52 protein-coding genes (2 of these 52 cut by a window edge) are annotated in these 55,844 nt (G+C 68.5%); 24 read left to right on the top strand and 28 right to left on the bottom strand.

Features of this window, described 5'->3' with window-relative positions; all coding sequences use genetic code 11:
- From ACSHSS_RS03455 to ACSHSS_RS03470, 4 genes are all read right to left on the bottom strand, one after another.
- Positions 1–507, bottom strand: partial view of a penicillin-binding protein 1A gene (locus ACSHSS_RS03455; RefSeq protein WP_445544580.1) — the 5' end (the start) only. 2,046 nt of this gene lie to the left of the window's left edge; 507 of the gene's 2,553 nt are visible here — the first part of the coding sequence; it begins with the start codon at positions 505–507; the stop codon falls past the left edge of the window.
- A 112-nt stretch (positions 508–619) separates the two neighbouring features.
- Positions 620–1,627 carry a trans-3-hydroxy-L-proline dehydratase gene (lhpH, locus tag ACSHSS_RS03460; protein ID WP_006397095.1) on the bottom strand — a complete coding sequence of 336 codons (1,008 nt, stop codon included), beginning with the start codon at positions 1,625–1,627 and terminating at the stop codon, positions 620–622.
- A gap of 66 nt (positions 1,628–1,693) precedes the next feature.
- Positions 1,694–2,815, bottom strand: coding sequence for a branched-chain amino acid ABC transporter substrate-binding protein (locus ACSHSS_RS03465; protein WP_217261427.1), 1,122 nt, complete (start codon positions 2,813–2,815; stop codon positions 1,694–1,696).
- A gap of 117 nt (positions 2,816–2,932) precedes the next feature.
- Positions 2,933–3,667 (bottom strand): FadR/GntR family transcriptional regulator, encoded by a 735-nt coding sequence (locus tag ACSHSS_RS03470; protein ID WP_012217014.1) that lies wholly within the window; start codon positions 3,665–3,667, stop codon positions 2,933–2,935.
- 235 nt (positions 3,668–3,902) lie between these two features.
- On the opposite strand from ACSHSS_RS03470, the gene lhpI reads away from it, so the two are divergent.
- From lhpI to ACSHSS_RS03485, 3 genes are all read left to right on the top strand, one after another.
- Positions 3,903–4,835: a bifunctional Delta(1)-pyrroline-2-carboxylate/Delta(1)-piperideine-2-carboxylate reductase gene (gene lhpI, locus ACSHSS_RS03475; protein ID WP_445544581.1), complete on the top strand. Its 933-nt coding sequence runs from the start codon at positions 3,903–3,905 to the stop codon at positions 4,833–4,835.
- Between the two features lie 198 nt (positions 4,836–5,033).
- On the top strand, positions 5,034–5,438 hold the full coding sequence (locus tag ACSHSS_RS03480) for a response regulator (protein WP_006397100.1): 405 nt from the start codon (positions 5,034–5,036) through the stop codon (positions 5,436–5,438).
- A gap of 17 nt (positions 5,439–5,455) precedes the next feature.
- Complete coding sequence (locus tag ACSHSS_RS03485) at positions 5,456–6,235, top strand: helix-turn-helix domain-containing protein (RefSeq protein WP_006397101.1); 780 nt, start codon at positions 5,456–5,458, stop codon at positions 6,233–6,235.
- Between the two features lie 61 nt (positions 6,236–6,296).
- Here ACSHSS_RS03485 and ACSHSS_RS03490 read toward each other — a convergent pair whose 3' ends face one another.
- The 4 genes from ACSHSS_RS03490 to ACSHSS_RS03505 all read right to left on the bottom strand — a co-directional run bounded on the left by ACSHSS_RS03490 (position 6,297) and on the right by ACSHSS_RS03505 (position 9,923).
- A complete protein-coding gene (locus tag ACSHSS_RS03490; RefSeq protein ID WP_006397102.1) occupies positions 6,297–6,536 on the bottom strand; it encodes a hypothetical protein in 240 nt (79 codons plus the stop codon).
- Positions 6,537–6,744: 208 nt separating this feature from the next.
- The gene (locus ACSHSS_RS03495) at positions 6,745–7,143 is read right to left on the bottom strand and encodes a DUF488 domain-containing protein (protein WP_006415226.1); all 399 of its coding nucleotides are present in this window, start codon (positions 7,141–7,143) and stop codon (positions 6,745–6,747) included.
- Positions 7,144–7,289: 146 nt separating this feature from the next.
- Positions 7,290–8,492: an amino acid aminotransferase gene (locus ACSHSS_RS03500; protein ID WP_006397105.1), complete on the bottom strand. Its 1,203-nt coding sequence runs from the start codon at positions 8,490–8,492 to the stop codon at positions 7,290–7,292.
- 45 nt (positions 8,493–8,537) lie between these two features.
- Positions 8,538–9,923 (bottom strand): amino acid permease, encoded by a 1,386-nt coding sequence (locus tag ACSHSS_RS03505; RefSeq protein ID WP_006397106.1) that lies wholly within the window; start codon positions 9,921–9,923, stop codon positions 8,538–8,540.
- A gap of 312 nt (positions 9,924–10,235) precedes the next feature.
- On the opposite strand from ACSHSS_RS03505, the gene ACSHSS_RS03510 reads away from it, so the two are divergent.
- Entirely contained in the window at positions 10,236–10,709 is a 474-nt protein-coding gene (locus tag ACSHSS_RS03510) for an Lrp/AsnC family transcriptional regulator (RefSeq protein WP_006397107.1), read from the top strand.
- Positions 10,710–10,781: 72 nt separating this feature from the next.
- Here ACSHSS_RS03510 and ACSHSS_RS03515 read toward each other — a convergent pair whose 3' ends face one another.
- A complete protein-coding gene (locus ACSHSS_RS03515) occupies positions 10,782–11,639 on the bottom strand; it encodes an EamA family transporter (protein WP_445544582.1) in 858 nt (285 codons plus the stop codon).
- Positions 11,640–11,966: 327 nt separating this feature from the next.
- Here ACSHSS_RS03515 and ACSHSS_RS03520 point away from each other — a divergent pair, with 327 nt between their 5' ends.
- Together ACSHSS_RS03520 and ACSHSS_RS03525 are read left to right on the top strand one after the other, a co-directional pair.
- Positions 11,967–13,637, top strand: a complete 1,671-nt coding sequence (locus ACSHSS_RS03520; protein WP_445544583.1) for a phospholipase C — start codon at positions 11,967–11,969, stop codon at positions 13,635–13,637.
- Positions 13,638–13,731: 94 nt separating this feature from the next.
- Entirely contained in the window at positions 13,732–15,150 is a 1,419-nt protein-coding gene (locus tag ACSHSS_RS03525) for a cytochrome-c peroxidase (protein WP_445544584.1), read from the top strand.
- Positions 15,151–15,183: 33 nt separating this feature from the next.
- Here the strand turns inward: ACSHSS_RS03525 and ACSHSS_RS03530 are convergent, their stop codons facing one another.
- Entirely contained in the window at positions 15,184–15,915 is a 732-nt protein-coding gene (locus ACSHSS_RS03530; RefSeq protein WP_445544585.1) for a class I SAM-dependent methyltransferase, read from the bottom strand.
- A gap of 394 nt (positions 15,916–16,309) precedes the next feature.
- On the opposite strand from ACSHSS_RS03530, the gene ACSHSS_RS03535 reads away from it, so the two are divergent.
- The 4 genes from ACSHSS_RS03535 to ACSHSS_RS03550 all read left to right on the top strand — a co-directional run bounded on the left by ACSHSS_RS03535 (position 16,310) and on the right by ACSHSS_RS03550 (position 20,397).
- Positions 16,310–17,020 carry a GntR family transcriptional regulator gene (locus ACSHSS_RS03535; protein WP_217263282.1) on the top strand — a complete coding sequence of 237 codons (711 nt, stop codon included), beginning with the start codon at positions 16,310–16,312 and terminating at the stop codon, positions 17,018–17,020.
- A gap of 61 nt (positions 17,021–17,081) precedes the next feature.
- Complete coding sequence (locus ACSHSS_RS03540) at positions 17,082–17,879, top strand: SDR family oxidoreductase (RefSeq protein ID WP_006397115.1); 798 nt, start codon at positions 17,082–17,084, stop codon at positions 17,877–17,879.
- 35 nt (positions 17,880–17,914) lie between these two features.
- The gene (locus tag ACSHSS_RS03545; protein ID WP_105822316.1) at positions 17,915–18,847 is read left to right on the top strand and encodes a BKACE family enzyme; all 933 of its coding nucleotides are present in this window, start codon (positions 17,915–17,917) and stop codon (positions 18,845–18,847) included.
- Between the two features lie 221 nt (positions 18,848–19,068).
- The gene (locus ACSHSS_RS03550; protein WP_006415227.1) at positions 19,069–20,397 is read left to right on the top strand and encodes an MFS transporter; all 1,329 of its coding nucleotides are present in this window, start codon (positions 19,069–19,071) and stop codon (positions 20,395–20,397) included.
- 69 nt (positions 20,398–20,466) lie between these two features.
- Here the strand turns inward: ACSHSS_RS03550 and ACSHSS_RS03555 are convergent, their stop codons facing one another.
- From ACSHSS_RS03555 to ACSHSS_RS03570, 4 genes are all read right to left on the bottom strand, one after another.
- A complete protein-coding gene (locus tag ACSHSS_RS03555; protein WP_445544586.1) occupies positions 20,467–21,789 on the bottom strand; it encodes a TIGR00366 family protein in 1,323 nt (440 codons plus the stop codon).
- A gap of 205 nt (positions 21,790–21,994) precedes the next feature.
- Entirely contained in the window at positions 21,995–23,341 is a 1,347-nt protein-coding gene (locus tag ACSHSS_RS03560; RefSeq protein ID WP_445544587.1) for a chloride channel protein, read from the bottom strand.
- A gap of 148 nt (positions 23,342–23,489) precedes the next feature.
- On the bottom strand, positions 23,490–24,731 hold the full coding sequence (gene codA / locus ACSHSS_RS03565) for a cytosine deaminase (protein WP_217103145.1): 1,242 nt from the start codon (positions 24,729–24,731) through the stop codon (positions 23,490–23,492).
- Positions 24,732–24,849: 118 nt separating this feature from the next.
- Positions 24,850–25,311 carry a VOC family protein gene (locus tag ACSHSS_RS03570; protein WP_006397126.1) on the bottom strand — a complete coding sequence of 154 codons (462 nt, stop codon included), beginning with the start codon at positions 25,309–25,311 and terminating at the stop codon, positions 24,850–24,852.
- A 288-nt stretch (positions 25,312–25,599) separates the two neighbouring features.
- Here ACSHSS_RS03570 and ACSHSS_RS03575 point away from each other — a divergent pair, with 288 nt between their 5' ends.
- Both ACSHSS_RS03575 and ACSHSS_RS03580 read left to right on the top strand, forming a co-directional pair.
- A complete protein-coding gene (locus ACSHSS_RS03575; RefSeq protein WP_445544588.1) occupies positions 25,600–26,742 on the top strand; it encodes a porin in 1,143 nt (380 codons plus the stop codon).
- 198 nt (positions 26,743–26,940) lie between these two features.
- On the top strand, positions 26,941–27,243 hold the full coding sequence (locus ACSHSS_RS03580) for a DUF4148 domain-containing protein (RefSeq protein WP_059875920.1): 303 nt from the start codon (positions 26,941–26,943) through the stop codon (positions 27,241–27,243).
- Between the two features lie 158 nt (positions 27,244–27,401).
- Here the strand turns inward: ACSHSS_RS03580 and ACSHSS_RS03585 are convergent, their stop codons facing one another.
- A complete protein-coding gene (locus ACSHSS_RS03585; protein ID WP_445544589.1) occupies positions 27,402–28,349 on the bottom strand; it encodes a LysR family transcriptional regulator in 948 nt (315 codons plus the stop codon).
- 199 nt (positions 28,350–28,548) lie between these two features.
- Here ACSHSS_RS03585 and ACSHSS_RS03590 point away from each other — a divergent pair, with 199 nt between their 5' ends.
- Together ACSHSS_RS03590 and ACSHSS_RS03595 are read left to right on the top strand one after the other, a co-directional pair.
- A complete protein-coding gene (locus ACSHSS_RS03590) occupies positions 28,549–30,732 on the top strand; it encodes an FUSC family protein (protein WP_445544590.1) in 2,184 nt (727 codons plus the stop codon).
- 137 nt (positions 30,733–30,869) lie between these two features.
- On the top strand, positions 30,870–31,079 hold the full coding sequence (locus ACSHSS_RS03595; RefSeq protein WP_105808576.1) for a hypothetical protein: 210 nt from the start codon (positions 30,870–30,872) through the stop codon (positions 31,077–31,079).
- Between the two features lie 128 nt (positions 31,080–31,207).
- Here ACSHSS_RS03595 and ACSHSS_RS03600 read toward each other — a convergent pair whose 3' ends face one another.
- On the bottom strand, positions 31,208–32,317 hold the full coding sequence (locus ACSHSS_RS03600) for a DmpA family aminopeptidase (protein ID WP_445544591.1): 1,110 nt from the start codon (positions 32,315–32,317) through the stop codon (positions 31,208–31,210).
- 73 nt (positions 32,318–32,390) lie between these two features.
- Positions 32,391–33,797, bottom strand: coding sequence for an APC family permease (locus ACSHSS_RS03605; RefSeq protein ID WP_060111698.1), 1,407 nt, complete (start codon positions 33,795–33,797; stop codon positions 32,391–32,393).
- A 123-nt stretch (positions 33,798–33,920) separates the two neighbouring features.
- Here ACSHSS_RS03605 and ACSHSS_RS03610 point away from each other — a divergent pair, with 123 nt between their 5' ends.
- A complete protein-coding gene (locus ACSHSS_RS03610) occupies positions 33,921–34,721 on the top strand; it encodes a helix-turn-helix transcriptional regulator (protein WP_006397135.1) in 801 nt (266 codons plus the stop codon).
- Between the two features lie 96 nt (positions 34,722–34,817).
- Here ACSHSS_RS03610 and ACSHSS_RS03615 read toward each other — a convergent pair whose 3' ends face one another.
- The gene (locus tag ACSHSS_RS03615; protein WP_445544592.1) at positions 34,818–35,669 is read right to left on the bottom strand and encodes a dienelactone hydrolase family protein; all 852 of its coding nucleotides are present in this window, start codon (positions 35,667–35,669) and stop codon (positions 34,818–34,820) included.
- A gap of 267 nt (positions 35,670–35,936) precedes the next feature.
- On the opposite strand from ACSHSS_RS03615, the gene ACSHSS_RS03620 reads away from it, so the two are divergent.
- Complete coding sequence (locus ACSHSS_RS03620) at positions 35,937–36,311, top strand: COG4315 family predicted lipoprotein (RefSeq protein WP_006397138.1); 375 nt, start codon at positions 35,937–35,939, stop codon at positions 36,309–36,311.
- 84 nt (positions 36,312–36,395) lie between these two features.
- On the opposite strand, the gene ACSHSS_RS03625 is transcribed toward ACSHSS_RS03620, so the two are convergent.
- Positions 36,396–37,913: a CoA-acylating methylmalonate-semialdehyde dehydrogenase gene (locus tag ACSHSS_RS03625; protein ID WP_012217030.1), complete on the bottom strand. Its 1,518-nt coding sequence runs from the start codon at positions 37,911–37,913 to the stop codon at positions 36,396–36,398.
- Between the two features lie 55 nt (positions 37,914–37,968).
- Positions 37,969–39,327 (bottom strand): aspartate aminotransferase family protein, encoded by a 1,359-nt coding sequence (locus ACSHSS_RS03630; RefSeq protein WP_012217031.1) that lies wholly within the window; start codon positions 39,325–39,327, stop codon positions 37,969–37,971.
- Positions 39,328–39,432: 105 nt separating this feature from the next.
- Between ACSHSS_RS03630 and ACSHSS_RS03635 the strand changes: the two genes are divergently transcribed.
- The gene (locus ACSHSS_RS03635) at positions 39,433–40,398 is read left to right on the top strand and encodes a LysR family transcriptional regulator (RefSeq protein WP_217261414.1); all 966 of its coding nucleotides are present in this window, start codon (positions 39,433–39,435) and stop codon (positions 40,396–40,398) included.
- A 46-nt stretch (positions 40,399–40,444) separates the two neighbouring features.
- Here ACSHSS_RS03635 and ACSHSS_RS03640 read toward each other — a convergent pair whose 3' ends face one another.
- Positions 40,445–41,695 (bottom strand): MFS transporter, encoded by a 1,251-nt coding sequence (locus ACSHSS_RS03640; protein ID WP_445544593.1) that lies wholly within the window; start codon positions 41,693–41,695, stop codon positions 40,445–40,447.
- 111 nt (positions 41,696–41,806) lie between these two features.
- Positions 41,807–42,277 carry a MarR family winged helix-turn-helix transcriptional regulator gene (locus tag ACSHSS_RS03645; RefSeq protein ID WP_105841897.1) on the bottom strand — a complete coding sequence of 157 codons (471 nt, stop codon included), beginning with the start codon at positions 42,275–42,277 and terminating at the stop codon, positions 41,807–41,809.
- Positions 42,278–42,421: 144 nt separating this feature from the next.
- Between ACSHSS_RS03645 and ACSHSS_RS03650 the strand changes: the two genes are divergently transcribed.
- Positions 42,422–42,913 carry a 2,4'-dihydroxyacetophenone dioxygenase family protein gene (locus ACSHSS_RS03650; protein WP_006397144.1) on the top strand — a complete coding sequence of 164 codons (492 nt, stop codon included), beginning with the start codon at positions 42,422–42,424 and terminating at the stop codon, positions 42,911–42,913.
- A gap of 42 nt (positions 42,914–42,955) precedes the next feature.
- On the opposite strand, the gene ACSHSS_RS03655 is transcribed toward ACSHSS_RS03650, so the two are convergent.
- Complete coding sequence (locus tag ACSHSS_RS03655) at positions 42,956–43,927, bottom strand: GlxA family transcriptional regulator (protein ID WP_445544604.1); 972 nt, start codon at positions 43,925–43,927, stop codon at positions 42,956–42,958.
- Positions 43,928–44,081: 154 nt separating this feature from the next.
- Between ACSHSS_RS03655 and ACSHSS_RS03660 the strand changes: the two genes are divergently transcribed.
- Positions 44,082–44,882, top strand: coding sequence for an SDR family NAD(P)-dependent oxidoreductase (locus ACSHSS_RS03660; protein ID WP_445544594.1), 801 nt, complete (start codon positions 44,082–44,084; stop codon positions 44,880–44,882).
- A gap of 25 nt (positions 44,883–44,907) precedes the next feature.
- On the opposite strand, the gene ACSHSS_RS03665 is transcribed toward ACSHSS_RS03660, so the two are convergent.
- The 3 genes from ACSHSS_RS03665 to ACSHSS_RS03675 all read right to left on the bottom strand — a co-directional run bounded on the left by ACSHSS_RS03665 (position 44,908) and on the right by ACSHSS_RS03675 (position 48,851).
- Positions 44,908–46,263, bottom strand: coding sequence for an MFS transporter (locus ACSHSS_RS03665; protein WP_445544595.1), 1,356 nt, complete (start codon positions 46,261–46,263; stop codon positions 44,908–44,910).
- Positions 46,264–46,364: 101 nt separating this feature from the next.
- Positions 46,365–47,714, bottom strand: coding sequence for an MFS transporter (locus tag ACSHSS_RS03670; protein WP_445544596.1), 1,350 nt, complete (start codon positions 47,712–47,714; stop codon positions 46,365–46,367).
- 177 nt (positions 47,715–47,891) lie between these two features.
- Positions 47,892–48,851 carry an MBL fold metallo-hydrolase gene (locus tag ACSHSS_RS03675; RefSeq protein WP_445544597.1) on the bottom strand — a complete coding sequence of 320 codons (960 nt, stop codon included), beginning with the start codon at positions 48,849–48,851 and terminating at the stop codon, positions 47,892–47,894.
- Positions 48,852–49,027: 176 nt separating this feature from the next.
- Here ACSHSS_RS03675 and ACSHSS_RS03680 point away from each other — a divergent pair, with 176 nt between their 5' ends.
- Together ACSHSS_RS03680 and ACSHSS_RS03685 are read left to right on the top strand one after the other, a co-directional pair.
- On the top strand, positions 49,028–50,674 hold the full coding sequence (locus ACSHSS_RS03680) for an IclR family transcriptional regulator (protein WP_445544598.1): 1,647 nt from the start codon (positions 49,028–49,030) through the stop codon (positions 50,672–50,674).
- Positions 50,675–50,917: 243 nt separating this feature from the next.
- Positions 50,918–51,061 (top strand): hypothetical protein, encoded by a 144-nt coding sequence (locus ACSHSS_RS03685; RefSeq protein WP_162097061.1) that lies wholly within the window; start codon positions 50,918–50,920, stop codon positions 51,059–51,061.
- Positions 51,062–51,133: 72 nt separating this feature from the next.
- On the opposite strand, the gene ACSHSS_RS03690 is transcribed toward ACSHSS_RS03685, so the two are convergent.
- Positions 51,134–51,616, bottom strand: coding sequence for an Lrp/AsnC family transcriptional regulator (locus ACSHSS_RS03690; protein ID WP_012217040.1), 483 nt, complete (start codon positions 51,614–51,616; stop codon positions 51,134–51,136).
- 279 nt (positions 51,617–51,895) lie between these two features.
- Here ACSHSS_RS03690 and ACSHSS_RS03695 point away from each other — a divergent pair, with 279 nt between their 5' ends.
- The 3 genes from ACSHSS_RS03695 (at position 51,896) to ACSHSS_RS03705 (ending at position 55,177) form a co-directional block, all read left to right on the top strand.
- Positions 51,896–52,540 carry a LysE family translocator gene (locus tag ACSHSS_RS03695; protein ID WP_445544599.1) on the top strand — a complete coding sequence of 215 codons (645 nt, stop codon included), beginning with the start codon at positions 51,896–51,898 and terminating at the stop codon, positions 52,538–52,540.
- Positions 52,541–52,613: 73 nt separating this feature from the next.
- The gene (locus tag ACSHSS_RS03700) at positions 52,614–53,045 is read left to right on the top strand and encodes a YqaA family protein (RefSeq protein ID WP_445544600.1); all 432 of its coding nucleotides are present in this window, start codon (positions 52,614–52,616) and stop codon (positions 53,043–53,045) included.
- A 152-nt stretch (positions 53,046–53,197) separates the two neighbouring features.
- The gene (locus ACSHSS_RS03705; RefSeq protein ID WP_060042016.1) at positions 53,198–55,177 is read left to right on the top strand and encodes a methyl-accepting chemotaxis protein; all 1,980 of its coding nucleotides are present in this window, start codon (positions 53,198–53,200) and stop codon (positions 55,175–55,177) included.
- Between the two features lie 29 nt (positions 55,178–55,206).
- Here ACSHSS_RS03705 and ACSHSS_RS03710 read toward each other — a convergent pair whose 3' ends face one another.
- A protein-coding gene (locus tag ACSHSS_RS03710) for an acyl-CoA synthetase (protein ID WP_043278860.1) crosses the window boundary here: on the bottom strand, positions 55,207–55,844 show its final stretch. 1,015 nt of this gene lie beyond the right edge of the window; 638 of the gene's 1,653 nt are visible here — the last part of the coding sequence; its start codon lies off the right edge, out of view — the gene reads right to left on this strand; the stop codon is at positions 55,207–55,209.

Here is a 55,844-nt window from a genome sequence, read left to right on the forward strand (position 1 = left end):
GAGCGTCGGCGCGCGGCCGATCTCGTCCGGATACAGGTTGCGCGCGAGCTGCTGCGTGATCGTCGAGCCGCCCTGCCGGTCGCCGGAGAACGTGTGGAGTGCGGCCGACGCGGTGCGCCGCCAGTCGAGGCCGTGATGCTGGTAGAACCGGTGATCCTCGGTCGCGATCAGCGCATCGACCACGTGCGGCGAGATCTGCGCGAGCGGCACCCATTCGCGGTTCGACGGCTTGAACTCGGCGAGCAGCTTGCCGTCCGCCGACAGCACGCGCGCCGGCTGATCGACGCGCGCCTTGCGAATGTCGCCGATGCCGGGCGTGAACGGCACGAGCGCGAGCACGTACAACGCGAATAGTGCGGGCACGGCGGCGGCCGCAAGCAGCACGCCGCGGCGCGTCGGATGACGGAGATGGTGCCAGCCGGCGGCCAGCATACGCTTGACGGGCACGGCGGCGGCGGCCGCGGCCGGTTGCGCGCGCGCAACCCATTGGGCAAGAAGGTCGCGCACGGACGACTCGTTTCGGCGATTCACGCGGGTCGGGGATCTGCTGGAAAGGCAGCATCGTACCAAAACTCGCGTGACGCCCCGCCGCACGGCGCACGCCCGGCGGCGCAAGCGTTCAGCGCACGAGGAAACCGTAGGTCAGCGGGTCGCGTTCGTCGACGATCCAGTTCGCGAAACCGCAGATGTGCGCGCTGCCCTCCACTTCCGGGATCACGGCCGGCATCCCGCCGACCGTCGTCTCGCGCAGCACGCGCCCCTTGAACACGGTGCCGACGATCGATTCGTTGACGAGCGTGTCGCCCGCCGCGAGCAAGCCGCGCTGGTAGAGCTGCGCGACGCGGCCGCCGGTGCCGGAACCGGTCGGCGAACGGTCGACTTCGCGGTCCGCGAACACGCAGCAGTTCGCCTGCGTCGAGCGCGGATCGCGCGGTGCGTTCGCGATGATCGTCCCGTAGATGTGATTGATTTCCGGAATCTCCGGATGCACGACCGGATACTTCGCGTTCGCGGCGGCCTTCACTTCCGCGCCAAAGCGGATCAGCCGTTCGACGGCCGATTCGCGCACGGGCAGATCGAACGGCGCGCCGTCGACGTAGAAATAGAACGCGCCGCCATACGCGATGTCGCCGGTCACGGTGCCGAACGACGGCGTATCGACCGACACGTCGCGCTGCCAGATGAACGACGGCACGTTGACGAAACGCACGGGGCCCGCGTGCTCGCCGTCCCACTGGACGAAGGCCTCGATGAAGCCGCACGGCGCATCGATGCCGACGCGCGTTTCCGGCACCGTGCGCTGCACCCAGCCGAGTTCGACCGCCGCGGTCGACAGCGCGATCACGCCGTGCCCGCAATGGTCGCTATAGCCTTCGTTGTGCACGAAGATCACGCCGAAATCCGCGTTCGGCGACACGGGCTCGGTCAGATAGCCGCCGTACATGTCGGCGTGGCCGCGCGGCTCGAACATCAGCGCGCGGCGGATCTCGTCGGCGTGCTCTTTGAGCCATGCGCGGCGCCGCACGATCGTGTCGCCCGGCAGACGCGGCAGCCCGCTCGTGACGATGCGGAACGCTTCGCCGCCCGTATGGACTTCGACGGTGGACAAGGAACGGGAGATCTTCATGATCGATTCGGGAACGTGAACGCGAAACGACGACGGCGCGACGCGCCGCCGGCGACGGGCGTACGGCTATCGTGCGTAGGGCTCGGGCAAGCCGTTGCGGATCACGTAGACGGTCGTCGGCGCGCCCTGCAGGTCGCCGTTCGCGTCGAAGGAATAGCTGCCTGCGACGCCCGCGTAGTTCGACTTCGCGAGCTGCGCGATCAGCTTCGCCTTGTCGGTGGTCGTGCCGGCCTTGGCCATCGCATCGGCGAGCAGCTTCACGCCGTCGTAGTAGTTCACCGCGTACACCTGCGTGTCGGCGTGATAGGTGTCGTGATACTTCTTCAGGAATGCGCGGCCGTCCGGCGTCTTGTCGAGCGCGACGCCGCCTTGCGCGCAGTAGACGATCGACGCCGCCTCGCCCGCCACCTTGCCCATGTCGGCCGAGCAGATGCCGTCGCCGCCGAGCAGCTTCGCGCGCAGCCCGCGCTGCTTCATCTGCTTGGCCATCGGCGCGCCCTGCGCCGCATAGCCGCCGAAGAAGATCACGTCCGGATTGCCGGCCTTGATCTTGGTGAGGATCCCGAGGAAATCGGTCGCCGACGAATTCGTGTATTCCTGGTCGACGATGCGGATGCCGTTGGCCTTCGCGACTTTCGCGAACTGTTCGGCGATCCCTTGCCCGTATGCGGTTCGATCGTCGATGATCGCGGCCGTCTTCGCGTTCAGCGTCTTCGCGGCGAACGTGGCCATCGTGCCGCCGAGCTGCTCGTCGCTCGCACCGATCCGGAAGATGTTCTTGAAGCCCTGCCGCGTGAGCGCCGGATTCGACGCGACCGGCAGGATCGGCACGCCGGCGTTCGCATACACGCGCGACGCCGGAATCGCGACGCCCGAGTTGTACGGGCCGAGCACCGCGACGACGCCCTTGTCGACGAGGTTCTGTGCGACCTGCACGCCGACCTTGGGATCGGCCTGATCGTCCTCCGACAGCAGCCGGAACGTGACCGTCTTGCCCGCGACCTTCACGCCGGCCCGGTTCAGTTCGTCGACCGCGAGCCGCGCGCCGTTTTCGTTGTCCTTGCCGTTCGCGGCCTGCGGGCCCGTGAGCGGCGCGGAGTGGCCGATCGTCACGACTTCCTGCGCATGGGCCGACGCGAGCGTGCCGGCCGCGACGGCGACCGACAGCACGGTAACGAGGTATCGCATGACGCGCTCCCGACTGGTTGGATCGCAACCAATGTAGACGACGCGTGGTCGCCCCGCAAGCAATTTCAAAATAATCGGCGGCAATCTGGTTCCGGCGTCAACCAGATCAGCGCACCGCTATTTCGGCGCGATGTCGCGTCGAACGCGCCGGATGTGCTGCTCGACGTAGAACGCGGCCGCGTCCGCATCGCCGGAGACGATCGCTTCGTAGATCAGCCGGTGTTCGGACACGTAGAGCCGGATCCGGCCTGCGTCGTAGATGCCGTCGTCCTTGAGCCGCTTCCACAACGGCTGATCCATCGTCTTCGCGACTTCGTCGGCGATCTTCACGATCAATGCGTCGCCGGTCATCAGCGCGAGCTGCCGGTGGAACAGCCGGTCGCTTTCGTTCCATAGCGCGCGCTGCCGCGGATCGTCGATGTCGCTGATCGTTTCCATCTGCGCGAGATAGCCCTCGGCGACCGGATCGGCGCGCCCCTGCGCCGCGGCGAGCCGTGCGATCGCGGGTTCGAGGATCAGCCGCACGTCGAGCGTCGACGTCGGGCTCACGTCGGCTTCGGACGGGTCGCGCGCGTCGCCGCGCTGCGCGAGCACGTCGAGCGGCGACGACACGACGTAGGTGCCCGAATTGCGCTTCGTGAACACGAGCCCCTCGTTCTGCAACGCGCCGATCGCTTCGCGCACCGCGGGCCGGCCGACCTGGAACAGCGCCGCGAGCTCGCGCTCGGACGGCAGCCGCGTGTCGGGCGCATAGCGTCCGGCACGAATCTCGTCCCGGATCTTCTCCGCAACCTGCTCGTAGATTTGCAGCGGACGGAAACCGCCTTCGGGGGATTCGGGACGCGCGGACATCGTCTGGGGGCTCCTGCGTGGTCGGATGAGAATCGAAACGGATCGATCGCGGGCGTGGCACGCGACAGCGATCGGTGGACAGATATTAGAACCAAAACCGGCCGGATGCTCGGTTTCCGGACTTGCCGCCGCGCGGCAAACTGGTATAAATTCGATCCAGCCTGCCATATGTCGCGGTATCCGGCAGCCCGTCGCGCGCACACCGCGCGCTCGTCCACGCTCACCGACGCCTACGATGACCGCCCTCTCCCGGACTCCCGTTTTCGACGCCGCCGATACGGCCGCGCTGCTCGACTACCCGGCGCTGCTCGCCACGCTCGCCCGCACCGTCGCCGACTACGCGGCCGGCAAGATCGTCAGCCCCGAGCGGCTCGTCGTGCCGCTGCAGGCCGGCGGCGTGATGCTGTCGATGCCGTCCAGCGCGCACGATCTCGCGATCCACAAGCTCGTCAACGTATGCCCCGGCAATGCGGCGCGCGGGCTGCCGACGATCCTCGGCCAGGTGATCGCATGCGATGCGACGACGGGCGAGATGCGCTTCGTGCTCGACGGCCCGACCGTTACCGGTCGCCGCACGGCGGCCGTCACCGCGCTCGGCGTCCAGGCGCTGCACGGCACGCCGCGCGAGATCCTGCTGATCGGCACCGGCAAGCAGGCCGCGAATCACGCGGAGGCGTTCACGGCGCTCTTTCCCGACGCGCGGCTGCACGTGCGCGGTTCGCGGCCCGCGAGCGCGGCCGAATTCTGCGCGGCACATCGCGAGCACGCACCGCAGCTCGTGCCGCTCGACGGCGACGCGATTCCCGATGCGATCGACGTCGTCGTCACGCTGACGACGAGCCGCACGCCCGTCTATCGCGACGCGGCGCGCGAAGGCCGGCTCGTGGTCGGCGTCGGCGCGTTCACGGCGGACGCGGCCGAAATCGCGGCGGACACCGTGCGGCACAGCCGGCTCGTCGTCGACGACCCGGCCGGCGCGCGCCATGAAGCGGGCGACCTGATCGTCGCGAACGTCGACTGGCGGCAGGTCGCCTCGCTCGCCGACGTGCTGAACGGCACGTTCGCGCGCGGCGGCCCGATGCTGTTCAAGACGGTGGGCTGCGCGGCATGGGATCTCGCCGCGTGCCGCACGGCGCGCGATGCGCTCGCCGCGCGCGAGCAGCGTTGAACGTACGTCCCGCAACACTGAGCCGCCGACGCGGCGCCGGGCCGCGCCCGCGGCGCGCAGCATGCGGTACCCGCTGCGCGCACGCGTTCGTTGCGCCGCACCCGCTGTAGGAAACCCCCTACAACGCGACGAAGCGGCCTACGCCAACTTCCAATTCCGCCGATTTCCTTTTCCGCGGCGCAGCACGATACTGGCCCGATGAATGCCGGTCCGTCGCCCGCTGTGCTTCGGGTGTTCCTCGTCGATCATGCCGTGCCCGTGCGGCGCCGGATCGCGCTGCTCGTCGGCGCGATCCGCGGCGTCGCGGTCGTCGGCGAAGCGGAGGACGGCCAGCGCGCGTGGACGCAGATTCACCGCAGCCGGGCCGACGTCGTGATCGTCGATCTGCGGCTGGCCGACGGCAGCGGCCTCGACCTGATCGGAATGTTGTCGAAGGCGGTCCCGCGCATCGTCACGATCGTGCTGACGAACCATTCCGCGCCGGCATTCAGACAAGCGTGCGCGGCTGCCGGCGCCGATTATTTCTTCGACAAGACCGTCGAATTCGACGCCGCGTGCCGCCTGATCGAATCGCTGGTGCACGCGCGCGCGCACCGACCCTGACCGTGCCGGAGTGTCTCATGTCCACTGCTACCGCCAGCGTCCTCGACGCGCCCGTGATCGGCCCGCAACCGATCGAGCTTCAGGCCGTCGCGCGCGCCGATTCGGCCAAGCCGGCGGCCGCGCGCTGCTCGGCGTGCGCGATGCGCGCGATGTGCCTGCCGCCGCATCTGACCGCGGCCGAGTACAGCCGCCTCGACGCGATCATCTGCGCGACACGCCATGTGCGTCAGGGCGATGCGCTGTTCCGCGCGGACGATCCGTTCCACAGCCTGTACGCGGTACGCGCCGGCTCGTTCAAGACGGTGATGATGCATCGCGACGGCCGCGAGCACGTGACGGGTTTCCAGATCGCCGGCGAAACGCTCGGCCTCGACGGCATCGGCAGCGGCCAGCACTGCTGCGACGCGATCGCGCTCGAGGACAGCGTCGTGTGCATCATCCCGTTCGACGCGCTCGAAGCGGCGTGCCGCGAGATCAAGCCGATGCAGCACTTCCTCTATCAGCTGCTCAGCAGCGAGATCGTGCGCGAATCGAGCCAGATGCTGCTGCTCGGCACGATGTCGGCCGAGCAGCGCGTCGCGCACTTTCTGCTGAATCTGTCGTCGCGCTTCCAGGCGCGCGGCTATTCGGCGTCGGAATTCAATTTGCGGATGACGCGCGAGGAAATCGGCTGCTATCTCGGGATGAAGCTGGAAACGGTCAGCCGGATGTTCTCGCGCTTCCATCGCGACGCGCTCGTCGAAACGCGCGGCAAGCGCGTGCGGATTCTCGACGCGCAGGCGCTCGCCCGCGTGTGAGGCACGCGAACCGACGCGCGCCGGCAGCGGCCCGTTCGCGGCCGGCCGCGGCGCGTGAAGCTCAGACGTTGAACGCCTGCGACATCTTCAATTCGATCCACGTCATCCCGGCGCGCAAGCCTTCGATCATCGCTTCGTGCTCGGTCGGATACGCGTGGCTGTGCTCGAACGTATGGTGAAATCGCCCGGCGCCCGTGCCGTGCTCGACCGATACGCGGCAGCGGAACTCGCCCGATTCGCACGGCCGCGTCTCGACCTCGACCGACCAGTCGCGCTCGTGAATGTTGCCCTGCAGTGTCATGACTCCTCCTGCGGTGTCGGCCGTCGAACCGGCGACGGCCGCGCCGCCTGAAGCTGCGGCATGGGCCGGCCGTGGGTTTCGTCGAGCATTCGTCGTGCCCGGCGGCGCGTTCGTCGGCCGCGCCTGCGCGGGCGGGCCCGCATCCGTTCACGTGAGCATAGTGGCGCGCGCCGCCACGCGCTTGATCTGCATCAAGCGGGCGGCGCCGTCACCGTGCGTCCGGTTCGATCGTCGCGCCGCGTTCGGCGAGCAGTTCGCGCAGCACGCTGCGGTGGCAGCGGTTTTCGTCGTCGCAATAGCAGCCGATCGAGAACGCGGTCGTCGCCGACAGCGCAGCGAGCAGATCGAGCACCTTCGCCGCATCGCCATGCGCCATTTCGGCACGGAAGTGACGCTTGAACGCGCGCCATTCGGCGTCGCTTTCGGCGGCCTGCGCCTGCGCGACGAGTTCGGCGCTCGGCGACAGCGTCGGCAGCCACACGTCGTAATAATCGCGCGAGGCGAATTCGGCTTTCGGCACGCCGCGCGGCGGCCGACGTACCGTGCCGATCCGCAACCCTTCGCCCGCCGCGCGCGGCGATCCCAGCTGTACGATCCGTATACCCATGCGTTCCGTGTCGATCTGCGTACGATTCCGTGATCGTACTGCTGTGCCTGCGACCGCGACAGGGGTGCGGCGCCGGACGGCAGCATAAAAAAACCGGCTGCCTCCCTCGAGGAGACAGCCGGTTTTCGCGACGCGTGCAGCCGCGTTCAGACGCCGCTCTTCAGCACCTTGCCGATCGCATCCGCGACGATGCCGACGTTCGAATCGTTCAGCCCGGCCACGCACATCCGGCCCGAGCGCAGGATGTACACGCCGTGCACTTCGCGCAGCGCTTCGACCTGCGATTCGGTCAGGCCCGTGTACGTGAACATCCCGCGCTGCTTCACGTAGCGCGTGAGCGCTTCGCCGCTGACGTGATCGCGCAGCCCGTCGTGGATCGCCTGACGCATGCGCGCGATGCGGCGGCACATCGCCGCGAGTTCTTCTTCCCACTGCTTGCGCAGCGCGGGCGTATTCAGCACGGCCGACACGACCTTCGCGCCGTACGTTTGCGGGTTGCTGTAGTTCGAGCGCACGGCGCCGGCGAGCTGGCCGAGCACGCGCTCGGCGGCGGCCGCATCTTCGCAGACGACGCTGAGCCCGCCGACGCGTTCGCCATACAGCGAGAAGTTCTTCGAGAACGAATTCGCGACGAGTGCCGGCACGCCGCGCCGCGCGAGTTCGCGCACCGCGAACGCATCGGCGTCGAGCCCCGCGCCGAAGCCCTGGTAGGCCATGTCGACGAACGGCAGCAGTTCGCGCGCCTCGATCACGTCGATCAGCTTCTCCCACTGACCTTCGTCGAGATCGACGCCGGTCGGGTTATGGCAGCACGCATGCAGCAGCACGACGCTGCGCGCCGGCAGCGCGTCGATCGCCGCGAGCATTGCGTCGAACTTGAGGCCGCCCGTCGCTTCGTCGTAGTACGGATACGTGTTGACCGTGAAGCCCGCACGCTCGAAGATGAAGCGGTGGTTTTCCCAGCTCGGATCGCTCAGCCACACCTGCGCGTCGGGGAAATAGCGCTTCAGGAAATCGGCGCCGACCTTCAGCGCGCCCGAGCCGCCGAGCGTCTGCACGGTCGCGATGCGACCGGCCGCACGCGCCGGATGATCGGCGCCGAACACGAGCGCCTGCACCGCGTCGCGATACGCGGCCAGACCGACCATCGGCAGGTACGGCTTCGGGCCGCTCTCGCGCTGCAGCGCCGTTTCGGCTTCGCGTACCGCGCCCATCACGGGAATCCGCCCTTCGGCATCGAAATAGATGCCGATGCTGAGGTTGACCTTGCGGTCGCGCGGATCTTTCTGGAAGTTCTCGTTCAGCGTGAGGATCGGATCGCCCGGATACGCTTCGATGTGTTCGAACATGGCTATGTCGGTCTCGTTTGGAGGAATGATCGGTCGCGGCGCGCGTCAGCGTGCGGATGCGCCGTTACGCAGCGCATAGCCGGCATTCTTCTGACGGAAGCGATACCCGACCGCGAGAACCGCGAGCCACACGGGAATCAGGTACACCGACAGGCGGAGATCCGGCGTCAGGTACATCACGACGAGAATGCCGGCCATGAACGCCAGGCACAGATAATTCGTAAAAGGATAGCCCAGACTGCGGAAGGACGTCTGCTCCCCGGCTGCCCGCTTGGCCTGACGGAACTTCAGATGGATCAGCGTGATCATCGCCCAGTTGATGATCAGCGCCGACACGACGAGCCCCATCAGCACTTCGAACGCCTTGCCCGGCATGAAGTAGTTGACGAGCACGCAGACGCCCGTCGCGAGTGCCGACGCGCCGAGCGCGGCGAGCGGAATGCCGCGCCGGTTCACCGAGCACAGCACCTTCGGCGCATTGCCCTGCTTCGCGAGGCCGAACAGCATCCGGCTGTTGCAGTAGACGCCGCTGTTGTACACCGACAGCGCCGCCGTCAGCACGACGACGTTCAGCACGTTCGCGACCACGTCGCTGCTCAGCGCATGGAAGATCAGCACGAACGGGCTGCCGCCGGACACGACCTTTTGCCACGGATAGAGCGACAGCAGCACGCCGAGCGCGCCGATGTAGAAAATCAGGATCCGGTAGATGACCTGGTTCGTCGCGCGCGGAATGCTGCGCTTCGGATCGTCGGCTTCGGCCGCCGTGATCCCGACCAGTTCGAGCCCGCCGAACGAGAACATGATCGCGGCCATCGACATCACGAGGCCCGACACGCCGTTCGGGAAGAAGCCGCCGTGCTGCCAGAGGTTCGCGACGCTCGCTTCCGGTCCCGCATGCCCGCTCGCGAGCAGCCAGCCGCCGAAGCCGATCATGCCGACGATCGCGGCAACCTTGATGATCGAGAACCAGAATTCCGTCTCGCCGTACGACTTCACGCTCGTCAGGTTGACGAGGTTGATGACGACGAAGAACACGAGCGCGGAGACCCACGTCGGCACGCCGGGCCACCAGTACTGCACGTAGATGCCGACGGCCGACAGCTCGGCCATGCTGACGAGGATGTAGAGCACCCAGTAGTTCCAGCCGGACAGGAAACCGGTGAAGTGGCCGCAGTATTTGTCCGCGAAATAGCTGAACGAGCCGGCGACGGGCTCGTCGACGACCATCTCGCCGAGCTGGCGCATGATGAAAAACGCGACGACGCCGGCCACCGCATAGCCGAGCAGCACGGACGGGCCGGCCATCTTGATCGTCTGCGCAATGCCCAGGAACAGCCCGGTACCCAGTGCGCCACCCAGCGCAATCAGCTGGATGTGCCGGTTCTTCAGCCCACGCTTCAGGCCGTCCTTCTCGTTTCCAGAAACCATGTCTTCTCCACTCTGTCCGCCTCCGCCGGAAGCGGTGCGCCTTCGGGGTGCCGGGCGCTGTTTTGCTGTGCCGGCGGCCGTTCGTGGAGCCGCCGGGTTGGGGACTGCAATCTTCGCGTGGCGGTGCCCGATGCCCGTCGCCGTGTCTGCGCGCGGTTGCCGGGCCGTCGCCCGCCGCCCAGCAGGCGGGCGCACACGCAAATCCGGCGTCAGTTTAGCGTCGCGGTCGGGAAATCGGGTTTCGTAACCCGTTCATGCAAACCCTACATTATGAGATAAGATTGCATCCAGGAGACAGATGAGGAAACAAAAATGCCTGAACCGGTTCTCGATCGCATCGATCGCCACTTGCTCGCGATCCTGCAGGAGAACGGCCGCGCGTCGAATCTCGAACTGGCCAAAGCGGTCGGCCTGTCGCCCGCGCAGACGTTGCGGCGTCACCGGCGGCTCGAGGAGATCGGCGCGATCCGCCGCTACGAGACGCGGCTGTGCCCCGATACGCTCGGCTTCGGCGTCACGGCGTTCGTGCACGTGACGATGGAGCGCGGGCATATCCGCGACCTGTCGAAGTTCCAGAAGCTCGTGTCCGATCTCGCGCAGATCCAGGAGTGCTTCTCGGTGACGGGCGACATCGACTACGTGCTGAAGGTCGTCGCGCACGATCTGAAGGGACTGTCGAGATTCCTGCTCGAGACGCTGATGCGCATTCCCGGTGTGAGCGGCGTGCATTCGAGCGTCTGTCTCGACGAAATCAAGTGCACGAGTGCGATGCCGGTCGAAGAGTGACGGGCGCCCGGTCTTTCCGTCTGAGCGCGGGCCGCTGGCACCGCCGCGCTACTCCGCGCTATCCTGCGCGACTCAACGCACGGCCGCGAACGTACTGATCAACAGCGCACCGGCCGCGATCACGGCGCATCCGGCTGCCCTACGCGACGTCAGCCGCTCGCCGAGATACACGCGTGCGATCAGCGCAGCGAACACGACGCTCGTTTCGCGCAGCGCCGATACGGGCCCCATCGGCGCGCGGTCCATCGCCCAGATCACGATGCCGTACGCGAGCGCCGCGAATACGCCGCCGCACGCCGCCTTCGCCGTTTCCGCCCCATCCTGCAGAACCCGCAGCGGCCCCGCGCGCAGCCGATAGTACGCGGCCATCAGCGCACCCGTCAGCACGAACATCCATGCGGTATAGCCGACCGTGCTGCCGCTTTCGCGCACGCCGATTCCGTCGACCACGCTGTATGCGGCGATCGACACGCCGGTCGCGAATGCCGTCGGCAAGACCTGCGCCATCGCGTGCCTCGCGCCGCGGCCGCGCTCGAGTCCGATCGCCATGATGCCCGCGCAGATCAGCACGAGTCCGGCCTGTGCACCCGCGCTCAAATGTTCGCCGGCGAATGCCGCCGCACCGAGCGTGACGAGCAGCGGCGCCGTGCCGCGCGCGACGGGATACGCGACGCTGAGATCGCCGTGCTCGTATGCGCGCACGAGCAGCAGCGTATAGACGACGTGCAGCACGGCCGACGCAATCACATAAAGCCAGCTCGTCGCCGCGATCGGCGCGGCCGCGGGCAGGAACAGCAGCGCAAACGCGCCGATCGCCATCTGCAGGACGGTGGCCGAGCGCAACCGGTCGCCGCTGCTGCGCACGAGCGCATTCCATGACGCGTGCAGGAAGGCGGCACACAGAACGGCAAACAGGACGGGAATCGGCACGCTGAGGGCTCCGGGTGACACGCGCGGCGAAGTCGCCGCGGCGGGTGTCCATCCTATGAAGCTGTCATGCGGTTGTCAAAAACCGCCTCTCGCTCATCGTGGGTACCGACGCCCTGCCCGCCATCACGCGATTCGCCCTTTCCGTTGTCTTTCGCCGCGCGCGACGAAGTAATGAAATCGATACCGCAGCGCAATGCAGGCGAAACCAGTCCGTCCCCATATCTTCACGTCGGGCTGTTTCAATGCCGGTGCTCCATCGCGCGCGCCGCGTCCAACGACCGTCGACGGCGCCGCGTCCACCGTCGAAAACCTACCCGGAGTTTCCCGATGTTCCGTCAAGCCTTGCTCGTTACCGCCTGCGCCGGCGCAGCGCTGACGCTGTTCGCCTGCGGCGGCAGCGACGATCCGACGTCGACGCCCGTCTCGTCGCAGGACGCCTTGCAGACCGCCACGCCGATCAAGCACCTCGTCGTGATCTACGGCGAAAACGTCTCGTTCGACCACTACTTCGGCACCTATCCGAACGCGACGAACCCGGCCGGCGAGCCGGCCTTTACGGCCAAGGCGGGCACGCCGGCGGTCAACGGCCTGACGGGCACGCTGCTCACCGCGAACCCGAACTTCACGAACACCGCGAACGGCACCGACGCCGCGAACCCGTTCCGTCTCGACCGCACGCAGGCGGCGACCGCCGACCAGAACCACGCGTACACGGCCGAACAGCAGGCCGAGGACAACGGCCTGGCCGACCTGTTCCCGAAATACACGGGCAAGGGCTCGTCCGGCGGCGCCGGCGCGTTCGGCACGAAGGGCCAGGTGATGGGCTACTTCGACGGCAATACGGTGACCGCGCTGTGGAACTACGCGCAGCGCTTCGCGATGAGCGACAACGCATACACGACGGTCTACGGCCCGTCGACACCCGGTGCACTGAACGTCGTGTCGGGCCAGACGAACGGCATGCAGATCGTGAAGACGTCCGCGCAGCCGTCGACGCTCGCGAAGAGCTCGTACTACATCAACGACGGCCAGGGCGGCTACACGATGATCAACGACGTCGATCCCGGCTACGACGTCTGTTCGAGCACGACCGATCAGGCGATGATGTCCGGCAAGAACATCGGCGACCTGCTGAACGCGGCCCACATCACGTGGGGCGGCTTCATGGGCGGCTTCAACCTGTCGACGACGAACAGCAACGGCACGACCGGCTGCAACCGCAGCACCGTCGCGACCGCCGTGAATGCCGCGACGGCCGACTACATCCCGCATCACAACTGGTTCCAGTACTACGCGTCGACCGCGAATCCGCAGCACACGCGTCCGAGTTCGATCGCGGCGATCGGCTCGAGCGTCGAAACCGACGGCAAGACGCCCGAACCGGCGAATCACCAGTACGACACGGACGACTTCTTCGCCGCCGTGAAGGCCGGCAACTTCCCGTCGGTCAGCTTCCTGAAGGCGCCGGCCGCGCAGGACGGCCATGCCGGCTACTCGGATCCGCTCGACGAGCAGGCGTTCGTCACGAAGGTCGTCAACTTCCTGCAGCAGCAGCCCGACTGGCAGAACACCGCGGTGATCGTCACGTATGACGACTCGGACGGCTGGTACGACCATGCGTACACGGCGCCCACGCGCGCGTCGTCGGACGCCGTCGACCAGGTCAGCGGCAACGGCCAGTGCGGCAGCGGCGGCACGACCGGCGTGAACGGCGGCACCGTGAACGGCCGCTGCGGCCCCGGCGTGCGCATTCCGTTCGTCGTGATCTCGCCGTACGCGAAGCAGAACTACGTCGACCACACGATGATCGACCAGGCGTCCGTCGTGCGCTTCATCGAGGACAACTGGCTCGGCGGGCAGCGCATCGGCGGCGGTTCGTTCGACGCATCGGCGGGCGACCTGCGCGGGCTGTTCGACTTCGCGTCGAAGCCGAACACCGCGCCGCTCTATCTCGATCCGGCGCAAGGCACTGCGCTGAGCGCCGCGCCGTCGATCTGACGGGCGTCGTCGCGCAGCAGGCCGGCGCAGCGTGCGCCGGCCGTTTTCGTTTTATCGCGCCGCCTCGTGCGGCCTTCGATTCCCGAGCGACAGCATGACAGTCCGTTCCGCGTTCCCGTCTCCCGATACGCCCGGCGCCGCCGCGCCGCGCGCCCCTTTCCGCTTCGCACGCCGCGCGGCGCTCGCGCTCGGCGCGGCCGTCCTCGGCTACGGCGCCTTCGCGATCGCGTTTCCCGCACATACGCCGGCCGCGATCGGCGACGTCGTCGCGGACTGGACCGGCGCGAATCCGCATCCGATCGTGCTGCAGCGACCGCCCGTGCAGCCGCTGTCCGCGGTCGCGCAGCTCGGCCGCGCGCTGTTCTTCGATGCGTCGCTGTCGGCATCCGGCAAGCAGTCGTGTGCGTCGTGCCACAACCCTGATCACGCCTACGGGCCGCCGAACGCGCTCGACGTGCAGCCGGGCGGCCTCGCGATGACGCAGCACGGTTATCGGCCGCCGCCGTCGCTGATGTATCTGTATCGGCAGCCGAACTTCAGCATCGGCCCCGATGCCGGCGAAAACGACGACGCACCGAGCGTCGCGCAGCAGGCGGCTGCGGCGGCCGGCGTCGTGAAGGCGCAGAAGGTGGCCGGCACCTCGGCCGCACCGCAGCTCGTACCGCAAGGGGGAATGTTCTGGGACGGCCGCGCGGACACGCTGCAGCAGCAGGCATTCGGTCCGCTGCTGAACCCCGTCGAGATGGCGAATGCGAGCGTCGACGAGGTCGCGCACAAGCTGTCGCAGTCGTCGCACCGGACGCAGTTCCTGCAGTTGTTCGGCTCGCGCGTGTTCGACAGTCCGCAACTCGCGGTGTCCGAAGCGATGTTCGCGATCGCGCGCTATCAGGTCGAGGATCCGTCGTTCCATCCGTACAACAGCAAGTACGACCGCTGGCTCGAGGGCCGCGCGCGCCTCACGCAGGCCGAGCTGCGCGGCCTGCGGCTGTTCAACGATCCGCACAAGGCCAACTGCGCGGGCTGTCACCTGTCGAAGCCCGGCGCCGACGGGCTGCCGCCGATGTTTACCGACTACCAGTACGAAGCGCTCGCCGTGCCGCGCAACCGGCAGCTCGCGCAGAACCGCGATCCGGCGTTCTACGATCTCGGCGTGTGCGGACCGTTCCGCGAGGATCTGAAGGACCAGACGCAATATTGCGGGATGTTCCTGACGCCGACGCTGCGCAACGCGGCGACACGCCACGTGTTCTTCCACAACGGCGTCTATCACACGCTCGATCAGGTGATGGCGTTCTACAACGAACGCAGCATCGCACCGCAAAAGTTCTATGCGCGCGGCGCGGACGGCAAGGTCGACCAATACGACGACATTCCGCCGAAGTACCGCGCGAACGTCGACGTGACTGACGCGCCATTCGATCGCAAGCCGGGCGACACGCCCGCGATGACGGCGCAGGACATCAAGGACATCGAGGCGTTCCTCGGCACGCTGACCGACGAGCCGGCGCACTGAGCGAAGCGTCGGCGCGTCGTGCGACGCGCGCGATCAGCGTCGCGCGCGCACGCACAGGAACGCGGGTGCGAGCGACAGCTCCGCGTACAGCCGCTCCGCCACGGCCTGCATCTCGGGCAGCGGCTTCGGCTCGACGAAGCGGTCGAGCCGCCAGCCGGCGTCGGCGACCCCGTTCAGGATGTCGGCAAGCGGCCGCCGCCACGCCTCGACATAGGGTTTCGGCTCGCCGAACCCGGACCAGTACATGCCGAAGCGCGACGTCTCGAAGTACGGGCGATCGCCGCGCGTGCGCTCGTCGATCCAGTCGCGCATCGGATGCGCCATCGAGAACACGAGCGTCGCGCCGCGGCGCGCGACGCGCGCGAATTCGTGCAGCGTCGGCGCGAGATCGCGCACGTAGTCGAGGGCGAGCGAACACAGCACCTTGTCGAATGACGCATCGGGCAGCCAGTCGAGCGGCGCGGCGAGATCGCCCTGCGCGACATCGACGGCGAGCCCCGCGCAGCGCGCACGCGCGAGTGCGACCATCTCGGGTGTCACGTCGAAGGCATGAACCGTCGCGCCGCGCCGTGCGAGCAGCTCGCTGCAGATGCCGGGTCCGCAGCCGGCGTCGAGCACCGTCAGTCCGGCGACGTCGCCGAGCAGCGCGAGCGTCGCCGGCCGTTCGTAAAGCGCGTTGTGCGGCTTGGTCGGCGCGATGTCGGCGTAGCGCTGGGCAAATTCAGCGTACGCGCGGCGGCCGGGAGCATCGATCGGATTGGTCATGGCGTGCTTGTCGGCGGAAACGAAGGGTTCGATTCTGCATGATCGATCGGCGGCTGGCGATCGGGTGGCGTGCGCGTGTCGGGAAAGGCGGCGTCCGCAATTCGATCCGGACGCTGGAATAGGTTTGCTCTGCGTATGCGTCTGCGGCGCAAGCGCTCGTCGATACGGCCGCTCGCGGCACCGCACGCAGGCCGGCCGCCGCTAGCGAAATCCCGCGACGCCTATAGCTGGCACGACGCGTCCACCACACCACGTGCGTCCCACACGACTGCCATCTCCCCACCTCCACGTTTTCCCCAATCCCCTCCGCCTTGACTACCCCTGCCTCATCGCCGACACTTCCCCCATCGCAAGTGTGATCACAGATCGCAGATTAAACCAGGAGAACCGCACCTTGGCCCCTCGCATCGTCCCGCCCGCACTGAAAGCCATCGAACAGGAAACGATGGCCGACAAGGTCTATCGCCAATTGCGCGAAGCGCTGATGAGCGGTCGCTTCGCGCCGGGCCAGGCGCTGAGCCTGCGCAGCGTGGCCGAGGCCGTCGGCTCGTCGACGATGCCGGTACGCGCGGCCCTCACGCGACTGCACGCGGAACGCGCGCTCGTCGACGGCCCGAACCGCGCGCTCGTCGTGCCGCCGATGACGCTCGACATGCTCGACGAACTGCGCGACGTGCGCATCGCGCTCGAAGGCTGCATCGCCGAACGCGCGTGCGCGCGCATGACCGACGCGCAAATCGCCGCCCTGCGCAAGACCTGCGAGGCCATGCAGGCGCACGCTGAAGCCGGCCGGTCGCGCGCGTATCTGCAGAGCAATTTCGCGTTTCACAGCGCCATCTACGCGCACGGCGCGAGCGACAGCACGCTCGCGATCGTCGAAAACCTGTGGATGCGCGTCGGACCGTTCCTGAACATGGTCGCGCTCGACATCCCGCACATGCGGCGCTCGATGGACGCGCACCGCGCGGTCGTCGATGCGCTCGAGCGGCGCGACGGCGCCGGCGTGCGCGCCGGCATCGCGCTCGACATCGGCGGTGCCGCGCACGATCTGGCCGCGACGCTGCGTGCCGAGCAGGCGCCGCGCCGCGTGAACGCCAAGCAGTAACGCCTAACGCCGCGCAACGGCGCGCCGCATCCGACAACATCAACGATGGAGACAACCGCGCATGACCGCTTCCGACCTGCTGAAACCCTATGACGGCCTTCGCGTCCTCGTGACCGGCGGCGCATCCGGCATCGGCCTCGCCATCGCCGATGCGTTCGCCGAATGCGGTGCGCGCGTGCATGTCTGCGACGCGTCGCAGGCCGCGATCGCGGCGCTCGCCGACCGGCCGTCGCGTGCCGCGATCGGCGCAACGCTTGCCGACGTATCGGACCGCGCGGCGGTCGAGCGCGTATTCGCGGACGTCGCGGCAACGCTCGGCGGCCTCGACGTACTGGTCAACAACGCGGGCATCGCGGGCCCGACCGGCGGCATCGACGAGATCGATCCCGCGCAGTGGGAGCAGACGGTCGCGATCAATCTGAACGCGCAATTCGAATTCGCGCGACGCGCCGTGCCGCTGCTGCGCGAGTCGAAGCACGGCGGCGCGATCATCGCGCTGTCGTCGGTCGCGGGCCGGCTCGGCTATGCGTACCGCACGCCTTACGCGGCCACCAAATGGGCGGTCGTCGGTCTCGTGAAGAGCCTCGCGATCGAACTGGGGCCGCTCGGCATTCGCGTGAATGCGATCCAGCCCGGCATCGTGCGCGGCCCGCGCATCCGCCGCGTGATCGAAGCGCGCGCGCAACAGCTCGGCATCGGCTACGACGAGATGGAGCAGCGCTATCTCGAACGGATCTCGCTGCGCCGGATGACCGAGCCGGCCGAAATCGCGGCGACCGCGCTGTTCCTGTGCTCGCCCGGCGGGCACGGCATCACCGGCCAGGCGATCTCCGTCTGCGGCAACGTCGAAGTGCTCTGAGCCCTCCTGCACCGTCCACCGAAAGGAACCGATCCGTGGCAAACGCTCGCAAAGTCATCATCACCTGTGCGCCGACCGGCGCGATCCATACGCCGTCGATGTCGCCGTATCTGCCCGTCACGCCGCACGAGATCGAGACGGCCGCGGTTGCGGCCGCCCGCGCCGGCGCGGCGATCCTCCATCTGCACGCGCGCAATCCGTCCGACGGCAAGCCGACGCAGGATCCGGCCGTCTTCGAGGAATTCCTGCCCCGGATCAAGGCGCAGACCGACGCCGTCATCAACCTCACGTCGGGCGGCAGTCCGCACATGACCGTCGAGGAGCGGCTGCGCCCCGCGCTGCATTTCCAGCCGGAAATCGCCTCGCTCAACATGGGCTCGATGAACTTCGGCCTGTATCCGATGCTCGAGCGCTTTCGCGAATTGAAGCATCCGTGGGAGCGCGAGCATCTCGAGAAAAGCCGCGATCTCGTGTTCAAGAACACGTTCGCCGACATCGAGACGATCCTCACGCGCTGCGGCGCCAACGGCACGCGTTTCGAATTCGAGTGCTACGACATTTCGCATCTGTACAACCTCGCGCACTTCGTCGATCGCGGGCTCGCGAAACCGCCGTTCTTCGTGCAAAGCGTGTTCGGCCTGCTCGGCGGCATCGGCGCGCATCCGGAGGACCTGATGCATATGCGCCGCACCGCCGATCGCCTGTTCGGCCGCGACTACGTGTGGTCGATCCTCGGCGCGGGCCGCAACCAGATTCCGCTCGCGACGATCGGCGCCGCGCAGGGCGCGAACGTGCGTGTCGGGCTCGAGGATTCGCTCTGGATCGCGCCCGGCAAACTGGCCGAATCGAGCGCCGAGCAGGTGCTGAAGATCCGGCAGGTGCTCGAAGGGCTGTCGCTCGAGATCGCGACGCCGGCCGAGGCGCGCGCGATGCTCGCGCTCAAGGGCGGCGATGCAGTGAACTTCTGATCGCGCTCGCACGCCCACTCACGCAGGACTCGCAAGCGCAGAGACGCGGCGCCGGCCCGAACCGGCGCCAGGACGCCCGATATCGCCCCGCTCCCGTCGAGCGCCGCCGGCGCGCGGCTCCGTCGTCTGCTCGTTCGCCGCGCCCCGCGCGGCGGCCTCTGTCGAACGCGGCACGTCGTGCTTGCCGTGCGCGCCGGTTCGCCCTTAACGGAGTCGTCCGCATGTCCACTCATCACGCTCAGGCCCTGCCGTCCGCCGCGCAAGACGCAAGCGCGTCGCTGAACCGGCTGCTGTTCCGCAAACTGATGCCGCTGCTGATCGCCGCCTATGTCATCAGCTTTCTCGATCGCACCAACATCGCCTTCGCGAAGCATTCGATGGGCGTCGATCTCGGCATCTCGTCCGCCGCCTACGGCCTCGGCGCCGGACTGTTCTTCCTGACCTACGCGCTATTCGAAATCCCGAGCAACCTGATCATGCACCGCGTCGGCGCGCGGTTCTGGATCACGCGGATCATGATCACGTGGGGCGCGCTGTCGGTTGCGATGGCGTTCGTGCGCGGCGAAACATCGTTCTACGTCATGCGGCTGCTGCTCGGCGCAGCCGAAGCCGGGCTCTTTCCCGGCGTGATGCTCTATCTGACGTACTGGTTCGGCCGCGAACAGCGCGCCCGCGCGACCGGCTATTTCCTGCTCGGCGTATGCATCGCGAACGTGGTCGGCGGCCCGCTGGCCGGCGCGCTGATCGAACTCGACGGCACGCTGGGCTTTCACGGCTGGCAATGGCTGTTCGTCGTCGAAGGGATTCCGGCGATCCTGCTCGCGTTCGTCGTGTGGACACGGCTGCCGGACCGTCCGAGCACCGCGCCGTGGCTCGCGCCGGACACGGGCCGTGCGCTCGAGCGCGCGCTCGCCGCGGAACAGGACGCCGGCGCCGCGTCGCATGGCGGCCACGCATTCGGCGCCGCGCTGCGCGATCCGCAAATCTGGCTCGCGATCTTCGTCTACTTCTGCCATCAACTGACGATCTACACGGTGATCTTTTTTCTGCCGGCGATCATCGGCGCATCGGGCCGGCTGTCGCCGATCGCGGTCGGCCTGCTCACCGCGCTGCCGTGGCTGGCCGCCGCGCTCGGCGCCGCGACGCTGCCGCGCTTCGCGCGCGAATCGCGGCATTCGCGCGCGCTGCTGTGCGCGGGCCTCGTCGTGATGGCGGCCGGCATGGTCGGCGCCGCGCACGCGTCGCCGCTCGCGGGACTACTGTGCGTGTGCGTCGCCGCGTCGATGTTCTTCGTCGTCCAGTCGATCGTGTTTACGTTTCCCGCCTCGCGCCTGGCCGGCAGTGCGCTCGCGGGCGGCCTCGGCCTCGTCAATACCTGCGGCCTGCTCGGCGGTTTCGTCGGCCCGACCGTCGTCGGCGCAATCGAACAGGCGACCGGCGATGCGAAGAACGGCCTGACGCTGCTGGCGGCCGCACTCGTCGTCGCGGCGCTCGCGAGCCTCGCGCTGCGTCACGGGCACGAACGGCAGCGCGCGCGTTCTGCCGCATGACGGGTGCGGCGCGGGCCGGCGCGCGCGAGAGCCGACGCTCGCCCGCGCGCACCGCCGTTCGGAACGCGCTCAGAACAGATACATCCCCGCGACGAACACGACACCCGAAAACAGCAGCGTCGTCACGCAGTAGCCCATGATGTCGCGCACGCCGAGCCCCGCGATCGCGAGCGCGGGCAAGGCCCAGAACGGCTGCGCCATGTTCGTCCACGCCTCGCCGTACGCGATCGCCATCGCGGCCTTGCCGAGATCGGCGCCGAGCGCCTGCGCGGCCGGCATCACGAACGGCCCCTGCACGACCCAGTGACCGCCGCCCGACGGCACCGCGAAGTTGATCACCGCCGAGCTCAGGAACGCGAGCAGCGGAAACGTGTGCACGTTCGCGATGTCGACGAACCACTTCGTGATCACGCCCGCGAGGCCCGAATGGTCCATCAGCGCCTGGATGCCCGCGTAGAACGGGAACTGGATCATGATCCCCGACGCGCCGCGCGCGGCGCCGGCCACGGCACGCGCGTAGGCCATCGGCGTGCGGTGCAGCAGGATGCCGGCGGCGAGGAACGCGAGGTTCACCGTATCGATGTCGAGTGCGAAGCCCTTCTGCACGAACCGCAGCACGAGAAACGCCGCGCACAGTGCAGCGACGAACACCGACAGCGCGCGGCTCTCCTCGAGGCGCTCCGCGAGCGTCGCATCGGGCCCGAGCACGCGCTCGACGCTCGGCGGCTCGGTGAGCAGCGCCGGATCGACGCTGACGACATCGCCCGGTTTCGGCATCATCATCCGCGCGAGAAACGGCAGCATCACGATCAGCCCGATCGTGATGAACGCGTTGTAGCCGGTGAAGATCGTCTGCGACACGGGGATCAGGCCGATCGTCTTTTCCATCGGATTGCCTTTCGTCGCGGCGACGAGTGGCACCGAGCCCGACAGGCCGCCGTGCCAGCTCAGAAAGCCCATGTAGGCGGACGCGACGAGCAGCCGATAGTCGCTGCCGGCAACACGACGTGCGACTTTCCGCGCGAGCATCGCGCCGAGCACGAGCCCGAAGCCCCAGTTGATCGCGCACGCGAGCGCGCCGACGAAGGCAACGAGCATCACGCCCTGCGCCGGCGTGCGCGCGGCCCTCGCGAGCGCGACGAGCAGCCGCTTCACGGGCGGCGAACTCGCGAGCGCGTGGCCCGTGACGAGAATCATCACCATCTGCATCGAGAAAGCGAGCAGGTTCCAGAAGCCCGAACCCCACATCGTCGTCAGTTGCACCGGCGAGTTCGGCGTGAGGCCGAACGCAAGCGCGAACGTGACGATCGTCAGCAGGATCGCGAAAATCAACGGGTCGGGCAGCACGCGGTGAACCACCTGCGTGAAGAAGCGGGCAATGCGTTGAATCAACTTGTACTCCTCGTTTCCTGATAGGGACGTCCGCGCGCATATGGTTATGGGAAAGCGCGGATCGCGCGGATTCTTGCACAGAACCGCGCGATGCGCTTTGGCGTGCGAACCGGCGTGGACGGGGAACGAGGCAGGCGCGAAGCGGCGGAGCGTGCCGCCGCGATCGTATCGTGCGAACGCGCGAACGCGAACGCGCGTCACCGCATCAGCGCGCGGCGGTCGCGCGCGTGACGAGCGTGGTACGTATCGTCGCGCGCCGTTCGGCGCGCTGCTGCGCAAACCGGTATGCGACGAGCGAACCGGCCACCGCGAGCAGCATCGGCACGAGGCTGTCGTGATTCGCGCGCGTGAACTCGAGCAGCAGCACGACGGCCGTGATCGGCATCTGCATCGACGCGGCCAGGAATGCGGTCGCACCGACGAGCGCGCAGCCGCCCAGCGACGCGCCGGGCCAGACGGCGCTCCACAGCCCGCCGAGCACGACGCCGAGCAGCGCGCCGTTGGCGAGGCCCGGCGTCAGCAGGCCGCCTTCGGCACCGGCACGCAGGCTGGCCGCTTCGATCGCGACCTTCAGCACGAGCAGCGTCGCGGCGATGCCGATCGTCAGCGTGCCGTCGAAGCCGAGCGATGCGGGCCCCTTGCCGTTGCCGAGCAATGACGGAAAGCGCATCGCGAGCACGCCGACAACCGCGAAATTGACGAGCGAGAGGATCGGCAGGCGTCTGTCCTTGGGCGCAGCGGCGCGCGCCCGCGTCGTGAGCCGCACGAAACCGTAGGCGGCGAAGCCGAACAGCGGCCCGCAGACGATCGACCAGGCGACGAGCGGCACACTCGGCACGAACGGCGCGATCGTGTACTGGTGTTCGTTGCCGAGCCCGATCCATGCGACGACGGCGGCGATCGTCGACGTGACGAGCGCGACGGCCACCGCGCGCACGGCGAACGTGCCGAGCAGCACCTCGAGCACGAACACCGCGCCGCCGAGCGGCACGTTGTACACGGCCGCGAGGCCTGCACCGGCGCCGCACGCGACCATCAAGCGGCAATCGTCGCGCGTCAGCCCTGCGCGATGCGCGAGTCGGCCCGCGATCAGTGCGCCGATCTCGCGCGGCGCGACTTCGCGGCCGAGCGGCGAGCCGAGCGCGACGGTGACGATCTGCAGCAGCGCATGCATTGTGGTGCTGACCAACGGCATCCGCGGGTCGGCGGCCTGCACAGCGCGACGAATGCCGACGAGCGGCTGCCCGTAGCGGTAAAGCGCCCACCAGCCGCCGCCCGCGACGATGCCACAGACGATCATCGCCGCGACGCGACGCAGCGGATCGGCATCCGTCACGCCGGTGAGAAAGCTTTCGGTGCCGACCAGATGCGCGGCGCCATAGCCGTACGCGAGATGCTGGATCGCGTGCAGCAGCAGCGCGAGCAGCATGCCGCCGAGCCCAGCGCCGATGCCCGTGACGATCGTGACGGCCGCGATCCGCGCGAACGGGCTCACGGCGGGCGCGGAGGACGGGGACGATGAGGACGGAGCGGACGGCAGATCGGCGCGCATGAGTTCGGTGAGCGGAGTGGATCGACACGGCGCGCACCGCGCGCGCCGTCGTCAGCACCGAATCGTAGGCGCGCGCCCACCATGAGACAAACGTATTTTTAGAATCGATTCATGCGTTTGACGAATACCACTGCCGCCATGCCGACGCTCAGCCCGGATACGTGATCCGCTCCGGCTCGCGCCGCATGATCACGTTGCCGTGCCGGATCGACAGCGTCGCCTTCGCTTGCCGGCGCACGGCCTCGTAATCGCTGTCGGCGTCGAGCACGACGAGATTCGCCGGCCGGCCGACGGCGATCCCGTATCCCGCGCCGAGCTGCAGCGCGGTCGCGCTGTGATCGGTAACGAAATCGAGGCAACGCTGCAGGTCGCGATAGCCCATCATGTGACAGATATGCAGGCCCGCATCGAGCACACGCAGGATGTTGCCGTTGCCGAGCGGATACCACGGATCCTGGATCGAGTCTTGGCCGAAACAGACGTTGAGCCCCGCACGGTCGAGCTCCGCGACGCGCGTGACGCCGCGCCGCTTCGGAAACGTATCGAAGCGCCCCTGCAGATGAATGCTCTCGGTCGGGCACGAGATGAAGTTGAGCCCCGCGCGCGCGAGCAGCCGAAACAGCTTCGAGCAATACGCGTTGTCGTACGAACCCATCGCGGTCGTGTGGCTGGCCGTCACGCGCGCGCCCATTCCGCGCACGCGCGTTTCTTCGGCGAGCACTTCGAGAAAGCGCGAATGCGGATCGTCGGTTTCGTCGCAATGCACGTCGACGAGGCAGCCCGTGCGCTCCGCGAGATCCATCAGAAAGCGGATCGAACTGACGCCCTGCTCGCGCGTGTTCTCGAAATGCGGAATCCCGCCGACGACGTCCGCGCCGATCTCGATCGCCTGCTCCATCAACGCGCGGCCGCCCTCGAACGATTCGATCCCCTCCTGCGGAAACGCGACGATCTGCAGGTCGATCCAGCCGCGCGCCTCGTCCTTCACTTCGCGCATCGCCTTCAGCGCGGCGAGCGACGGATCGGTCACGTCGACGTGCGTGCGCACGTGCTGGATTCCGTGATCGCGCAGCATCGCGATCGCCGCATGCGCACGCGCCTTCGTGTCGTCATGCGTGATCGTCGCCTTGCGCTCGGCCCAGCGCTCGATGCCTTCGAACAGCGTGCCGCTCATGTTCCATGCGGGCTCGCCGGCCGTCAGCACCGCATCGAGATGGATATGCGGTTCGACGAGCGGCGGGATCGCGAGGCGACCGCCCGCGTCGAGATCGTCGGCGCCGGTCGGTGCAATCGGCGCAGGCTGCGCGTCGATTCGCGCGATCGTGCCGGCGTCGATGCCGATCGTAAACAGCCCGTCGCGGCCGCGCAGGCGTGCATTGAACAGATTCATGCGGAACTCTCCTCGTGGATGCGGAGCGGCCGCGCGCGCACCTGCGCGCGCCGCGGCAGCCGGATGCGGTGAACCGGATCGAAGGAACGCGGGTGAACCGGACGCGCGATGCCGCGCGTCACGACCACCCTTCGAATTTGAGTCCCGTTTGCGCGGCCGCTTCTTCCGGCGTCACGTCGCGCACGTGCTGGCCGAAGGTCCATACGTGCATCTCGGGATCGCGTGCGCGATAGGTGCGGTCGCCGTAGAACTGGTCGGCCGGCTCCTGCAGGATGTCGGCGCCGGCCTGCCGCGCGCGCTCGCAGTGCGCGTCGATGCCGGTCGCGAGCTGCACGTGCACGCTCTGCGTATTGCGGCCGCCGACGTCCGGCGGGCTCGCGACGAACTCGGCCCAGTAGCCGCCGATCATCACGACGCCGCCGGCGTGCGTCAGTTCGGCATGCGTGACCTGCCCGTCGGGCGTGTAGACGACGATCCCGCGCCCGAAGCCGAACGCGCGCTCCAGCCATTCGAGCGCGGCACGCGGATCGCGGTAGTAGACGGCGGGACTGATCGGCGGAAGGGGCGCTGGCGTGGGCATCGTTGCCTCCAATCGGTGGGGACGACACCCATTCTCCGCGCGTCGGTCGTGCCGATCAACCGTCGTCGGCCGACGCACGCGTGTTGCGGCGATGCGACAACGGAACCGCGCGCGCGGCGCGCCGTCGCGCGACAACGGCCCGCATCGCGTGCGCGCCGCTCGACGTGTCGGTTTTGTGAACGACTCTTGTTCGATCCGCAAAGGACCGCTCGCGCGCCAGCGCGCCGCACGCACGGTGCGCGTTCCTATACTTGCGCCCGTTTCGATCCCACACGCAGGAGTCTTGAGATGAAGAAAACGCTTATTGCCGGCGCATCGCTCGCCGCCCTGTTCGCCCCGGTGGTCCACGCGCAAAGCGCCGTCACGTTGTACGGGCTGATCGACGCCGGCATCGCCTATACGAACAACGCGAACGGCGCGTCGCTCTGGCGCATGACCAGCGGCACGATCAACGGCAGCCGCATCGGCTTTCGCGGCACCGAGGATCTCGGCGGCGGCCTGAAGGCGCTGTTCGTGCTTGAAAACGGCTTCAACGCGAACAACGGCGCGCTCGGTCAGGACGGCAAGCTGTTCGGCCGTCACGCGTACGTCGGGCTCGCGCACGACGCGTACGGCACGCTGACGCTCGGCCGCCAGTACGACACGATGGTCGACTTCGTTGCGCCGCTGTCGGCAACGGCCGGCGATTTCGGCGATGCCGGCTTCGCGCATCCGTTCGACAACGACAACCTGAACCATTCGCTGCGCATCAACAACGCGGTCAAGTACACGAGCCCGACGGTGGCAGGCTTCAAGGTCGGCGCGATGTACGCGTTCTCGAATGCGACGAACTTCGGCGCGAATCGCGCGTACAGCGCGGCCGTCAGCTATACGAACGGCCCGCTGAAACTGGCCGGCGCCTACCTGCAGATGAACGGCACCAAGGGCACGACGAGCGCGAGCGCCGGCGCGACCGATGCGGCCGAAGCGAAAGGCGTGAATCAGGGCGGCTGGTCGATCGGCGCCGACCGCATGCGCTCGTACGGCGGCGGCATCGGCTACACGTTCGGGCTCGCGACGGTCGGCTTCGTCTATACGCGCGCGCAGTACGACAACACCGGCGCGTTCGGCTCGACCGGCCGGATCGCGTTCAACAACTTCGACGTGAACCTGCGCTATGCGGTCACGCCGGCCTTCAGCCTCGGCGCCGCCTATGTCTACACCGACGCCAGCGTGTCGAACCCGGACAGCCGGCACGGCACCGATCCGAAGTGGCATCAGGTCGACCTGCAGGCCGTCTACAAGCTGTCGCGCCGCACCGACGTCTATGCGGAGGCGATGTACCAGCACGCGTCCGGCCGCGGCTATCAGGCATTCATCAACGGGTCCGGCGGCGCGTCGAGCACGCCGAACCAGATCGTCGGCACGATCGGGATGCGCACGCGGTTCTGACGTGAACATGCGCGTCGGCGGCGCACGCGCACCGGCGCGCATGCGCGCGCCGACGCCAATGTTGCGCGCGCTGGAAGGGAGCTTGCGCGGAATCGGGCTGTTTGCGCGCCGCCGCGCTTCGTAGACTGACGTCGAATCATCGTTCGAGCCGACCGGCCGAGGTCGCGCCGAACGCCCTTTTTCCTACAGGAGAACATCGTGAAATCGCTCGTCGTCACCGCTACTGCCGCCGTTCTGCTCGCCGCACCGGCGCTGTCGTTCGCGCAAGCCGCGAAGTCGCCCGTCACGCGCGCGCAGGTGCTGCAGGAGCTGTACGACCTCGAGTCGGTCGGCTACAACCCGGCGCTCGGCGACGCGGGCAACTATCCCGACGACCTGCTCGCCGCGCAGCAACGGCTCGAAGCGAAGCGCATCGCCGAACGCAAGGTCGCGCAGAGCGCGTACGGTCCGGCCGGCGTTGCGGCGACCGAAGCGGGTCCGGCCGCGAAGCCGACGCGCTGAGCGCACCGAGCGCACCGAGCGCACGATGAGCGGCGCCGCAGGCGAACCTTCGATCGCGTACGCGGCGTCGGCCGCGCCGCGACGAAACCTGCGGCGCGCGGCACTTCAACGTTGCCGTTCCATTGCGCGCCGCGTGCCGCAGCGCGCGGCAATCGCCGTCATGCGGCCTGCGATGCGCGACCGATCGCGTTCAGCGTATCGACGTCGCGCTCGATCATCGCGGGCACCTGTGCGCGCAGCAGTTCGACCCACGTGCGCACTTTCGCGTCGATGTAGCGGCGCGACGGATAGAGCGCATACACGTTCATCTTCTGCAGGATGTGCGCGGGCAGCACGCGCACGAGCGTGCCGTCGCTCAGCGCATCGATCGCGGCATAGAGCGGCAGCATGCCGATGCCGATCCCGTCGCGAATCGCGAGCGCGAGCGATTCGGCCGTATTCGTCTGCACCGGCCCGCTCACGTGAATCTGCTCGACGCCGTCCGGCCCTTCGAGCACCCACTCGTGCGTCGGGAACGCGGGCGTGCGCAGCGTCAGGCAGGCATACGCGGCGAGTTCCTGCGGGCGTGCCGGCGCGCCGTGCCGCCGCACATAGTCGGGCGACGCGCAGAGAATGCTGAACGTCGAGCCGAGCAGGTGCGACACGAGCTCCGAATCGGGCAGCGACGACGCCGTGACGACCGCCATGTCGCTCGTGCCGTCGAACAGGTCCGGCATCCGCTGCGACAGCGACAGCTCGATCGACACCTCCGGATACTGCGCGTGATAGCGCGTGAGCGCCGGCAAGACATAGTGATGCCCGACGCTCGCAAAGCTGTGCATCCGCAGCACGCCCGCCGGCCGCTCGTGCGCGCAGCTGGCCTCTTCTTCCGCGCGATCGACGTCGGCGAGGATCTGTCGGCAGCGCCGCAGATAGTTCTCGCCGGCCGACGTGAGCGCGAGACGACGCGTCGAGCGATTCATCAGACGGGTGCGCAGCCGCGCCTCGAGCTCCGACACCGCGCGCGACATCGCGCCCGTCGTCGAATTCAGCGATTGCGCGGCCGCGGTGAAACTGCCCGTCTCGACCACGCGCGTAAACACCCGCATGTTTTGAAGCGTATCCATTCCTGTTCACACGTAGAGCGGAGCCGCCATTTTCCTCCAGCCTGGGCGGCAGATTGTTACTTGCGCTGCAACTATCGTTTCCCCGCAGCTGCGTTAATGCCGGCCGGCCGCGCTCCTACAATCGGCGCCTCATCAGTCGAACGGGCACGTTCGCAGGCGCTGCGGCAACGGCCCGGCGCGCGGCGCGCCCCCTCCTTTCATGAAGCCACATTCTGCGATCGAGCGCTCTTCCGTCGAACCGCCACGATGGAGCGCCCGGCTCGATCCGCTCGGCAAGGCCGCACGCGACTGGGCTGCCACCGACGGGATGATCTGGCTGCATCTCGCAAAAACCGTGCTGGCCGCCCTGCTCGCGATGGGCATCGCGATGCGCCTCGAGATGTCGCAGCCGCGCACGGCGATGACGACCGTGTTCGTGCTGATGCAGCCGATGTCCGGCATGGTGTTCGCGAAAAGCTTCTATCGCGTGCTCGGCACGGCTGCCGGCCTCGTCGCCGCGCTCGCGCTCGGCGGCCTGTTCGCGCAGCAGCCCGAGCTCTATATGGCCGGTATCACGCTGTGGATCGGCGGCTGCATCGCGCTCGCGGTCCGCTATCGTCATTTCCGCTGGTACGGCTTCGTGCTCGCCGGTTATACGGCCGCGCTGATCGGCCTGCCGGCCGTGATGACGCCGCAGACGCTGTTCGAATCCGCATTGACGCGCGCCGGCGAAGTCGCGCTCGGCATTGCCTGCTCGGGCTCGGTCAGTGCACTGATCCTGCCGCTCAGCGCGGCGAAGGCATTGATGCGTTCGCTGAGCGCGCGTCATGCGAATTTCCCGGCGTTCGCGGTCGACGCGCTCGTCGGCGACGTCGCGCGCGGCGATCTCGAGCGGCGCTTCGCCGATTTCGTCGACGAGATCGTCGGCTTCGAGGCGAACCGCGCGTTCGCGTCGTTCGAGGATCCGCACATGCGTGCGCGCAACCGCCGGCTCGCGCGGCTGAACAGCGAATTCATGAATGCCTGCACGCGGCTGCATGCGCTGCATCAGCTGCTGAAGCGCGTGCGCGCGAACCGCGCCGACGCCGTGCTCGACGCGCTCGCACCGCATATCGACGCACTCGCACAACGGCTCGCCGCGCTGCGCGACGAGCGCCGGCGCGGTGTCGCGTCGACGACGGGCGCGCTGCTCGAACTGCGCCGCTTTCACGGTGCGCTGCCGAAGGCGGCACGCGCGTCGCGGCGCGCGATCGAAGATCATGCGGCCGGCGGGCTGCTCGACTTCGATACCGCGATCGAACTGATGTACCGCTTCATCGGCGAGTATCTCGGCTATGCCGATACGTTCGCGTCGCTCGATCGGGACGACCACGCGTTCGAGCGTTCGGTCACGCGCTATGCGGTGAAGACCAATGCGTTCTTCATCGGCTTCACGTTCCTGCGCACGGTCGTCGCGGTGGGCGCGATGAGTTGCTTCTGGATCGCGTCGGAATGGCCGAGCGGCGCGCTCGCGGTTATCGCGACCGCGATCGCCTGCGCGCTCAGCTCGACGTCGCCGCGCGCGTCGAAGTTCGTCGCGCAGATGGCGGCCGGCGCCGCGTGCGCGACCGCGGCCGGCTATCTGTTTCTCTGCTACGTGTATCCGAACATCGACGGCTTTCCGCTGCTGTGCGCAGCGCTCGCGCCGGTGCTCGGCGTCGGCGCGTTCCTCGCGACGCGGCCCGGCCTGTCCGGCTACGGGATCGGCTTCGCGGTGTTCTTCTGCCTGCTCGCCGGCCCCGACAACACGATCGCCTATACCCCCGAGCTGCTCGTCAACAACGGGCTCGCCGTCGTCGTGGCGATGCTGATGTGCGCGATCGTGTTCGCGGCCGTGTTCCCGACGCACATGCCGTGGCTCACCGCGCGCATCGCACACGATCTGCGGCGCCAGGTGACGCTCGCGTGCGAAGGCGCGCGCGACGGCCTGGCACAACGCTTCCAGTCGAGCACGCACGATCTGATGGCGCAGTTGCGTACGCTGCTCGTGCGGCGCACGCGCCAGCATCGCGACGCGCTGCGCTGGATGCTCGCGACGCTCGAAGTCGGTCATGCGGTGATCGACCTGCGCGACGAGTTGCACGCGTTCGGTACATCGAAGCCGCCGCCCATGCTGCAATGGACCGCGTCGATCGACCCGGTGCTGCACGACCTGCCGCGCTTTTTCGACGATCCGGCGCCGCACCGCCATGCGCGCACGCTGAAATCGGTGAATCTCGCGATTCGCGCCGCGCAGCATGCGCTGAACGCCTGGCATGCGGTGCCTGACGCGCGTCGCAGCATGCAGCGCATCGTCGGCTGCCTGCACTTCATCCGCAGCGCGCTGCTCGACAAGGATGCGCCGTACAACCGCGCGCGCCGCTGAGGATCGATGCGCGCGCAACGGCATCGTTGTACACGATGGAAATATGCTCTCCAGTGCCGGTGATTAATCTTCAGGCAGCGCGCGCCTATAGTCGGGGCACTGCCAGCAGGACTGGCGATTACCCAGGAGAAGTCACCATGAAGCCGCTGCATCTCGCCGTCGTTGCCCTGTCGCTTGCCGCCGCCGTCGCTCATGCGCAACCGGCGCCGGCCGACGTACCGCAACAGGCGACGCGTGCCGAATCGACGAAGGCCGCGGGCCGCGTCGACCGTTCGCAATCGAATCCGGAAGATCCGAATGCCTGCGTCGGCCCGGTCAGCTTCTGCAACGTCTACTTCGGCAGCTGAGCGGCGCGCGGCGGGCGAGTTCGCGCGGCATGCGATGCGGCCGCGCCGCCTGCGATGCCCGCGTCATACATGACCGGTCTGCATCGCGCGCCGATCGATCTCGCGAACGCGCGCGTCGCCCCTTCGCACTACGCGCCGCGCCCCGGCCGCCAACCGACTTCGCGCAACGCATCGAGCAGCTGCGCGTGCCCGATCGCCTCGACGCGCGCACCACGCGATTCGACATCGCGCGCCGCAACCAGCGCATTGACGATCGCCTCCTCGACCGCTTCGGCGGCGGCGGCGAACAGCGCGGAAATATGATCGTTGTTGACCATCTTCACGTTCGTCGTCGCCGCCCCCTTGCTGCCGTAGTTGGCAGCCGGCAGCCCGTCGTTGCCGGTCGCGAACGCGAGGAAAATGTCGCCGCTCGAATCTTCGGTGCCGCCGCCGACGCGTGCGAGTCCGACGCTTGCGCGCTGCGCGAGCCGCGTGCACTGATGCGGCAACAGCGGCGCATCGGTCGCGAGCGTCACGACGATCGACCCCATCCCGGCCTCGCCCTGCGCCTGCGGCGCGCGGAACGGCGAATGCACGTGGCGCAGCACCTCGCCGACCGGATAGCCGGCCACGCGCAGCATCTCGCGCACGCCGTAATTCGCCTGCACGAGCGCGCCGACCGTCCAGCCGCCTGCGTCTGCGGCGAGCACGCGCGACGCGGTGCCGATGCCGCCCTTGAACTCGTGGCAGATCATGCCGGTCCCGCCGCCGACGCCGCCTTCGTCGACCGGCCCCGACCGGGCGGCCGCGAGCGCGGCGCGCACGTGCGACGCATCGACGTGCTGCCCCCAGATGTCGTTCAGCAGCCCGTCGTAGGTCTCCATCACGACCGGCATGCACCAGTACACGCGCTCGCGTGCCGCGTCGCGTTCGTTCGCGACCAGCGCGTCGCGCACCGCGCCGACGCTATGCGTGTTCGTATACGCGATCGGCGTCGTCAGCAGGCCGGCTTCGCGTATCCATTCGAGGCCGGTCGCGTCGCCGTTGCCGTTCAGCACGTGCACGCCGGCGAAACATGGCGAATCGTGCGCCGCGCCCGCGCGCGGCTCGATCACCGTCACGCCGGTGCGCACCGACGCGTCGCCGTCGTCGACGTGCAGCGTGCAGTGGCCGACGCGCACGCCCGGTACGTCCGTGATTGCGTTGAAGCGGCCCGGCGTACCGAGTCCGATGCGAATGCCGAGATCCCTCGTGCGCATGATGCGAATCCTCCCGTGTGGCGGTTGTTTCAAAGCTCGCTAGAGTCGGTGTTCAAGCCGGTCGGCGCCATGCTCAAAGCGCGCGGAACGTGTCGCTGTGACGGGCCCATGCGGCGTACATCGCGAGCGCGGCGACCAGCAGCCCCGCGATGATCAGCAGATCGGTCGGCTTCGTCGCGCTCGACAGTGTCGTATAGAGCGTGTAGGCGGCGCCCGCCACCGCGACGAGCGGCGTCACGGGCCACAGCGGCATCCGGTAATGATGCTCGACGTCGCGGCGCACGAGCCGGCTCGCGAGCGCGGCGAGCCCGACGACCAGATAGATCAGCAGCAGCAGGTCGACGGTGAAGGCGGTCAACTCGTCGAGGCTCGATACGAACACGAGGCCCGCGGACGGCACCGCGAGCGCGAGCGTCGCAAGCCACGGCGACTGGAAGCGCGGGTGGATCGTCGAGAACGCGCGATTGCAGGTGCGCGACCAGAGCGCATGGCGGCCGCTGCTGTAGAGCAGGCGCCCCATCGCGATCACGATCGCGATGATCGCATTGAACACCGACAGGAAGATCCCGCCGCTGACGACGCGCGACACGACCGGATTGCTGAGCGAGCGCACGACATAGCCGATCGGATCGGCACTCTTCGCCATGTCGGTGAGCGACGGCGCGCCGATCACGATCGCCGCGAGCGGCACCAGCTCGACGACGAGAATCACGAGCAGCGAATAGAGCACGGCCTTCGCGACGTTGCGGTTGCCGCCGCGCAGGTCTTCCGCGAGATAGGCCGCCGAACCGAAGCCGTTGTAGCAGAAGATCGCCGTGCCGATCGCCGGCACGATCGCGGCAAGCGTCGCCGGCACGAGCGCGTTGCCGCTCGCGACGACCGGCGAGATCAGCACGTCGGCGCCGCGATGCGGCGAACCGAAGCCGAGCGCCGCGATCAGCATCAGTACCGCGATCTCGACGAGCAGGAACGCACCGGTGATCCATGCATTGGTCTTGATGTTCAGCATGCCGAGCACATAGCTGAGCAGCACGATCGTCAGCGCGACCGACTGGTTGCCGAAATGCGTGCCGAGCGCGCTGTTCAGGTACGGCGCGGCGCCGCTTGCAAGCACGGCGGGAATGAACACGCTGACGGACAGCACCGCGATGAAGGTCAGATAGCCGGGCAGCGTGCCGAACACGCGCTTGGCCATCACGTATTCGCCGCCCGCGCTGCGATGCGCGGCGCACAGCTCCGCATAGCAGAGCGCGAAGGCGAACGCGAGCACGCCGCCGAGCACGAACGACAGCACCGCGCCGCTGCCGGCCTGCTGGATCGCGAACGGCGCGATCACGAAGATCGAGCTTGCGGGCGTCACACCCGACACGGTGATCATCACCGCGTCGCGCACGCTCAAGGTCTGTGTCAGCGCGCGCGGCGCGTCGTGCGTATCGGGCGTCGCTTGCAGCGTGCCCGTGGATTCCGACATCATCGCCATCTCGTTCTCCTATGCTGCGCTTTTTTGAACGCCCATACTCGGGCCGGTGAATTGCGTGGCAGTCTAGGAAGCCAAATTCAGGACCGCTATTCCCCCTTCGTGTTACGCCCTTCGGTAGTTGGCATGGACCGTCTGTTTTCCGAAATCGCGATGCATCAGGCGCTCGGCCGTACGATCGACCATCTCGGCCAGCCGCGCTTCTGGCGTTTTCTCGTGCTGCTGCTCAACGAGATGGTGCCGTTCGACAACGCGCTCGCGACCGCGATCGGCCGCGACGGCGTACCGCTCGTGCTCGACGAATACGATGCGGGCGGCAGCGACAGCGCGTCGCCGGTGCCGCTCTACCTGAACGGGTTATATCTGCTCGATCCGTTCCTGCAGGCCGCGCACGACGGCCTTGCCGACGGCTGCTACCGGCTCGAGGAAGTCGCGCCGGACCTGTTTCGGCAGAGCGAGTATTTCCTCAGCTACTTTCGCGATGCGGTCGGCGACGACGAAATCCAGATCCTCGTGCGCCCGAACGCCGACACGCTGCTGTCGCTGTCGCTCGGCGCGGCCGCACGCTTCGACGTCGAGCCGCTCGGCAAGCTGACGGCCGCGATGCCGTGGGTGCTCGCGACGATCCGGCAGCACTGGCGCCTGATCGGCGACACCGCGCGCGCGACGCGCGACGACGATCTCGGCACGCGCGTCGAGCATGCGCTCGCGCGCTTCGGTGCCGGCGTGCTGACCGATCGCGAGATGGCGATCGCGCGGATGGTGCTGCGCGGGAATTCGTCGAAGGCGATCGCGGAACGGCTCGCGATTTCACCGGAGACCGTGAAGGTGCATCGCCGCCACCTCTACGCGAAGCTCGGCATCTCGTCGCAGCCGGAACTGTTTTCGCGGTTCATCGAGGCGTTGGGCGAAGACGCCGCCGGATAATCGCGTCGAGCGCGAAGCCCCGAGTGCACGCGGCTTGCGTGATCGACGCGACGCCGCCGAACGACATCGATGCACGTGCCGCGTCTTGCATGCATGTCAGTTTCCAAGCAGATGCGCGCCGACGTAGTCGAGCACGCGCTGTTGGGCATCGGCACGCGCGGCCGGATCGGTGCCTTCGATCGGCACGACACCCGCGCGCGTCGTGAACGCCGGCACCGTATGCACCGGCATGTCGGGCCAGTCGAAATCGTGGTACGCGCCCGGATACGCATGAAACGTCGCGTCGGTGCCCGGCGCGACCTCATCGAACAACGCCTTGCACGCGGCGAACGGCGACCATACGTCCTGTTCGCCGATCAGCACGAGCAACGGCACCGCGCTCTGCCATTCGGCCCCCTGCGCCTTCGTGCTGCAGCGCGCCGGATAGAACGCGACGGCCGCGCGAAAATCGCCGTCCGGCAGCGATGCGGGCCGGGCCGCGCTCGATGCGCGAATCGCGCTCAATACCGTGCCGCCGCCCTGCGACCAGCCGACGACGCCGATGCGGTCGGGCATCACCGTCTCGAGCGACTGCAGATACCGCAACGCACCATAGGCGTCGAACGGCCGCGCGCGATAGATCGCGCCATCGAAACTGGCGGGCGAGCACATCTGGCCGTGATGACGCGGCGTGAAGCTGTCGACTTCAAGCACCGTGATGCCCGCTGCGTTGAAGCGCGCGGCCCAGTCGCGTTCGCGCGCGGACACGCGGCCCGAGCGCGAGAACATGCCCGCGCAGCCGTGCAGGAACACGAGCGCCGGATGACGGCCGGCGCCCGGTGCCGGAAACAGGTAGCCGTCGAGCATCGTCGCGGGCGGTCCGTCGGTCGACGGGAAATGAACGCGCGTCTGCGCGCTCGCGGCGGCACACGCGCAGCCCAGCATCGACAGCATCAGCCACTTGCGCATCGGGAACTCCGGCGGAATCGGATCACTCCACAACGGCAGCGGGCCGGAACGCGTTGACACGCGCACCGCGCGACGCGAATCGGTTGTGCTCGCAGCGCCGCAAAAAACCGCCTATCGTGAAAGTAGCGCGCCGCTTGCCGCCATTCGACCCCGTGTCGCTCGCACCGGCGGGCGCGGCGCCGCGTTCCGGCACCATTCGCGCGATCCGTGTGCACGCCGCCCGTGCGCGCGGCGCGCGGCCGTCCACCGGACTACAAGGAGGGAATCATGAAAGCCGCGCTGCTCGTCAGCTCCGCCCTGCTCGCGATCGCCTCGGCCTCGGCGTCGGCCCAAGGCTCGATCACCAAAGTCGAAAACGGCGCACTCGTCGCCGCGAACGGCATGACGGTCTACACGTTCGACAAGGACACGCCCAACGCCGGCACCAGTGCCTGCACCGGCCAGTGCGAAACGTTCTGGCCGCCGTACAAGGCCAGCGCGACCGACGTGCCGGTCGGCCCGTACACGATCGTCAAGCGCGACGACGGCAGCCCGCAATGGGCGTACAAGGGCAAGCCGCTGTACTTCTTCTCGAAGGACATGAAACAGGGCGACCGCAACGGCGACAACTTCAAGAACATGTGGCACCTGGTGACGCCGTAAGCGTCGCCCGTAAAAAAGCCCGCGCGGATCGGCCGATCCGTGCGGGCGTGCGCCGCGCGACGCCATGCGCGCGCGACGTCGGCGTCAGCGGTTCGACGGGAAGCTGAACACCGTGCCTTCGCGCACGCCGGCCGACGGCCAGCGCTGCGTGATCGTCTTGCGCTTCGTATAGAAGCGCACGGCGTCCGGGCCGTATGCGTGCAGATCGCCGAACAGCGAGCGTTTCCAGCCGCCGAACGAGTGATACGCGACCGGCACCGGCAGCGGCACGTTGATGCCGACCATCCCGATCTGGATGTTGTCGCTGAAGTAGCGTGCCGCCTCGCCGTCGCGCGTGAACAGGCAGGTGCCGTTGCCGTACTCGTGCGCGTCGATCAGCGCCATCGCCTCGTCGAGCGACTTCAGGCGGATCACGCCGAGCACGGGGCCGAAGATCTCGTGCTGATAGATCGGCATGCCCGGCTTCACGTGGTCGAACAGGCACGGGCCGAGGTAGTAGCCGTTCTCGTGGCCGTCGACCTTCACCGCGCGGCCGTCGACGACGAGCGTCGCGCCGGCCTCGATGCCGGCCTCGACGAAGCCGGTCACCTTCTCGAAGTGCTGCTTCGTGACGAGCGGGCCCATGTCGACGCCTGCGCCGTTGCCCGGACCGACCTTCATCTTCGCGATCTCGGCCTTCAGCCCCGCGACGACGCGATCGCCCGTGTCCTCGCCGATCGCGACGACGAGCGGAATCGCCATGCAGCGCTCGCCGCACGACCCGTACGCGGCGCCCATCAGTGCGTTCACCGCATTGTCGATGTCCGCGTCGGGCATCACGACCGCGAAGTTCTTCGCGCCGCCGAGCGCCTGCACGCGCTTGCCGTGCGCGCAGCCGGTCGAGTAGATGTATTCGGCGATCGGCGTCGAGCCGACGAAGCTGACCGCCTTCACGCGCGGATCGGTCAGGATCGTGTCGACCGCTTCCTTGTCGCCGTTCACGACGTTCAGCACGCCGGGCGGCAGGCCGGCTTCGAGCGCAAGCTCGGCCATGCGCAGCGTCGACGACGGCGTGCGCTCGGACGGCTTCAGCACGAAGGTGTTGCCGCAGGCGACGGCCATCGGCCACATCCAGAGCGGCACCATGACCGGGAAGTTGAACGGCGTGATGCCCGCGACGACGCCGAGCGCCTGGAACTCGCTCCACGAATCGATCGCGGGGCCGACGTTCTTGCTGTGCTCGCCCTTCAGCAGTTCGGGCACGTAGGTCGCGTATTCGACGTTCTCGATCCCGCGCTGCAGCTCGCCCATCGCATCGGCGAGCACCTTGCCGTGTTCGGCCGTGATCAGCGCGCACAGCTCGTCCGCATGCTCCTCGAGCAGCGTCTTGAAGCGGCTCATCACGCGCGCGCGTTTCAGCGGCGGCGTATTGCGCCATGCGGGGAACGCCGCCTGCGCGGACGCGATCGCGGCTTCGACGGTCGCCTTGTCGGCAAGCGCGACGCTCTTGTCCGATTCGCCGGTCGCCGGGTCGAACACCGGCTGGACGCGGCTGCCGCCGTCGACGCGCTTGCCGTCGATCAGGTGGCCCAGCGTGGAAGTGACGTTGCTATCGTGTTTCATCGTTCAGACTCTTTCGTGAATTCAATTCAACGGTCGCGATCGTGCGGCGCGCGCCTCAGTCCACTTCGTTCAGCGCGTCGGACACCGCGTTGATCAGATTGTCGATCTCGCGCTTTTCGGCGATGAACGGCGGCGCGAGCTGGATCGTGTCGCCGCCGTAGCGCACGTAGAAGCCCTTCGCCCAGCAGCGCATCGCGATCTCGTACGGACGGCGCGCCGGTTCGCCCGGCAGCGCGGCGATCGTCAGGCCGGCCGCGAGCCCGTAATTGCGGATGTCGGCGATATGACGCTGGCCCTTCAGCCCGTGCACGGCCGCCTCGAAATGCGGCGCGAGCTCGCGCACGCGCGCCACGGCGTCTTCCTTCACGAGCAGGTCGAGCGCCGCGACACCGGCCGCGCACGCGACCGGGTGCGCCGAGTACGTGTAGCCGTGCGGGAATTCGAGCATGTACTCGGGGCCGCCTGCGGCCATGAACGTGTCGTAGATCTCCTTGGTCGCGACCACGCCGCCGAGCGGCTGCACGCCGTTCGTCACCTGTTTCGCGAAGTTCATGATGTCGGGCGTCACGCCGAACGCTTCCGCGCCCGTCATCGCGCCCGCGCGGCCGAAGCCCGTGATGACTTCGTCGAAGATCAGCAGGATGTCGTGCGCGGTGCAGATCTCGCGCAGCCGCTGCAGGTAGCCTTGCGGCGGGATGATCACGCCGGCCGAGCCCGCGAACGGCTCGACGATCACGGCGGCGATGTTCGACGCGTCGTGCAGCGCGATCAGGTCGAGCAGGCGATCGGCGAGTTCCGCGCCGCGCTCGGGCATGCCGCGCGAGAACTTGTTTTCGGCCAGCTGCGTATGCGGCAGGAAATCGGCGTCGAGCCCCTGGCCGAACAGCTTGCGGTTCGGCCCGATGCCGCCGACCGAGATGCCGCCGAAGTTCACGCCGTGATAGCCCTTCTCGCGGCCGATCAGTCGCGTCTTCGTGCCCTTGCCTTTCGCGCGCCAGTACGCGCGCGCCATCTTCAGCGACGTGTCGGCCGCCTCCGAGCCCGAGCCCGTGAAGAACACGTAGTCGAGGCCGGCCGGCGTCAGTTCCTTGATCCGGTTCGCGAGCTCGAACGACTTCGGATGGCCGAACTGGAATGCCGGCGCGTAGTCGAGCTGCGCGACCTGGCGGCTCACGGCTTCGACGATTTCGGTGCGGCCGTGACCGAGGCCCGTACACCAGAGGCCGGACAGCCCGTCGAAGATCTTGCGGCCTTCGGCGTCGGTGTAGTACGCGCCCTTGCCCGAGACGATCATGCGCGGGTCGGACTTGAACTGGCGGTTCGCCGTAAACGGCATCCAGTGAGCGTCGAGCCAGGCGGCGTCGGTGCGCACGGGCGTCTGTTCCTGTTGCGGAGCGGTGATGGTGTCGGTCATGTCGGTCGGCGCGGCGCGCCCCTCCTCCTCGTGATGATGTTGCGCATTGTCGGGACGCCAATTAGTCTTTTGAATATCGCAATATCAATGTTCACTTGCGCAACTATGCAAGCAAAGAAACCGAAGAGCCGCGCGCTGCTCGGGCAGCTCAGCGACATGGATCTGCGGCTGCTGCGGGTCTTCAAGGGCGTCGTCCAGTGCGGCGGGATGGCGGCGGCCGAACTCGAGCTGAATATCGGCATCTCGACGATCAGCCGGCACGTGAAGGATCTCGAGACGCGGCTCGGGCTCGTGCTGTGCCGGCGCGGCCGCGCCGGCTTCACGCTGACGCCCGAAGGCCAGACCGTCTACGAGGAGACGCTGCGGCTGCTCGCGTCGATGGAGGCGTTTCGCAGCCGGATCGACGGCATTCACGACCGGATGGGCGGCGAACTGCACGTCGCCGTATTCGACAAGACCGCGACCAACCCGAACGCGCGGCTCGGCGACGCGATCCGCCAGTTCGCGGACGAGGCGCCCGACGTCGCGCTGAACCTGCACGTCGCGTCGATCAACGAGGTCGAACGCGGGATCATCGACGGCAGTTATCAGGTCGGGATCATCCCCGCCCACCGCAGTTCGGGCAGTCTCGTCTATTCGGAACTGTTCGACGAACGGATGCTGCTGTACTGCGGCCGTCAGCATCCGCTGTTCGATGCGCCGCACGGCAAGCTGACCTGGACGACGATCCGCAACCACGCGTTCGCCGGGCTCGGCTTCCATTCGCCGAACATGGAGCTCAGCCATCGCGCGAAGCTCACGCGCAGCGCGACCGCGTCGGACCAGGAATCGATCGCGACGCTGATTCTGTCGGGGCGCTATCTCGGCTTCCTGCCCGACCATTACGCGGAAAGCTTCGAGAAAAAGGGGCTGATGCAGCCGATCGCGCCGCATCGCTTCAATTACCTGTGCCGCTTCGTCAGCCTGCTGCGGCGCTCGCCGCGACCGTCGCGCGCGGCGTTGCTGTTCCAGTCGTGCCTCGAAGCCGCGCATGCGGCGCCGCGCGCGGACGAGCGCGGCGGCGCGTCGTAGCGGCGGGCTGCCGGCGGCGCGCCGACGCGCGCCGGCCGGCCAGCCGTCACGCGCGGTCGTCGCGCGCCGCGCCGCTGCGTTGCTGCGCGCGCACTTGCGCCAGGAAATACAGTGCGACGGCTGCCGCCGCGAAGCCCGACGCCGCGCCGACGCCGAGCGCCCAGCGCGGGCCGAGGTGATTCGCGACCCAGCCGGCGACCGGCGCACCGATCGGCGTGCCGCCGAACGCGACGGCCAGCCGCAGCGCCATCACGCGCCCACGCATCGCGGGCTCGGTCGACAACTGCATCAGCGCGTTCGTCGAGTTCGTGAAGGTCATCGCGGCGATCCCGGTCAGCACGAGCGCGGCCGCGAACAGCCAGTAGCCGGGCGCGAGCGCCGCCAGCGTGCAGCCGACGCCGAACAGCGCGGTGCCCGCCCACAAGTGCTGGAACCGCGGCCGGTCGCGGCGCGCGGCCAGCAGCGCGCCGGAAATCGTGCCGACCGCCATCATCGACGACAGAATCCCGTACCCGCGCGCATCGACGTGAAACACGCCGGCCGCCATCGTCGAGATGAACAGCGGGAAATTGAGGCCGAACGTGCCGATCAGGAACAGCATCACGAGCGTCGCCTTCAGGTCCGCGCGCGCCCATACGTAGCGAAAGCCTTCGAGCAGGCTGCCGCGCGAATGCACGGCGCGCGCGCTCTCGCGCAGTTCGCCGGTACGCAGCAGCGACAGCGACGCGAGCACCGCGACGAAGCTGATCCCGTTCGTCAGGAACGCGCAGCCGGTGCCGACCCACGCGATGATGAAGCCCGCCGCGGCCGGCCCGATCATGCGCGCCGCATTGAACGACGTCGAATTCAGCGCGACCGCGTTCGCAAGCTCGCGGTCGCCGACCAGTTCGGCGACGAAGGTCTGCCGCACCGGCGCATCGAACGCCGACGCGCAGCCGAACAGGAACGCGAACAGATAGACGTGCCACAGCCGCACGACGCCCGTCACGGTCAGCACGCCGAGTGCCAGCGCAAGCGCGCCCATCAGCGCCTGCGTCGTCATCAGCAGCCGGCGCTGGTTGAAGCGATCGGCCGCGTAGCCCGTCCACGGCAGCATCAGCAATTGCGGCCCGAACTGCAGCGACATCACGATCCCGACCGCGGACGCATCGTGATGCGTCAGCTGCGTGAGCACGAGCCAGTCCTGTGCCGTGCGCTGAATCCACGTGCCGACGTTCGACACCAGCGCGCCGGCCGCCCATACGCGGTAGTTGAAACTGCGCAGCGACCGGAACACGCCCGTCGACGGCACGCTCATGACCGCTCCTGCCGCCCGCGGCAACGCGGCCTGCAGCGGCCGATCGTCGATGTTTCCTGGTGCCCGATCCGTTCGTTCATCGTTGCCTCCCGCGGCACGCGCCGGCGCCGCTCATCGGCGCCCGGACTCGCCGAACTCGGCGAGCCGCTGCAGCAGCCTCACGGCCAATGCGAGCTCGGCGCGTTCCTGCCCGGACAGCTGCGCCTGCAGCGCGCGCAACAGCCAGTCGTCCTTGGCTGCGCGGTTCGCCTGCAGCGTCCGGCGAAACGCCGGCGTCAGCGCAATCAGCGTCTGCCGGCCGTCGGCCGGATCGGGTGCGCCGCTGACCGCGCCGATCGCTTCGAGCGCGGCGACCGTTACGCGCATCGACTGCGGCCGCACGCTCTCCGCGCGCGCGAGCGCCGACACCGTCGCGGGGCCGTCGCGGTCGAGCCGCAGCAGCACCGATTTCTGCGACGAAGTCAGGTCGTTCGCGTGGGTCTGTTCCCGCATCCGCCGCATCAGCTTGCCGACCGAGATGCGGAGTTCGCCGGCGAGCGCGGCCGGATCGGGCGTGTCGGGAGGGAGGGCGCGTGGGTTCATTGGCGTACGCTAGCACACCGGCAGTGAAACTGTACAGTCTATCTGTATATATCCGCGCGCCGGCCGCAGGCACGCGGCGATCCTCGGCCCGCGCATCGCGCTCTGCGATAATGCCGGCTCTTCGTTCCCATGCCGTCCCGCACCATGACGCAGCCTCGCGCCCCGCTCCCGACCGACCTTCCGCCAATCTCGTGCCTGCCCGACGACGCGCTGCCGTGGCTGCCGATGAGCGACGCGCTGCCCGGCCTCGCGATCAAGTATCTGCATATCGATGCGGCGCAGGACACGCTGACCGCGCTGCTGAAGATGCCGGCCGGCCGCACGCTGCCGCGCCACCGTCATGACGGCCAGGTGTTCGTCTATACGCTGCACGGCGCATGGCGCTACCGCGAATACGACTGGGTCGCGCAGGCGGGCTCGACGGTGCTCGAGCCGGCCGGGTCCGTGCATACGCCCGAAACGCTCGGCGCGCCGGGCGACGACGTGATCACGTTCAACGTGATGCGCGGCGATCTGGTGCTGCTCGACGACGACGGCCGCGAAACGGCGCGCGAGAATTGCCGCGTCGCGCTGCTGCGCCAGCGCCGGCATGCGCGCAGCGCGCCTGACGCCGCGGCGCCGTTCGTCACGAAATAGTCATGCGATAGTCGCTAGTCGCGCGATGGTGCGCGGCGCACGCTATGCGGCGCCCTCTCCGTCCGCCGCCAGGCCGGCGCGCGCGTCGCGACGCACGGCCTGCGGCGGCACGCCGAAGCCGCGCACGAATGCGTCGCGCAGATGCCGACGGTCGCGAAAGCCATTCTCCTTCGCGATCACGTCGAGCGAATGCCGGCTGCGTTCGATCATCAGCCGCGCGGCCTCGAGCCGCAGCCGCTCGATCGCCCTGGCCGGCGACTGGCCGGTTTCGAGCGTGAACACGCGGCTGAACTGACGCGGGCTCAGATGGACGGCGTCGGCCAGTTCCTCGACGGTCAACGCGCGCTTCAGGTTCTGCCGCGCATAGTTGAGCGCATTCTGGATGCGGTCCGATTTCGGCGCGAGCGCCAGCAGTTCCGAATGCTGCGACTGGCCGCCCGCACGCCGCTGCTGCATCACGAGCTTGTGCGCGGTCGAGCGCGCGGCTTCGGCGCCGAGATCCTTTTCGACCATCGCGAGCGCGAGATCGAGCCCGGCCGTCATGCCGGCCGACGTCCACACCGGGCCGTCGACGATGAAGATGCGGTCGTCCTCGACGCGTACGTCCGGAAAGCGCTCGCGCAATGCGCGCCCGTACGCCCAGTGCGTGGTCGCGCGGCGCTGCGCGAGCAGCCCGGCCTCCGCGAGCACGAACGCGCCCGTGCAGATGCCGGCAATCCGTCTCGCGCGCGCATTCGGGCGGCGCAGAAACGCGACGACGCCGTCCGGCGGCGGCGACGCGAGCGGATCGTTGACGCCGGCGACGACCCACGTATCGATGCGCAGCCGTTGACTCAACGGCCGCGTCGCGATCGCGAGCCCGAGCGACGAGCGCACGTCGCCGCCATCGACCGAGTAGAGGTCCACCGCATAGAACGGCTCGCCGATGCCGAGATTCGCGTACTCGAACACCGACTGCGCGGCGAGCGCCATGATCTGAAACCCGTCGCTGACCAGAAAGCCGATCCGATGCATGCCCGTTGCTCCCGCGCCGTGCGCCGCGCGTCGCGTGCGCGGCGGACCGTCCGTCGGCGCGATGTCCTGAATCATACCCATCTACGTCATTTGTGTCGCATGCGTTCGACGCCAGAATGCCTGCACCCCATCCTTACTCGAACGGAGCGACATCATGAGTCAAGTTCATCGCGGTACCGCCGTCGTCACCGGCGCATCGTCCGGCATCGGCGCGATCTATGCGGACCGGCTCGCGCGCCGCGGCTACGATCTGATCCTCGTCGCGCGCAGCCGCACGCGCCTCGACGCGGTCGCGCAGCGGATCACGAGCGACACGCGACGCAGCGTCGAAGTGATCGAGGCCGACCTGAACGACCGCGCCGCGCTCGCCGCCGTCGAAGCGAAGCTGAAGCAGGACGCGAGCATCACGCTGCTCGTCAACAATGCGGGCATCGGCACGCATACGCCGCTGCTCGAGAGCGATGTCGACGCGATGACGCGAATGATCGACCTGAACGTCACCGCGCTCACGCGCCTCACGTACGCGGCAGTGCCGGGCTTCGTCGCGCGCGGGCATGGCGCGGTGATCAATATCGCGTCGATCGTCGCGCTGTCGCCGGAAACGCTGAACGGCGTGTACGGCGGCAGCAAGGCGTTCGTGCTCGCGTTCACGCAGTCGCTGCATCACGAACTCGCGGACAAGGGCGTGCAGGTGCAGGCCGTGCTGCCCGGCGCGACCGCGACCGATTTCTGGCAGACCGGCGGCCTGCCGATCGAACATCTGCCGAAGTCGATCGTGATGTCTGCGTCCGACATGGTCGATGCCGCGCTGGTCGGCTTCGAGCGGCGCGAACTCGTGACGATTCCGTCACTGCACGCGGGCGAGGCATGGGACGCTTACGACGCGGCGCGCCGTGCGATGGCGCCGCACCTGTCGTCCGACACACCGGCGCCGCGCTACGCCGCCGCGCGCTGACGTCGCCCGCCGCCGCGCATCGGCGTCAAACGGCCGCCGAGCCGCGCGCGTCCGCGCTGCCATGCGGCACGGCGCGCACGCCGATCAGCATCGCCACGGCGCAGGCGGCGAGCAATGCGGCGATCATCAGCATCGCCGGATCCATGCTGCCCGTCTTCGTGCGGATCACACCGACGATCCACGGCGTGATCATCCCGCTCGACACGCCGATGCTGCTGATCAGCGCGATCGCGCCCGCCGCGCCGGCGCCCGAGAAGTACGCGGACGGCACGGCCCAGAACACCGGATGCGCGGCGAAGATCAGCATCGCGGCAATCGACAGCAGCGCCATCATCGCGACGAGGTTCGGCAGATGCAGCGTCAGCAGCGCGAGCGCGGCCGCGCCGCCGAGCGCGCATGCGGCGAAATGCCGGCGCCGCTCGCGCCGCCGGTCCGAGCGTCGCGCGATCGCGATCAGGCCGGCCGCGCCGATCGCGTTCGGCACGATCGACAGGAGGCTGATCTGCACGACGTCGCGGATGCCGAATTCGCGGATCATCAGCGGCATCCAGAACAGCAGCATCAGCAGCGCGGTCGTCAGCGAGAAGTAGATGAACGCGAACAGATACGTGCGCGGCTCCGCGAGCACCTGCCGCAGCGAGCGCGCGCCGCCGGCCGGCGCGGCCGCGCGGTCGGCGGCGAGATCGGCGGCGAGCCGCTGCCGGTCGTCGTCGGACAGCCAGCGCGCATGTTCGGGCCGGTCGCACAGCCAGAACCACGCGATCACGCCGAGCACGACCGCGGGCGCGCCTTCGATCGCGAACATCCATTGCCAGCCGTGCAAGCCGAGCACACCCGACATCCCGCGCATGATCCAGCCGGACAGCAGCCCGCCGATCATGCCGGCCACGGCGACGCCCGCATAGAACACCGACAGCACCGACGCGCGTCGCCGCGCCGGATACCAGTACGTCAGATAGAACACGACGCCGGGAAAGAAGCCGGCCTCGAACACGCCGAGCAGGAAACGCAATACATAGAAGTGCTTCGCGCTGTCGACCGCGATCATCGCGACCGATACGCTGCCCCACAGAAACATGATGCGCGCGAACGTGCGCCGCGCGCCGAAGCGGCGCAGCAGCGCGTTGCTCGGCACTTCGAACAACACGTAGCCGACGAAGAACAGCACCGCGCCGAGGCTGTACATCGCATCGGTCAGCCCGAGATCCTCGCGCATCTGCAGCTGCGCGAAGCCGATGTTGCTGCGATCGAGGATCGACACGATGTAGCAGACGAACAGGAACGGCACGATACGCGCGCCGATGCGGCGGTACAGCGCATCGTCGGCGGCGGCGCCGGGCGCGACGGTGCGCGCGGCGTCCGCTTGAAGGGGCGATGACATCGTGTGTCTCCTCGACGAACGGATGAACGAATGAACGGACGGACGGGCGCAAACGCGAAGCGCCGGCCGCGGCCGCCCGTCGAGCCGCGGCCGGCGGTGGCTCACGCGTGCGGCGCCGGCTCGTCCTTCACGCCGAGCATCAGCGCGGCGCCGCTGAGCGCGAGCAGCGCGGCGAGCAGGTAGACGGCGAGATCCATGCTGCCCGTGCGCGTGCGGATCAGTCCGATCACCCACGGGCTGACGATGCCGCTCGTGATCCCGATGCTGCTGATCAGCGCGATGCCGGCCGCGGCCGCGTGGCCGGACAGATAGCGCGTCGGCACGGCCCAGAAGATCGGCAGCGCGGCGAAGATCAACGTCGCCGCGATCGACAGGCACGCGAGCATCGCGACGAAGCTGGGCAGATGCAGCGTCAGCGCGGCGAGCGCGAGGCCGCCGCCGATCGTGCAGACCGCGAAGTGCCGCCGCCGCTCGCCGGTGCGATCGGAGCGGCGCGCGATCAGGATCAGCCCGACCGCGCCGACCGCATTCGGCACGGCGGTGTACAGGCTCACCGCGACGACGTCGGTCACGCCGAAGTCGCGAATCATCAGCGGCATCCAGAAGTTCAGCGTCAGCGATGCGCAGGTCAGCGAGAAATAGATGAACGCGAACAGATACACGCGCGGGTTCGCGAGCGCGGCCGCGACGCTGCGCGCGCTGTGCCCGTGCGATGCGGCGCCGTGCGCGCTGCCGTCCGCGCACAGCGCGGCGACGCGCGCCTTTTCCTCGGCACTGAGCCACGCCGCGTCCTGCGGCCGATCGACGAGACAGGCGAACGCGACGAACGCGAGCAGGATCGCCGGTGCACCCTCGATCGCGAACATCCACTGCCAGCCGTGCAGCCCGAGCACACCGCTCATGTCGCGCATGATCCAGCCGGACACGAGGCCGCCGAGCACGCCGGCGACCGCGACGCCCGCGAAGAACACCGAGATCGCGGCCGCGCGGCGGTTCGCGGGAAACCAGTAGGTCAGGTACAGCACGATGCCGGGAAAGAACCCCGCTTCGAACACGCCGAGCAAAAAGCGCAGCACGTAGAAATGCGACGGCTGCGACACGAACATCATCCCCGTCGACGCGATGCCCCACAGCAGCATGATCCGCGTGAACGTACGGCGCGCGCCGAAGCGCGCGAGCAGCATGTTGCTCGGCACCTCGCAGCAGACGTAGCCGATGTAGAACACGGCCGCGCCGAGGCCGTACATCGCATCGCTGAAGCCGAGGTCGTGCTTCATCTGCAGCTGCGCGAATCCGATGTTGATGCGGTCGAGGAACGAGACGACGTAGCAGAGGAACAGGAACGGCACGATCCGCGATGCGATCTTGCGGAACAGCTGCGCGTCGGCGGACGCGGAAGCCGGCGCGCTCGCGTGCGCGAGCGTCGCTTCGGCGGGAAGCGATCGGGACATTGTCTCTCTCCAAACTCTTCGAACGGACTGCGCGTTTCACGCGCGCAGCGCTCTCCCGAGGGCGTTCGTGCGCCCTGCTTTCTATGAGAGCGGGTCAGGCCGTGCGGACCGCCGCGCTGCGCGGCGGCCGGACGACATCGCGGCAAGGCGGCGGCGCGGCGCGCCGCCGGAGGCCGCTCAGTCCTGCAGCGCGGCCCACATTTCCTTGTCGCGCTCCGCGGTCCAGATGCGCGGATGCGTGATGCCGCTCGCTTCGTCGAATGCGCGCGACACGTCGAACGGCAGGCAGTGCTCGTAAATGAACACGTGCCCGAACTTCGGATCCATCGCTTCGCGCGTGAGCGCCATCGCGGCCTTCAGATCGAGCTTGCGCTCGACCGCCTTGCGGCCCTGCGCGAGCAGCGTGGTCACGAAGTCCTTCGTGTAGTCGAGGCCCTGGTTCACTTCCGCCGGATTCAGCAGCGCGGGGCCGCGGCCCGGCACGAGCTTCTCGGCGCCGAGCGCGCGCAGCGCTTCGAGCGTGGCCGGCCACTGCTCGAGCTGCGCGTCGCCGCAGTAGCACGCGGCGTCGTATTCGACGAGGTCGCCCGAGAACAGCACCTTCTGCGACGGCAGCCAGACGATCGTGTCGCCCTTCGTATGGCCCGAGCCGACGTGCATGATCTTCACCTCGAGCTTGCCGAGGAACAGCGTAATCTCGCGCTCGAACACGAGCGTCGGCCAGGTCAGCCCCGGCACCGTTTCGACGCCCGCGAACAGGCGCGGAAAGCGCTCGATCTCCGACTTCATGTCGGCCTCGCCGCGCTCGACGATCATCTCGTACGTGCCGCGGCTCGCGATCACGTGCTGCGCGCCTTCCGCGAAGTACGCGGACGCGCCGAGCACGCGCACGGCGTGGTAGTGCGACAGCACGACGTGCTTGATCGGCTTGTCGGTCTCGCTGCGGATCTTCGCGATCAGATCCTGCGCCATCGCGGGCGTCGCGGTCGTATCGACGATCAGCACGCTGTCGTCGCCGATGATCACGCCCGAGTTCGGGTCGCCTTCGGCGGTGTACGCGTACGCGTTCTCGGACAGCTGCGTCCAGGTGATCTTCTTCTCTTCCAGATCGGCTTGGGAGGCGAATGCTTTGGCCATGTTGCGTTCCGTGGCTGCGAGCCATGTGTTGAGGGGAATGCGCCGATCATCGTCTTGCAACGATTATTTGTCAATGACAAAGTCGCTTGCTATTGTCTAATACGGGTAAACCTGTGGACCAACGCTGTAAATGGCGTCGGATACCATGCGGGGTTTCGTCTACGGAAGATCAACGCGTGCAGAACCACGAAGTCAGCGCCGACGACGCGCCGAAGGCGCAGCGCGGCATCCAGAGCGTCGAGGTCGGCGGCCGGCTGCTCGATGCGCTCGCGCGCCGGCGCAAGCCGCTCGGCCTGTCGGAGCTCGCGGCCGCGGCCGATCTGTCGACCGCGCAGGCGCATACGTATCTGGTCAGTCTGACGCGGCTCGCGCTCGTGAAGCGCGACGCGATTACCGGCAACTACGAGCCGGGCCCGCTCTCGCTGCGGCTCGGGCTCATGTCGATCGAGCGTCAGCCCGCGTATCGCGCGACGCTGCCGCATGCGGCACGGCTCGCGGAAACGGTCGGGCTCAGCGTCGCGCTGTCGGTGCCGGGCGCGCTCGGCCCGACGATCGTGCGCATCGAGCACGGCGGCTATCCGCTGCATGTGAACCTGCATGTCGGGTCGGTGATGTCGCTCGACACGACGGCGACGGGCCGCGTGTTCCGCGCGTTCGGCGATCCCGCGCAACTCGCGGCGATGGCGGCCAGCCAGGCCGGCGCCGGCGATGCGCTCGCCGGTTTCGAGCGCACGCCGCAGCCGACGCCGGACGCCGGCGCGCGGCAGGCCGAACTCGACGCGATCCGTGCGCGCGGCATCGAGCGCAGTGTCGATTTGCCGAGCCCGGGCGTCAGTGCGATGTGCGTGCCCGTGTTCGATGCGGACGGACGCCTGCAGCTCGCGCTGACCGTCATCGGTTCGTCGGAATCGATCGACGTCGGCTGGGACGGCCCGGTCGCGGCCGCGTTGCGCGACGCGGCGCGGCAGGCCACCGCGTCGCTGGGCGCCGCGCAGGACATCGCGCCGCCGGCCGCCGCGGCGAGCGTCGCGCGCGTGCCGCCCGCGCTCGCCGACGATGCGAGGGCGCAGCGCGGGATCAACGCGCTCGACAGCACGGGCGAACTGCTGCTCGCGCTCGTGTCGGCAGGCCGCGCGCTGCCGCTGCGCGATCTCGCGGCCGCCGCCGCAATGCCGGCGGCGAAGGCGTTCCCGCATCTGGTCAGCCTGCAGAAGATCGGCCTGCTGAGCCGCGACGAGGCCGGCTGCTTCGACGGCGGCCCGCTTGCGCAGGCGCTCGGCCTGATCGCGATGCAGCGCGTATCGCCGACGCGCGACGCGGAAGCCGAAATCGTCGCGCTCGCGGCGGCAACCGACCTGAGCGTCGCGGCGGCGACGCTCGGGCCGCTCGGCCCGACCGTGATCCGGCTCGAGGAATCGGCGCGGCCGCAGCATGTGAGCCTGCAGGTCGGCACCGTGATGTCGCTGGTCCATACGGCGATCGGCCGCAGCTTCGCGGCCGGCATGTCGGACGACGTGCTCGACGGCCTGCTCGCGAACGAGCCGGTACGGCTGGCCGGCCGCGCGACGCCACCCGACGCGGCCTTCCGCGAGCGGCTTGCGGCGATTCGCTCGGCCGGCGTCGACTTCGCGTTCGATGCGCCGGTGCCCGGCATCGCGACGGTCGCCGCGCCGGTATTCGATCACACGGGCAGCATCCGGCTCGTGATCGCGATCATCGGGTCGTCGCACGGCTTCCCGCGCGGGCCTGACAGCGCGCTCGCGCAGACGCTGCTGGCCGCGACGCGGCGGCTGTCCTGGCGCTTCGGCTGGATCGGCGCGTAAGGCCGCGGCGCTTCTTCTATCTCTTTCGATCGTCGTACACCGTCCCGTGCGGGCAGCGCGCCCGCCGCGGCGCGGCGGCGTGCCCGCACGGCGCGGCGCGAGCCGCGCGACGTGCGTTCATGTTGCAAAGCAGCAACGCATTTTGTCAGAAATTCTCATATAACGAAATCGCATTTCACAAAGCGGTGGGCTTCCTCTATCATTAGGGTATTCCCTAACTCACCACCTCAATGAGGCTTCGTGATGCAAACGACTAACGTCTCCGACCGTTCCACCGAATCGACTGGCTGGCTGTCGCGTCTGGGCGCGCTGCTTGCCGAAGCTTGGGCCCTGCACCTCGAAAACTGCGAAGTCATCGCCCAAGCGCACGCGCGCCTGCCGCGCTGAGCGGCCACGGCCCGGCCGGCGGCCCGCTCGCCGGCCTTTTCGCGTTCGCCGCGCCGTCGCGCGCGGCTACGCTCAAACCTGGATCGACGGCACGTCCTTCATGCAGCGCAGCGCGAACATCGAGCGGCTGTGCCGGATGCTCGATATCCGGTAGAGCTTTTCGCGCAGGAACCGCTCGTAGCCGGCGGTGCCGTCCACCGCGACCTTGATCCAGTAGTCGTATTCGCCCGACACCAGATACGCCTCGAGCACCTCCGGCAGCGCCGCGAGCTCGGCGCCGAAGCGCGCGAGCGCGTCGTCCTCGTGCCGGTCGAGCGTGACCTCCAGAATCACGATGTCCGCGTAGCCGAGCATCCGCTGGTTCACGAGCGCGACATAACCGTCGATATAGCCGTCGAGTTCGAGTTGCCGCGTGCGGTTCCAGCATGCGGTCGTCGACATGCCGATCTGTTCCGCGAGTTCCGCATTCGAGAGCCGCGCGTTCTTCTGCAGCGCGCTCAGGATCTTGCGGTCCTGACTGTCGAGCGTTTTCGGCGAGCGTTCGCGTGTAGCCATGATCAAAAGAATCTTCTACTGAAAATCCCGATTCTATCCGAACGACGTTCCGGTTTCGGTCTCGTTTTGCTGGAAAACAGGAAGCCTTTTAACCTGCGCGGCTGATACATTTTCTCCATGCCTGTTGCCCGGCACGTTCCCCGCGACAACCCTTTCGCGCGGAACGCGCGGCCGCGATCACGAGTTGCGGCGCCGGTCACGCAGGCATGCGAATGCCCGCCGCGCGCCCGTCCATCCGATCGGGCGCGCGGCGCCCGTCCCGTTCCTGCGCTTCCTGTCATGTCGTTCCAGCTTTACCTGTCGTTCGTCGCTGCTTCCGTCGTTCTCGTCTACGCCCCCGGCCCCGTCAACCTGCTCACGATGAACCAGGCGCTGCGCGCGGGCTGGCGTCGCGCGCTGCCGTGCGTCTGGGGCGGCACGCTCGCCGTGCTGCTGCAACTGGCGCTCACCGCGCTGTGCCTGAACTCGCTCGTCCATCTCGACGAGCGCGCGCTCGCCGTGCTGCGCTGGGCCGGCGCCGCCTATCTCGTCTGGCTCGGCGCGAAGCAATGGCTGAGCCGCACGCCGGCGAACGCGTCCGCCGCCAATGCGACCGCCGCAGCCGACGCCGCGCCGTCCGACACCGACCGCGCGCTGTTCTGGCGCGGCGTCGCGACGTCCGGACTCAATCCGAAGACGCTGCTGTTCTTCCCGTCGTTCTTTCCGCAATTCATCCACCCCGACGCCGGCTGGAGCCTCAACGCCCAGTACCTGCTGCTCGCGACGACGTTCGCGCTGCTGTTCGCGGGCGGCGTCGCGTCGATGGCGCTGTTCTCGCACCGGCTCAGCCGCACCTTGCAGCGGCCCGCGCGGATGCGCGCGATGAACCGCGTGACGGGCGGCCTGCTCGTCGGCATGGGCGCGATCATGGTCGGCTGGAACTGAGCGCGCGCGACCGCGCGTCGCCGTCCGAAGGCACGGTCCGCGCCGCCGGCAGCGCGCCCGGTACAATCGCGCGATGCCCGAACTGCTCACCTACGGCGGCCAGTTCGCCGTATCGATGCTCGCCGCGACGCTGTTCCCGCTGCAATCCGAAGCCGTCCTCGCCGGCCTGCTGCTCGCCGGGCGCGAACCCGTGTGGGCGCTCGTCCTCGTCGCGAGCCTCGGCAACGTCGCGGGCTCGACGCTGAACTGGGCGCTCGGTCGCGGCATCGAACGGTTCCGCGAGCGCCGCTGGTTTCCCGTCAAGGCGTCGGCGCTCGCGCGCGCCGAACGCTGGTATGCGCGCTACGGCCGCTGGTCGCTGCTGCTCAGCTGGGCGCCGGTGATCGGCGACCCGCTGACGATGATCGCCGGCGTACTGCGCGAGCCGCTGCCGAGCTTCCTCGCGATCGTGACGATCGCGAAGGTCGGGCGGTATCTCGCGATCGCGTGGCTCGTGCTGCACTGAGCGCAGCCGGCCGTCCCTCCGCCCGCCGATCCTCCTTGCATCCGCGCACGCGCGCGGGCCCCCGCTAAAGAATCCGCCGAACTTGCCGTTGAAACGGCGACGAGCGGTGACGCGTGCGTTCCGCCCCTCTCCCTCCCCACTCAGGATGCCGTATGAGAACAATTCAATTGGGCCGGGTGAGCGTCGGCACTCGCCTTGCCACGCTGGCGTGCGTGCTGGTCGCGCTGCTGTTCACCGTTTTCGCATGGGCGCTCGCCCACTTCGCGGGCCGGCAGCTCGCCGAAGAAGCGCACGCACGCATCGCCGACAAGGAGCAGTCGATCCGCGCGATGGTCGGGCTGTTCGACAATGCGCTGTCGGCCGAAGCGACGCGTGCGATGTCGCTGTTCGAAAGTTTCCTGCCGCCCGATTTCGCGCTCGATCCGACGCACACCGTCGACATCGGCGGCGTGGCCGCGCCGACCTTGTCCGCAGGCGGCCAGGTGCTCGACCTCGACTACACGATTCCGGATGCGTTCCTGAAGAAAAGCGGCGCGATCGCGACGATCTTCGCGCGCGACGGCGACGACTTCGTGCGCGTGACGACGTCGCTGAAAAAGCAGGACGGCACGCGCGCGATCGGCACGCGGCTCGACCGCGCCGGCCCCGCGTATGCACCGCTCGTCGCCGGGCGCACCTACACGGGCCTCGCGAACCTGTTCGGCCGCCCGTACATCACGCAGTACAAGCCTGTGACCGACGCGACGGGCCGCGTGATCGGCGCGCTGTTCGTCGGCATCGACGTCGGCGCCGAGCTGCAGCTCGTCCGCGACGGCATCCGCGCGCTGAAGATCGGCAACAACGGCTACTACTTCGTGCTCGACGCGTCGCGCGGCGCATCGCGCGGCACATTCGTCGTTCACCCCGACGCGGCCGGCCAGCGCGCCGACGACGCCCGCGCGCCGTACACGCAGATGCTCGCGGCCGGCGAAGGCCGTCTCGCGTACACGTCGACCGATCCCGCCGCGCACGACGCGGGGCCGACCGACAAATTCGTGTCGTTTACGACGATTCCGCAGTGGCAGTGGCTCGTCGGCGGCGTCGCGCTCGACGACGAACTGCTCGCCGACATGCGCGCGACGCGCAACCGCTTCCTGCTGATCGGCGCGGTGCTCGTCGTCGCGTTCGCCGTGCTGTTCGCGTTCGTCGTGCGCCGCGTCGTGAGCCGGCCGCTCGATGCGGCGGCACGCGCGTCGGAGCGCTACGCGGCCGGCGACCTCAGCGTGCGGATCCGCGACGGCGCCGCGCGCGACGCCATCGGCCACGACGAAATCGGCCGGCTCGTACAGGCGGTCGACGGGATCGGCGACGGGCTCGCGCAGATCGTCGCGCAAGTGCGCAGCGGTTCGGCCGACATCGCGCGCGGCACGGTCGGCATCGCGGCCGGCAGCGGCGACATCGCCGCGCGGATCGCGACGCAGGCAAGCAGCGTCGAACAGACGGCCGCCAGCATGGAGCAGATCACGGCCGCCGTGCAGCAGAATGCCGAGCATGCGGCGCAGGCGAACACGCTCGTCGCGGACGCCGCGGTCGCCGCGACGAGCGGCGACGAGGCCGTGCAGCGCGTGGTCGCGACGATGGACGAGATCGGCCGCACGACGCGCCGGATCGCCGAAATCACGAGCGCGATCGAAGGCATCGCGTTCCAGACCAACATCCTCGCGCTGAACGCGGCCGTCGAAGCGGCACGCGCGGGCGAGCACGGCAAGGGCTTTGCGGTCGTCGCGGCCGAGGTGCGTGCGCTCGCGCAGCGCAGCGCGGCGGCCGTCAAGGAAATCGACGCGCTGAGCGCCGAATCGTCGACGACCGTCGAACACGGCTACCGGATCGCGGAAGCCGCACGCGGCACGATGCGCGACATCGTGGCGCGCGTCGATCAGGTGCGCACGCTGATCGGCGAGATCAGCGCCGCGTCGCGCGAGCAGTCGACGGGCATCGAGCAGGTCAACGTCGCGGTCGCGCAGATCGGCGAAGCGACGCAGCAGAATGCGACGCTGATCTCCGATGCGGAGCGCGCGGCCGTCGCGCTGCGCGACCAGGCCGCGCAGCTGTCCGATGCGGTCAGCGTGTTCCGGCTCGCGCAGGACGCGTGAGCGGCACCGCACGGCCGCGCGCCTATTGCCTATTTCTTGTCGCCGGCCAGATCGATCGCGCCGGCCGAACCGACCGCATGGCGCAGCTGAAACTTCTGGATCTTGCCGGTCGAGGTCTTCGGCAGTTCGCCGAACCGCACGGCCTTCGGCACCTTGAAGCCGGCGAGCAGCTGACGGCAGTGCGCGACGATCTCCTCCTCCGTCGCGCTCGCGCCGTCGCGCAGCTCGACGAACGCGCACGGCACCTCGCCCCACTTCGGGTCCGGCATCGCGACGACCGCCGCGACCGCGACGGCCGGATGCCGGTACAGCGCGTCCTCGACCTCGATGCTCGAGATGTTCTCGCCGCCCGAGATGATGATGTCCTTGCGGCGATCCTTGATGCGGATATAGCCGTCCGGCGTCAGCACGCCGAGATCGCCGGTATGGAACCAGCCGCCGTGGAACGCCTCGTCGGTCGCCTTCTCGTTCTTCAGGTAGCCCTTCATGCAGATGTTGCCGCGGAACATGATTTCGCCGAGCGTCTCGCCGTCGGCCGGCACCGGCGCCATCGTGTCGGGATCGAGCACCGTCGCGCCCGCTTCGAGGTGATAGCGCACGCCCTGCCGCGCGTTCAGCCGCGCGCGCTCGTCGTCGGACAGCGCGTCCCAGTGCGCCTGCTTCGCGC

It is taken from the genome of Burkholderia sp. BC1, from assembly GCF_052683555.1.

Excerpts from the sequence above, each read along its gene's own strand:
- ACSHSS_RS03630 (WP_012217031.1), bottom strand. The coding sequence starts at position 39,327 with ATGACCGACACCATCACCGCTCCGCAACAGGAACAGACGCCCGTGCGC.
- ACSHSS_RS03655 (WP_445544604.1), bottom strand. The coding sequence starts at position 43,927 with ATGCATCGGATCGGCTTTCTGGTCAGCGACGGGTTTCAGATCATGGCG.
- ACSHSS_RS03605 (WP_060111698.1), bottom strand. The coding sequence starts at position 33,797 with ATGGCGATGATGTCGGAATCCACGGGCACGCTGCAAGCGACGCCCGAT.
- ACSHSS_RS03485 (WP_006397101.1), top strand. The coding sequence starts at position 5,456 with ATGTCCACTGCTACCGCCAGCGTCCTCGACGCGCCCGTGATCGGCCCG.
- ACSHSS_RS03625 (WP_012217030.1), bottom strand. The coding sequence starts at position 37,913 with ATGAAACACGATAGCAACGTCACTTCCACGCTGGGCCACCTGATCGAC.
- ACSHSS_RS03615 (WP_445544592.1), bottom strand. The coding sequence starts at position 35,669 with ATGCGCAAGTGGCTGATGCTGTCGATGCTGGGCTGCGCGTGTGCCGCC.
- ACSHSS_RS03480 (WP_006397100.1), top strand. The coding sequence starts at position 5,034 with ATGAATGCCGGTCCGTCGCCCGCTGTGCTTCGGGTGTTCCTCGTCGAT.
- ACSHSS_RS03470 (WP_012217014.1), bottom strand. The coding sequence starts at position 3,667 with ATGTCCGCGCGTCCCGAATCCCCCGAAGGCGGTTTCCGTCCGCTGCAA.
- ACSHSS_RS03570 (WP_006397126.1), bottom strand. The coding sequence starts at position 25,311 with ATGCCCACGCCAGCGCCCCTTCCGCCGATCAGTCCCGCCGTCTACTAC.
- ACSHSS_RS03645 (WP_105841897.1), bottom strand. The coding sequence starts at position 42,277 with ATGAACCCACGCGCCCTCCCTCCCGACACGCCCGATCCGGCCGCGCTC.
- ACSHSS_RS03700 (WP_445544600.1), top strand. The coding sequence starts at position 52,614 with ATGCCCGAACTGCTCACCTACGGCGGCCAGTTCGCCGTATCGATGCTC.
- ACSHSS_RS03590 (WP_445544590.1), top strand. The coding sequence starts at position 28,549 with ATGAAGCCACATTCTGCGATCGAGCGCTCTTCCGTCGAACCGCCACGA.
- lhpI (WP_445544581.1), top strand. The coding sequence starts at position 3,903 with ATGACCGCCCTCTCCCGGACTCCCGTTTTCGACGCCGCCGATACGGCC.
- ACSHSS_RS03670 (WP_445544596.1), bottom strand. The coding sequence starts at position 47,714 with ATGTCCCGATCGCTTCCCGCCGAAGCGACGCTCGCGCACGCGAGCGCG.
- ACSHSS_RS03640 (WP_445544593.1), bottom strand. The coding sequence starts at position 41,695 with ATGAGCGTGCCGTCGACGGGCGTGTTCCGGTCGCTGCGCAGTTTCAAC.
- ACSHSS_RS03705 (WP_060042016.1), top strand. The coding sequence starts at position 53,198 with ATGAGAACAATTCAATTGGGCCGGGTGAGCGTCGGCACTCGCCTTGCC.
- ACSHSS_RS03600 (WP_445544591.1), bottom strand. The coding sequence starts at position 32,317 with ATGCGCACGAGGGATCTCGGCATTCGCATCGGACTCGGTACGCCGGGC.
- ACSHSS_RS03560 (WP_445544587.1), bottom strand. The coding sequence starts at position 23,341 with ATGCGCGCCGATCTGCCGTCCGCTCCGTCCTCATCGTCCCCGTCCTCC.
- ACSHSS_RS03650 (WP_006397144.1), top strand. The coding sequence starts at position 42,422 with ATGACGCAGCCTCGCGCCCCGCTCCCGACCGACCTTCCGCCAATCTCG.
- ACSHSS_RS03575 (WP_445544588.1), top strand. The coding sequence starts at position 25,600 with ATGAAGAAAACGCTTATTGCCGGCGCATCGCTCGCCGCCCTGTTCGCC.
- lhpH (WP_006397095.1), bottom strand. The coding sequence starts at position 1,627 with ATGAAGATCTCCCGTTCCTTGTCCACCGTCGAAGTCCATACGGGCGGC.
- ACSHSS_RS03490 (WP_006397102.1), bottom strand. The coding sequence starts at position 6,536 with ATGACACTGCAGGGCAACATTCACGAGCGCGACTGGTCGGTCGAGGTC.
- ACSHSS_RS03595 (WP_105808576.1), top strand. The coding sequence starts at position 30,870 with ATGAAGCCGCTGCATCTCGCCGTCGTTGCCCTGTCGCTTGCCGCCGCC.
- ACSHSS_RS03510 (WP_006397107.1), top strand. The coding sequence starts at position 10,236 with ATGCCTGAACCGGTTCTCGATCGCATCGATCGCCACTTGCTCGCGATC.
- ACSHSS_RS03690 (WP_012217040.1), bottom strand. The coding sequence starts at position 51,616 with ATGGCTACACGCGAACGCTCGCCGAAAACGCTCGACAGTCAGGACCGC.
- ACSHSS_RS03530 (WP_445544585.1), bottom strand. The coding sequence starts at position 15,915 with ATGACCAATCCGATCGATGCTCCCGGCCGCCGCGCGTACGCTGAATTT.
- ACSHSS_RS03660 (WP_445544594.1), top strand. The coding sequence starts at position 44,082 with ATGAGTCAAGTTCATCGCGGTACCGCCGTCGTCACCGGCGCATCGTCC.
- ACSHSS_RS03525 (WP_445544584.1), top strand. The coding sequence starts at position 13,732 with ATGACAGTCCGTTCCGCGTTCCCGTCTCCCGATACGCCCGGCGCCGCC.
- ACSHSS_RS03635 (WP_217261414.1), top strand. The coding sequence starts at position 39,433 with ATGCAAGCAAAGAAACCGAAGAGCCGCGCGCTGCTCGGGCAGCTCAGC.
- codA (WP_217103145.1), bottom strand. The coding sequence starts at position 24,731 with ATGAATCTGTTCAATGCACGCCTGCGCGGCCGCGACGGGCTGTTTACG.
- ACSHSS_RS03665 (WP_445544595.1), bottom strand. The coding sequence starts at position 46,263 with ATGTCATCGCCCCTTCAAGCGGACGCCGCGCGCACCGTCGCGCCCGGC.
- ACSHSS_RS03540 (WP_006397115.1), top strand. The coding sequence starts at position 17,082 with ATGACCGCTTCCGACCTGCTGAAACCCTATGACGGCCTTCGCGTCCTC.
- ACSHSS_RS03500 (WP_006397105.1), bottom strand. The coding sequence starts at position 8,492 with ATGTTCGAACACATCGAAGCGTATCCGGGCGATCCGATCCTCACGCTG.
- ACSHSS_RS03465 (WP_217261427.1), bottom strand. The coding sequence starts at position 2,815 with ATGCGATACCTCGTTACCGTGCTGTCGGTCGCCGTCGCGGCCGGCACG.
- ACSHSS_RS03520 (WP_445544583.1), top strand. The coding sequence starts at position 11,967 with ATGTTCCGTCAAGCCTTGCTCGTTACCGCCTGCGCCGGCGCAGCGCTG.
- ACSHSS_RS03495 (WP_006415226.1), bottom strand. The coding sequence starts at position 7,143 with ATGGGTATACGGATCGTACAGCTGGGATCGCCGCGCGCGGCGGGCGAA.
- ACSHSS_RS03550 (WP_006415227.1), top strand. The coding sequence starts at position 19,069 with ATGTCCACTCATCACGCTCAGGCCCTGCCGTCCGCCGCGCAAGACGCA.
- ACSHSS_RS03620 (WP_006397138.1), top strand. The coding sequence starts at position 35,937 with ATGAAAGCCGCGCTGCTCGTCAGCTCCGCCCTGCTCGCGATCGCCTCG.
- ACSHSS_RS03685 (WP_162097061.1), top strand. The coding sequence starts at position 50,918 with ATGCAAACGACTAACGTCTCCGACCGTTCCACCGAATCGACTGGCTGG.
- ACSHSS_RS03585 (WP_445544589.1), bottom strand. The coding sequence starts at position 28,349 with ATGGATACGCTTCAAAACATGCGGGTGTTTACGCGCGTGGTCGAGACG.
- ACSHSS_RS03610 (WP_006397135.1), top strand. The coding sequence starts at position 33,921 with ATGGACCGTCTGTTTTCCGAAATCGCGATGCATCAGGCGCTCGGCCGT.
- ACSHSS_RS03675 (WP_445544597.1), bottom strand. The coding sequence starts at position 48,851 with ATGGCCAAAGCATTCGCCTCCCAAGCCGATCTGGAAGAGAAGAAGATC.
- ACSHSS_RS03695 (WP_445544599.1), top strand. The coding sequence starts at position 51,896 with ATGTCGTTCCAGCTTTACCTGTCGTTCGTCGCTGCTTCCGTCGTTCTC.
- ACSHSS_RS03505 (WP_006397106.1), bottom strand. The coding sequence starts at position 9,923 with ATGGTTTCTGGAAACGAGAAGGACGGCCTGAAGCGTGGGCTGAAGAAC.